Below are 57,671 nucleotides of genomic sequence, written 5' to 3' on the forward strand. Positions count from 1 at the left end.
CCCGGACGCATGACCAACCCAACCACCAACATCAATCGCGTTCTGATCAACGCCCCCGTGGAAACCGTCTGGAACACTTTGGTCAAAACGGACGAGGCGCTGCCGTTCTTCTTTGGCGGTGTCTGCCAAACGCAGGACGGCCTGAAACCCGGCGCGCGCTACCGCATGGTCAGCGCCAACCGCAAGGTTGCGATGGTCGTGGGCGAGGTCCTGCGGTTCGAGCCGCCACATGTCTACGCCCACACCTTTACCATGACGAATATCGACGAACCGCCCGTCACCGTGACCTACACGCTGGTGGAAAAGGACGGCGGCACCGAATTTGAACTGCGGATCGACAATTTGATCCCCGGCAGCAAGCTGGCCAAGGAAATGGTGTCCGCCCAAGGGTTCATCGCCAGCAACCTCAAGGCCCTGTGCGAAACCGGGCGCCCCGCCTTTACCGGGCGCATGGTCGGCCTGCTCGGTCCGGTCTTTGCCCGCCTCGCCAAACCCGCCCAAGCCGTTGAACACTGGCCCCTCTGACCCCTTTTCCAACCGCAAACAAAGGAGACATGATGATGACAACCCAAACCCTGCCCCGCTGGCCCGGCATCGTGGCCCCGGTCGCAGCCCTCTGGTACGCCTTTGGCCTGTCACAGGCCATCATCAGCTACGTCGCCGGTCCGGGCGCCGCCCCGGTGTTGATCTGGCTGGCCTACGGTCTGGCGTGCAGTGCGGGCCTTGTCGGCGCGGCGGCCCTGTTCATTGCGCCCGCGCGCGCCGCCGCCGCCTTTGCCGTGTCGCTGGTGTGTGCGGTGATCTATTTCGGCTGGCTATACGCCTATGGCACGCCCGCCGCCGAAGACTATGGCATTGGCGCGCTTGTCATGGCCGTGACCCTCACCCTGATGCTGGTCGCACGCCGCCTGCGCTGACCCATCCCCGGTCAGGCCGCCCGCCCGTGCTGCGTGGCCTGACGACAGAAGGGGGCGGGCACGTCCCTGTGATCGCACGGCCCTTGACAGCGCCGCCCCTGACCTCACCATCGCGGGGATGAGACTTCCGACACGACGCACGGCCCTGAAGTGGCTGCATTGGATCATGGTGCCCCTGTTTGTCTGGTTCCTGATCGTCACACCGGATGTCGTGGTCCCCTTTGGTCCCACCGCGTTCCAGATCCACTCGACCCTTGCGCTTGTCTTTGTCTCGCTCAGCCTTGCGTGGTTTGCCGACATGCTGCGGCGCGGCCTTGCCAGCCGCCCCGGCCCCAAGCTGACGGGCCGTCTGCGCACGCTCCACCGGGTCATGCACCTGACCCTGATCTGGGGATTGTTCTTTGTGGCGCTGACCGGGTTCCTGCTTGGGCTGACCTCGCCCATTCTGCTCAAGGCCGGTGGGTTCCTGCCCATTGCCCCGCCGCTGGGTCTGCGCGCGGCGAACGAGATTGTGGGCCTTGTGCATATCGTCGAATTCTACGCGCTTGGCGTGGTGGCGGGCGGGCACGCGGCCTTTCACATCTGGCGCCACTACCGGTTGCGTGACAACGCTTTGCGCATCATGGCACCGAAAAAGCTGCATAAATTCCTGTGACGACAGGCGTTTAGGCCAAAGGATTATGGCAAATTGCGGCTGCGATCCCCATCCCTTGGGAACACCAAACCCAAGGGAACACATCGCTGATGACACGTCGTACCGCACTCAAATGGCTCCACTGGATCGCCTTTGGCCTGATGGCCTATTTCTTCTTTGTCGAGCCCGAGAATGTGCGCCAGCTTGGCGGTGCGGCACTGGCCACCCATGCGGGCATGGGCACGATCCTTGCCATTGTCGTGGCGCTCTGGATGACCATGTATCTGCGCAAGGGGCTGGCCAGCCGGGCTGGTCCCAAGCTGCCCGGATGGGCGCGCGCGACGCATGGGGTGATGCACCGCGCGATGATGTGGGGCAGCTTTGCCGTGGTGCTGTCGGGTGCGCTGGCGGGTTTCGCGGCCCCCTATGCAATCGCGCTGTTTGGGGTGATCCCGCTGTTTCCGGGGCGCGGCGGCAAGGGCGTGCACGACACGCTCACGGAACTGCACGAGCTGACCTTTGATGTCATGCTGATCGGCATCGCGGTGCATGTGGTCTTTCACCTCTGGCGGCATTATGCTGTGCGCGACAACGCATTGCGCATTATGGCACCCAAGGTGCTTCACAAATATCTTTGAGGACAGCGTGCCATGCGCCGCACCGCCACCATCACACTGCACTGGCTCAGCCTCATGGCTCTGGTTCTGCTGGTGGCCGGTGGGCCGGTGCCTGTGCTGGCTTGGGCCTTTGGGCTGACGGGTCTTGGCTTGTGCGCCATTGCGGCGGCGCGGGGGCTGAAGAACGGCCCCGGCCCCAAGCTGACGGGCGCGTTGCGGGTGGCCCACCCATGGCTCAGCCGGGCGATGTACGCCGCGCTTGCGGCCACGGCGGCGGCGACGCTGTGGCACGTGGCGGTTGGTCCCGTGGCGGGCCTCCAGCGGCTGCACTTTTATCTGATGTCCGCCGCCAGCCTGCACGCCATCTTTCATCTGTGGCGGCACACCGCCCTTGGCGACGGCGCGCTGCGGCGCATCACCCCCACCTCCATGCATGGTGTATTATGAGCGATCTGCCCCCCCTGTCTCCCGCAGACCCCACCAGCGAGCACCGCTTTCCCTGCAACAATTGCGGGGCCGATTTCCGCTATGATCCCGCCAGCCGCAGCCTGACCTGCGACCACTGCGGCAACACCGGCCTGATCGAAGGGACGGGCACCGGCGGCCCCGCCGCCCTGACCGAACTGGACTACCGCACCGCCCTGACCGCCGATCTGCCCTATGCGGAGATCGAGGAAACCCGCGTCTCCAAATGCCCCAATTGTGCCGCACAAGTGGAATTCGACGCCGACATCCACGCCACCGAATGCCCGTTCTGCGCCACGCCCGTCGTGACCGACACCGGCGCGCACCGGCACATCAAACCCAAGGGCGTGCTGCCCTTTGCGCTGTCCGAACGCGAGGCGCGCGCGGCGATGACCACATGGCTGGGCCGCCTCTGGTTCGCACCCTCTGGCCTGCAGGACTACGCCCGCAAGGGCCGCGCGATGCAGGGCATCTACGTGCCCTACTGGACCTTCGACGCAGACACCCGCAGCGCCTATACCGGCGAGCGCGGCACCGTCTATTACGAGACGCAGACCGTGGTGCGCGACGGAAAGCGCGAACAGGTCCGCGTGGCCAAGGTCCGCTGGCAACGCACCCGTGGCAAGGTCGCGCGCTTTTTCGACGACGTGCTGGTGCTGGCCTCCAAATCCCTGCCCAAACGCTACACCGACGCGCTTGAGCCGTGGGACCTGTCCGAAATGGAACCCTACGCGCCCGAATTCCTTGCCGGGTTCCGCGCCGAAGGCTACGCGGTCGAACTCGAAGAAGGGTTCGAACACGCCCGCGGCTACATGGACCGGATCATCGCCCGCGATATCAAATTCGACATCGGCGGCGACCGCCAGCGCATCCACTCGGTCGACACGAAACTGGGCAAGATCACCTTCAAACACGTGCTGCTGCCGGTCTGGCTGGCCGCCTACAAGTACCGCGGCGAAACCTACCGCTTTGTGGTCAACGGACGCACTGGCAGGGTGCAGGGCGAACGCCCGTGGTCAGCATGGAAAATCGCCGTCGCCGTCATCATCGGCCTGATCGTGGCCGCTGGCATCGGCTTTGCCGTGGCGGCAAACCAATGACCCTCGACGAGGCGCTGGCGCAGCGCTTTTCCTGCCGTGCTTTCCGCGCCGATCCCGTGCCCGACGCCACGATCAACGCCTTCGTGCGCGCCGCGCAACAGGCCCCAAGCTGGTGCAACGCCCAGCCCTGGCAACTGATCATCACGCGCGGCGACGGCACCGAACGCTTCCGTACGGGCCTCTATGCGGCGGCGCAGTCCACCGCGCCCGCCCCCGATCTGCCATGGCCCGAAGGATACCCCGGCATCTATGGCGACCGCCGCCGCGCCTGCGGCTTTCAGCTTTATGACGCCGTGGGCATCGAAAAGGGGGACCGGGCCGCCTCTGCCGCGCAGATGATGGAAAACTACCGCCTCTTCGGCGCGCCGCACGTGGCCATCGTCACCTCTGCCCGCGCTTTGGGCGCCTATGGTGCCATGGACACAGGCGGCTTTGTCACCGCCTTTTGCCTTGCCGCCACGGCCCATGGCATTGCCACCATCCCACAGGCCGCCATCGCAGCGCAGGCCCCCTTTGTCCGGAACCATTTCGGCATCCCCGACGACCGCATGATCCTGTGTGCGATTTCGTTTGGCCATGCCGACACCGACCATCCCGCCAATCGCTTTCGCACCGACCGGGCCGACCCGGCAGACGTCATCGACTGGAAAGACGCATGAGGGCGGTGCTCCAGCGCGTCAGCCAAGCTGCGGTGACCGTGGGCGGTGACGTGGTGGGCCAATGCGGCCCGGGCCTGCTGATCCTGATCTGTGCAATGCCGGGCGACACCAAGGATACGGTCAGCGCCCTTGCCCAAAAGATCGCCAAGATGCGGCTTTTCAAGGATGCGGAGGGAAAGATGAACCTGTCGTTGCTGCAAACCGGCGGCGGTGCGCTTGTGGTCAGCCAATTCACGCTGGCCGCCGACACGTCGCGCGGCAACCGCCCCGGCTTTTCCGGCGCGGCCAAACCGGTGGAGGCCGAAAACCTCTACCTCGACTTTGCAGAATCGCTTGCGGGGCTGGGCATCGGCACCGACACCGGTCAATTCGGGGCCGATATGTCCGTGTCGCTCGTCAATGACGGCCCCGTGACGATCTGGCTGGACACCGACGCGCCTTAATCACCGTCATGCATCAGCGCCCACATCTCCAGACCGGTGGCGAATGTGGGATAGCCCGTTGCCCGGTCCACGGAATCATTGTCCAGCCGCCACGCCAGAACGCCCGGTGCCCCGTGCGCCTTGGCCCCTGCGGCGCGCGGTTTGGGATCGTCGGACTGGCCGATATACCCTTCGGAATTCAGCCCGAACAGGATCGTGTCATAGGACCCCAGCATGTCGGCATAAGGTGCCACCTGCGTGCCATTGCCGCCGTGATCATAGGCCTGCGGCGTGGTGAAGGTGAAACAGTCCAGCACCTCTTTGCTCAGCCCGCTCAGCTGTGCGGGCGTGATGGTCATGATCATCTGGCGCGATGATCCCAGACCGTCCAGCGCACGGCGCAGATGCTGGGCCAGCTCCAGCATCGCCTCCGGCGTCACATAGGTGCTTTCATAGTCGATATCGATGCCGTCCAGATCATGCGCGCGCACGATATTGGCCACGCTTTGCGCAAAGGCGGCGGGGGTTTCGGCGGCATTGCCCGCATCATTGTTGCCCCATCCCAGCGAAATCAGGATTTTGATATCCGGGTTCTTGGCCCGCGCGGCCTCCACCAAACGGGTCAGCCGGTCGGTGTCCATATCGCCGGGCTTGGCCGGATACCGCCCGTCCCCGTCGCGCCAATTGGTGAACGCGGCCACGTAATCCGCCGAACCGTGATTTTGCACCGCATGAACAAAGGCGGTGATCAGCAGGTTGCATTTGTCAAAGGGCGCTGTCGCGACAATCTCGTCGTAATGCGCCTTGGGCACGCCGTTGAACAGGCCGAAATACTGCGCGACGACGGGTCCCGAAATCGGGTTCGATGCGTTGGTCATTGAAATCTCCATTTGAAAATGCGGCGGTCCGAAACCGGATTGCCTGCGGCCATGGTGCACCCATAGCGTGTGATCTGGCAAGGAATGGATCGTGCCCGCCCTGTGCGGGTGGGGGTGGTTGCGATTGCAACTGCGGGGCGTCAGCCCCGGCGCACGGTCCTGTCGCTGGCCAGCATGTCCGCGACCCAGTCCGGCACTTTCAGCCCATCCGCGACCTTGGCATCGAGCGCCGTTTCCAACGCCGTGATATGCGCAAGTTTGCCGATCACCGCGTCGATACGGTCAAAGGGGACAACAACAACCCCGTCCCGGTCGCCCACAATCATATCGCCCGTCTCGACCTGTTGCCCGCCGATCTGCACCGCGCATCCCACCGTGCCGGGGCCCGACATTTGCGGCGAGGCGGGCGTGATCCCGGCGCACCACACCGGCAGGCCCACGGGCACAATCCCGTCATAGTCGCGGACCGGCCCGTCGGTGACAAAACCTGCCGCACCGGCATTTTTCATCATCCCCACCAACCGGTCGCCCGCCGCGGCACAACCCTGATGTCCGGCAAAGGCCGACACGACGATATCGCCTTGCGTGATGAAATTGAGCGCGGCAAAGGTGGCCAGCACGTCGCCCGGCCCGCAATCGGCGGTCAGCGCGGGGCCTGCGGCAACGCAGGCAAGGTCGCGCCCCGCCCCCAGCGGCTGGATCGTGGACGCAAGCGCGCCACCCCCGCCCAACGCATCCGCGACAAAACCCGTGGGCACGTCTTGAAAGGCCGCAATCTGCGCATCCGTCGGACGCCGCATCTGAGCGGCGATGGTCAGCAGAGGCGGGGCTTCGATCATGGTGTGTCTCCGGGTCGTGGTTTTGTGGGGCGATGCGGCCAGGTGTAGGGTGGGCATTTTGCCCACCATCCGTCAACCAACCCTTACCAGATCGTTAAACCGTCTCTGTAACCCATTGAAAAGGCGTGGCGCGCGCCCTGTCCCAGCATGGGACACCTCACGGCTCCCGAAAAGCCTCGCGGGATTTATAGAGCGGTTTGAGCAAGTATTGCAGCACCGTTTTTGACCCCGTGTGCAGCTCCACCTCGGCCTGCATTCCGGGCCGCATCGCGATGCTTTTCTGCCGCTCCGTGAGGGCCGAAAGATCGACCGCGACGGTCACCTTGTAATGGGGATCGCCCCCCTCTTTCCGCTCGTCTTTGAACGTGTCCGCCGAGACCAGCGTGACCGCCCCCTTGAGCGCCCCATAGATCGTGTAATCATAGGCCGACAGCTTGACCGTGGCCTCCTGCCCCTCGCGGACGCCTGCGATATTCTTGGGCGGAATCTGCGCCTCCACGAACAGCTCTTCATCCAGCGGGATGATCTGAAGGATTTCTTCTCCGGGCCGGACCACACCACCGATCGTGGTGACGGCAAGCCCGTTCACGATGCCGCGCACCGGGCTGGTCAGGACGGTGCGATTGAGCTGGTCCTGCGCCGCCTTGAGGGTCTGGCCCAGCGTGTTCAGTTCCTTGAGCGTGTCGGAATAGGTCTGGGCGCGGTCCAGTTCTGTCTGGGTGATGATCTCGTCCAGCTTGATCCGCGCGTCAGCCCATGCCTTGCGGGCGCGGGTCACCTCGATCAGGGCGACGATCTGCCGGTCCAAGAGCCGCTCGAGCAGCTCCTTTTCCTGCGCCGCCTGATCCAGCACCCGCTCCGCCCCCTCGCGGCGGCTCACGAAATCAGTCTGGCGCGCCATCAGCAGTGCCCGTTCGCTGGCCACAACGCCGGGCATCCGCGCCTCCAGTTCCAGCGGCACGGTGAAATCGAACTGTCCGGCCAGTTCTGCCTCCAGCCGAAGCTGGCGCACGGTCAGTGCCGTGATCTGGTCCGACAGGTCATCAGCCTGACTTTGAAACTGGGTCGACTGGAGCCGCGCCAGCACGTCGCCGCGCTCGACCACGTCACCTTCGGCCACGGCCAGTTCGGCCAGAATGCCGCCCTCTAGGTTCTGGATGATCTGCGGACGCGAGGACGAGATCATCTCGCCCTGCCCGCGCACAATCTCGTCGACCCAAGCCAGCGCAGCCCAGATGACAAAGACCAGTACCGCCGCCGCCACCAACCAGATCAGGCGCGAGGGACCGCGCATCTGATCTTCCAACTGCCCATCCAGCGACACCACGCTCATGCGATTTTCCCCCGCACCTGCACCGGCGCGCCGGAGCCTGCGATATGGGCCAACACCTCGTCACGCGGCCCGTCCACGGTCATCCGCCCGCCATGCAGGATCAGCGTGCGCGTCGTCAGCGACAGGATCGGCATCCGGTGCGTGGCGATCACCGCCGTCCGCCCCTTGAGCCACGTTTCCAGACGGCTGACCAACGTCGCCTCCAGCCGCTGATCAAGCGCAGCCGTGGGTTCGTCCAGCAGGCAGATCTTGGGGTCCTGCAACCACAGACGCGCCCAGCCGATGGACTGGCGCTGCCCGATGCTGAGCCCCTGCCCGCCGTCGAGGATTTCCAGATCGAGGCCTTTGTGATGGTTGCGCACAAACTCGCCCAGACCCGCGAAATCCAGCGCCTCCATCAGGCGATTGTCGTCGCGTTCCAGCATTGTCAGGTTCAGGTTATCGCGCAGCGTGCCGGTGAACAGACGCACGTCCTGACCCAGATAGCCGATCAGGCGGCGCAGGTCGCGCGGTTCGATCTGGCTCATCTCGGTGCCGTCGATCAACACCCGCCCCCGCGTGGGCGCATAGAGGCCCGACATCAGCTTGAGCAGCGACGACTTGCCTGCCCCGTTGGGGCCCAGCACCGCGACGCGCTGACCCGGCAGGATTTGCACGCCCGGAATGTCCAGCGTCGGCGCGCCATCTTCTTCGTACTGGAACTGCACTTCGCGCATCTCGAAATGCCCGTTCAGCGTATCGCGCCGCAAAAAGGTGCGCGCGGGGTCTGCGTCCTGCGCGGCACCTGCAACCTGTTCCAGCCCGTCCAGCGCCGCCTTGACGTTGCCCCAGCGGGCCATGGTGTTGGCCAACTGCGTGAGCGGCGCCAGCGTGCGGGACGTCAGGATGCCCACGGCGATGATCGACCCCACGGTGAACTGCCCGGCAAAGACAAGATACGTCCCGGCGATGACAGCCGCCACATAGGTCAATTGCTGCATCCCCTGCGACCAGAAGGTCAGCACCGACGCCAGCCGCCGCTGTTCCGAAGATTTCAGCGCACTCAGCGTTGTCAGTTCCGCCCAAAGCCGCGCCACGCGATCTTCGGCGCGCAGCGTCTTGACCGTGTCGGCCTCGAATATGGTTTCGTGAAGCAGCCGTGTAGATTTGGCCGATGCACCTTGGGTCTCTTGCGTGAGACGCAGCATCCGTTTTTGCATCAGGAAGCCGGGGATCAACATCAGAACACCGCCTGCGATCAGCACCCAGACCACCGGCCCCGCGATGGACGCCACCAACAGCAGAAACACAAAGATGAACGGGATATCGGCAATCGTGCCGATGGTCGAGGCGGTGAAAAACTCGCGCACCGATCCAAACTCGCGCATGGCCGAGAATGTCATCGACGGTGGCTGACCCCGCGTGTCGGACCGCATCCCCATGATCCGGTCCATCAGCAGGCGCAGCACCCGCAATTCGATCTGCCGCCCGGCCCCGTCCATCAAACGCGCGCGCGCAATTTTGAGCAATGCCTCAAGTGTCAGGGCAAGGCCCGCACCGATGGCCAGAACCCACAAGGTCGCGTGGCTTTGATGCGGGATCACACGGTCGTAGACCTGTAATGAAAACAGCGCAACGGCCACAGCCAACAGGTTCGCAACAAAGGATCCAAGGGCAATTTCACCCAGCGCCCCTTTGAAGGTCAGGAATTCACCCCAGAACCAGTGCGGAGCACGACTGTCCGTTTTGTGGGTGGCGGCAATCTGCGCCAACGGGGCTTCGGCCTTGATCACGCGGCCTGCGAAATGCGGGGCAAATTCGGCCAGTGGTATGTCCGCTCGATTGTCAGGGCATGTCTGGTCATAAAGCGTCACGGCACCGCGCGCCTGTGCCAGAACAAGGACAAGCTGGCCGCTTTTCATATAGGCCAGCGCAGGCCAGAGGGACGGGTCCGGCGCTTGCACATGGCGCGCCGTGGCCACGAGGCCTGTCGCCTTGAGGCAGGCCGCCAATGCGGTTGCTTCTGCGTCGTCGGTGGTCTGAGTGTTCAGCCGTCCGCGCAGATCATCGACCAGATCGGTGCGCGCCGTCTGCACGCCCAACAGGCCGGCATAGATCCCGGCCAGTTCCACCCGACGTTCGAGCCGGTCCATCAGCGCGTTGGTGTTGTCCGCCTTAGGCGGGGCGGGCCGTTTTATCAAACCCGCGGTGAGGGGTTTGCGCGCGGGCGCCGGTGTTTTGAGTTCGGCGGTGAGGCGCGTGCGCTTGCCATTGGAGACTGTCATGGACAGCGGGCGGCGGTCCGTTGGATCAGAGGTCGTCAAATCTGGTCTCCGTCCGCCAACACGCCTTGCACGCGCGCCAGTTCGATCTGCAAGCGCAGAGCTTCGTATTTCAGGGCCAGTTCCGCCTCTTGTCGTGCCGCAAAAGTCTCGTAGACGCCGACGACGTCCATGACTTGACGCTGGCCGCCCTGATATTGCGCCTGAAACAGGTCGAGGTTGGTCTTGGCCCCTGCGGTGAGAGTGCGCGCCTCGCCTGCTTGCCGTGCAGCGGCGGCCACGTCGCCTTCGAGGCGGCGCAGGGCGCGGTTTGCATCTTCGTTGGCCTGAGCCACCTGACGGCCTGCGGCCTCTTGTGCGGCCTCAATGGCGCGCAGCCGGGCGGGTGTGCCAAGGCCAAGGCCCGGACCACCCACCGTGATCCCTGCCCCGCCGTTTTCACCGATGGTCGCCTGCGCGCCCACACCGGGCAATTGGCTGGCGCGGTCGATGCGGGCCTGTGCGATGCTGCGGCTTTTCTCCGCTTCGGCACGGATGACGGAGAGCGGTTGTGCTTCGGTGCCGCGCACGGCGAGGGTTTGCAGCCCGCGCACATCGTCAAGCGGCGCGATGGCCATGGCGTTCAGTTCGGCCAGCGCGGTTGCCTCGGCCTCTTGTGCTGCGGCGGCAGCGGCACGGATTTCGGACAGCTTGGCGCGGATGACGTTGAGGTCGGACATGTCGGACACACCGCCCTTGACCCGTTCCCCCATAACCCATTCGAAATGCGCCATTTCGTCCAGTGTGGTGCGGTGCAGGCCAGCGGCCTCACGCGCTTGCGCTGCATCAAGATAAAGGCCCAATGCCGTGGCCACCCGATCATTGGTGTCCTCGGCCAAGGCCACGGCGGCAACTTCGACGTCCGCCTTGGCAAAGGCACGCTCGCCTTTCTTGCGGCCATTGTCGAACAGCACGGCGTCCACGACAATCTGGCTGATCAGATCCCCAAGCGAATTCAACGAGATGCTGGGGCCGATCGTGGGCAGCCAATTCTTAGAGGCCGCCGCAGCGCGCAGCCGGGCGGCTCGCAATTCCGTTTCGGCGGCACGGGCATTGGCGGCCAGCACTGCGGTGCTCACACGGTCATAGGCACTGCCTGATGGCAGCACCGACTGGCGCGCCAGCAGGTTCTGCAACACGATGCTTTCGGCGTTCAATGTCTGGTCGTGTTTGGTGGGCGTCTGCCGAAGGGCCGCCACCTGTGTGCCGTCGGCCTTTGGCGCGACGCTCGCATCCATGCCCGCGCTCAGCTTGGCCACGACCGGATTGTCGGTCAGCGCCTCGTCACACCCTGCCTGAAGGGTCAGTGCGGCGCACAGTGCCGCTGCCTTGATACTACCTTGCCCCATAGCGTCCCCGTTTCGGGTTGTCTTTTTTGAGGTGGGCGCGGTTGCGGTGTCCGGTCCGCGCCTCTTGTCTTGCTGGAAAGCTCGATATTGTTTTTATTGGTCTTGCCCAGTGAAAATTCGTTTTTGATCAGCCTGTTAGACGACACCTGTGTTCACGTTGATCTCGTCATCAAGGATCACCGTGCCGCTACCGAGGCTGTAGACATCATAGGTCTGACCCTCGAGGGAGGTGGTGCCCGTGCGGGTGGCCCCCGCGATGGTCACGGTGTCGTCGCTGCCGCCATGCACCACAAGCGCGTCGGAATTGTCCGACAAGGCGACAAGCTGTGCCTCGGTGATGGTCAGGTTGGCTTCTTCGGCGAATTGCAGGTCCACCTGTTCGATCTGGTAGTTGCCCAATGCGGGGCTGCCCAGCGATATGGTCGAGCCTGCGCTTTCATCGTCAAAGGCGACATAGGTGCCGGTGCTGTTGCCTGCCGCATCGGTCGACGTCACCACCAGATCGGAGCCATCGGGCACGTTCTGATTGAACCGGAATTCGGTTTCGCCAAAGGCGTTGTTGGCCTGAACCGCCGCCACATCCGTGATCGCGCCGCTGTCGCTGACCTGCGCCACGGCGAGGTCGCCGTCGCTGAGTTCGGTCGAGATGCCGCGGATACCATCGCCGTCGCGGGTAAAGCTGGCGATGACAGGACCATCGGGGGCCTCGGTGTCGATTTGCAGCATATCGGTGATGGTTTCGGTGTTGCCGACGGCATCTGTGGCCATCACGACCACTTCGGCCGCATAGGTTCCGCCCGGAATGGCCGATGGCGGTATCTCAAGCGACCAGTTGCCCGCTGCATCCACCACTGCCGCCAGAACTGTGCCGTTGAAGTCGACCATGACGGTCGATCCTGCCTCCACCTGACCACCGAGGTTGATGCCGTCACGCGCCTCGGGGCCGCTGATGATATCGTCAGCGGTCACTTGGTCCTGAATGTCGAGCTGGTTGACCAGCGTATCGACACGCACCGTGTCGGACACGCTGGCGACGTTGCCCGCAAGATCCGTGGCTGTCACGTTCACAGCGGCGGTGTATTCACCCGTCGGAATCTGTGATGCGGCAAACGGTGCCGTCCAGTTCCCGTTCACGTCGACGATGGCCTGCACCGTCTGGCCGCCAAGGCTGACCATCACGGTCGAGCCGGGTTCGGTCGTGCCAGTCAGTACAACGCCGTCGGCCCGTTCGGCTTCGTTGATGATATTGTCACCTTCGATCACGTCCGCCGCAACCGACAGGTTGTCGACATTGGTGTCGACCTGCACCGTATCCTGCGCTGTTGCGGTGTTTCCCGCGGCGTCGGTGGTTGTTGCGGTGATCTGCGCCTCGTAGGTGCCGGGGGCGACCTCGCTCGCGGCAAAGAAGGCCTGCCAGACGCCCGCCTGATTGGCCACAGCCTGATGGGTCACACCCTGCATCGTCACGCTGACAAGCGCGCCGGGGTCGGCGTTGCCCGACAGCAGCACGCCGTCGCTGGCCTCGGCCCCGTTGATCACGTCGTCGGTCTCGATCGGACCTGCGATGGTCAGCACGCTGGCTTCTGTGTCCACGTTTACGGCCTGCGTCGTGGAGGAGATGTTGCCCGCCGCATCCGTGGCCGTCGCGGTCATCTGTGCTGTATATGTGCCGGTCGGAATCTGGTCGCTGGACAGGTTTGCCGTCCATGTGCCGTCGGCTGCGACAACCGCATTCACCGTCGCCCCGCCAAGCGTCACAATAACGCTCGAGCCCGGTTCGACCATGCCGGAGACAACCATGCCGTTGGTGTGTTCAGCGGCGTTGATCACGCCGTCGCTACCCCCGGATGTGGATGTAATGCCAAGGCTGTTGACCAGCGTGTCGACTTGGACCGTGCCGGTCGCGGTCGAGCTGTTGCCGTTGGCGTCGGTTGCCACGGCCGTCACTGTCGCCTCATATTCGCCCGACGGGATCGCGGAAGCCGCGAAATTGGCCGTCCAGTTGCCGTTTGCATCGACCGTCGCGGATTGCGTCGTGGTGCCAAACGTCACTTCAACCGTCGATCCGGGCTGTGCCGTTCCGGTCAGGACCACACCATCGCTGGCCTCATCCGCGTTGATGATGCCGTCACCCTCAACAGTGGATGTCTCAATCGAGACATTCGCAACCGTATCGACAACCAACGTGTCCGTGATCGTAGTGGAGTTGCCAAAGCTGTCCGTGGCCACGATGGTCACGCCTGCCTCATATTCGCCCTCGGCCAACGTGCCAGCCTGCCACGTTGCCTGCCATGTGCCTGCGTCACTGACCGTCACGGTGCGCGTCACATCACCAATGGTGATTTCCAGCGTTGCACCAGCCTCGCCGGTGCCTTCGAGCGTGACGCCGCCAGCGATTTCTTCGCCGTTGACCACGTGGTTGACGCTTTGTGTGCCAGCGGTGATCGCAACGTCGGGTGCGGTCGTGTCAATCACAAATCCGGGGCCGTCCAGCGTCGTGGTGTCGCCTGTTGTCACATGGGTTACAACCACTGACGTCTCAAGCGTGCCGTCCTCCGGAAAATCGTCACCCACAAACGTCACCGACCACGTGCCGTCATCGGCAATTGTGGTGTCCAGCACGGATGTGCCTGCGGTCACTTCGACCGTGTCGCCGGGTTCGCCCGTGCCGGTCACGGTAAATGTATGGGTTGTGGTGTCGTCGCCGCCGATATCGGTGGAGGTGTCCGCGTCATCGACCGTTGGTGTCGCAGGACCGGTGCCGCCGCCCCCGCCACCGCCGCCATCATCGTCGCCCACGATGACCGCCGTCCCGACCACCGCGGCCCCGGCTGCGCCAAGACCCAGCAGGTTTGCACCGCCCAGTACGGCGGCTCCGAGCATCGACACTTCTTCGTCAGCGGCAGCACCCGCATGGGCCACTTCGGTGCGCCCGAGATAGATCAGATCATCCGACGGGCTCCACTTGCCCCACTGTTCGGTTGGTCCGAACTGCGCAAACAGCTCTCCATCCGTCGTTTCGACAAACCCGACTTCGTTCAGAAAACCGTCTGCCGACACGAAGAGCCGGTTCGTTTCGCCCACATCGTTGAAATAGTTTTCCAGCGTGATGGTGCGCCCATCCACCAGCGTCAGGATCAGGTCATCGCCGACCCGCTGCTGGCTCGCCATATCCGTCTGCCGGAGATTAAAGGAGACTTCCTGACCACTTGTCAGGGCGACAGACGTGTTGCCGTCCGCCGGAACCTCACCACGTTGCAAAGCGCCCGCATTATCGCGGACGACGAAATCAATCGCCTTCATGACACCACCACTCTTGCCTCTGAGCGGCTTACCCAACCGCCCCTTTCAGTATTACGCGCCGCCGGCTTGTTCGCCGTGCTGACCATTCTTATGCGTAGAGTGATACGCGAATCGCGAATCAAGGGCTAGAGTCTTTTTTGCGGAGAGTCACAATTTCCTGAGTTTAGGGGCAGGTCTTGTGGCTATTTCGACTCAGGTTTGGCCAAACAACGCACAGGCAGCAGCATATGAAACCAGATCTTCTGACTTTGTGGCAAGCGGGCGTGGACGCCGTTCGGGGCGATGTCGCAGTGCGCGCGGCTTTGGACAGTATGGCCATTCCTGCGCCCGACAGGATCATTGCCGTCGGCAAGGCCGCGGTCGCGATGGCCCGGCCTGCCTGTGATCACTGGCCCGATTGCCCGACACTGATCGTCACGAAGTACAACCATGTGGATGACGCCCCGGCGCAGGCGACTGTCATGGAAGCCGCCCATCCGGTGCCCGATGCTGCATCACTGGCAGCGGGGGCTGCGGTGCAGGAAGCGGTTGCAGGGTGCGGGCCAGAGGCACATCTGCTGCTGCTTGTGTCCGGCGGGGCCTCATCGCTGTGCGAAGCGTTGCCCGGTGGCGTGACACTGGACATGTTGCAGATGCAAACGCAGGCGCAACTGGCCTCAGGTGCGACCATCGCGGAAATGAATGCGCGCCGCCGCACCCTGTCGCTGATCAAGGGCGGCAAGCTGTTGGCCGGATTTGCCGGGACCCGCGTGACCACGTTGGCCCTGTCGGATGTCGAAGGTGACAGTATTAACGTCATCGGCTCCGGCATTGGCGCTGTTCCGGCCGAGGCCCCATTCGAAACCGTATCCCGGATCGTGGCCAGCAATGCCATTGCGCGCACCGCTATTGCCGCAAACAGCCCTTGGTCTGTCGTCGTCAATGACGAAACCCTCTATGACAACGTATTGGCACTTGCGCCTGCCCTTGGACAGACGCTGCGAGAGGGCGCGCCCGGTCTATATATCTTTGGTGGAGAGCCGGTTGTGACCCTGCCAGACACACCGGGGCGGGGGGGGCGCAACATGGCACTTGGCCTCGCACTGGCCCGCGAAATCGCCGGGGTGTCAAATCTACGAATTCTCGTGGCAGGCACCGACGGCTCCGACGGCCCGACCGATGCCGCAGGCGCGCTGGTTGACGGAGGCACGTGGGACGAAACGGGCCACGCCGCACTGGACGCCGCCAATGCCTACCCGTGGCTTGCCGCACGTGGCGCATTGGTCAAGACCGGCCCCACGGGCACCAATGTCATGGACATCGCCATCGCCCTCAAATCCTGACCCCCCTGCCTTCTTCTCTTTGACAAATACTCCGGGGGGCCCGCAGGGCGGGGGCAGCGCCCCCTCCGACGCTTGACAGGCTGCGCCACCGCTGGTCCGGTGCGCCCATGCAAAACACATTGCGCAAGACCGAAGAACACGCCGATATCGGCATCCCGCTGTCGGACGGTACGCGCCTGTCTGCGCGCCTGTGGAAGCCGGTGGATGCCACGGACGACCCCGTGCCGCTGATCCTCGAATACCTGCCCTACCGCAAGCGCGACGGCACGTGCGCGCGTGATGCGCTGACCCATCCCTATTTTGCCCAACGTGGCTATGCCTGTCTGCGGGTCGATATGCGTGGCAACGGCGACAGCCAAGGGATCATGGAAGACGAATACACCCAGCAAGAGCTTGACGATGCGGTGGAGGTCATTCACTGGGCCGCCGCACAGGATTGGTGCACGGGCGCAGTTGGCATGATGGGGATCAGTTGGGGCGGGTTCAACGGCCTACAGGTCGCGGCAATGGCCCCGAAGCCGCTCAAGGCTGTGATCACACTATGCTCGACCGTGGACCGCTTTGCGGACGACATTCACTTCAAGGGTGGCTGTCTGCTCAATGAAAACCTTGGGTGGGGCGCCACAATGTGGAGCTATTCGTCCCGCGCGCCCGATCCGGCCTTGCGCGACGACTGGCGCGCAATGTGGCTTGAGCGGCTGGAGGCAGAGCCCTTTTTGCCCAGCACATGGCTGCGCCATCAACGCCGTGACGCCTATTGGCAACACGGCTCCGTCTGCGAGGATTACGCCGCGATACAGGCCAAGGTGCTTGCCGTGGGCGGCTGGGGCGATGCCTACAAGAACGCAGTCCCGCAAATCGTCGAAAACATCCCCGGCGCCAAAGGCATTCTTGGGCCGTGGGTGCACAAATACCCCCATTTTGCCGTACCCGAACCGCGCATCGGTTTTTTGCAGGAGGCCCTGCGATGGTGGGACCGCTGGCTCAAAGACGTGGGCAACGGGGCCGAGGATGATCCAGACCTGCGGACCTACCTGATGGACGGCGTGCGCCCCGCCACATGGTACACGGACCGTCCTGGACGTTGGTTGGCCGACGCACAGAGCGACACGCGCCACTGGTATCTCAGCGACACCGGGCTGACCCCTGAACCCGGCACGGTGCTGCGCACCGTAACCTCGCCACAGGACACAGGTGCCGATGCGGGCGAATACTGTGCGATCTGGCTTGGCCCGGAACTGCCGGGTGACCAGCGGCGTGATGACGCGCTCAGCGCCACATTCGACACAGCACCGCTGACCGAGGCGCTGCAGATCACTGGCGCGCCCACGATCCATCTGACGCTCAGCGCGGACAGGCCCGTTGCGCATATCGCGGTGCGCCTGAACCATGTGCACCCGGACGGCGCCAGCACCCGGATCACCTACGGCGTGCTGAACCTCGCGGCCCATCTGGGCCGCCCCCTGATCCCCGGCCAACGCAAAGAGATTGCCCTCGCGCTTGATCACATCGCCTACGCAGTGCCCGCCGGGCACCGGCTGCGCGTGGCTGTTTCGACCAGCTACTGGCCCCTGATCTGGCCTGCGCCAGAGGCCGGCATGGTGACAGTGCACGCAGGATCACTGGCCGTAGCCGCCTTGCGCGACGCAGGCGGCTGGACCTTCCCGCCCCCGGACGCAGCCGCGCCATGGCAGACAGAGGCGTTGCGCCCCGAACGTCACACCCGCCACCGGTCCGAAGATATGGTCACGGGCATCACCTCGCTGATCATCGAAGACGATTTTGGCAAGCTGCGCGATCTGGACCACGGCCTGATCACCGGATCGGTGGCGCGTGAACGCTGGGACATCCATCCCGACGACCCGCTCAGCGCACGCGGAAGCTGCCACTGGACGGACGAACTGGAGCGGGATGGCATCGCCCTGCGCACCGAGGCAACCTGCGCCATGCACAGCGATGCCACGCATTTCCACCTTGTCGCGCGGATCGAGGCCTATGAAAACGGCGTTCAAATCTATGCCCGCGATGTGACCGACACCATTCCTCGCGATCTGCTTTAGGCGTCACCATCCTGTCACCTGATGGCATTAACCCTTGCGGGCCGGGGTCAAATCCTTACCCTTGCCCACGGGAACCAAGGCCGTCCACAAACGAGGCGGCCAAAGATCAACCGGGAGAAATCAATGTCGAAACAACTCGAAACCCTGTCCGCACGCGTTGTGGCCGGGACCATGTCGCGTCGCGAATTCATGAGCCGCGCGGCAGCCCTTGGCGTGTCCGCCGCCGTGGCCAGCACATTCCTCGCGCAACCTGCCAAGGCAGCCCCCGTTGCGGGCGGCACCTTCAAAATGGGTGTGCAGGGTGGCGAATCCACCAACAGCCAAGACCCTGCCACATGGGCCTCCGATGTGCCCTTGGCCGGTGGCTTTCTCTGGGGTGAACCGCTTGTGGAACTGAACGCGGACGGCAGCCTGAAGGGCCTGATCGCGGAAAGCTGGGAAGCCTCCGCCGATGCGACCGTCTGGCGTTTCAAGATCCGCAGCGGAGTCAACTTCTCCAATGGCGCGGCCGTGACAGCCGACGACGTGATGAAAACAATGGAGCGCCACTCGAACGAGGAATCGAAATCTGGTGCGCTTGGCATTGTTCAGGGTATCGAGAGTATGCGCACCGATGGTGACGTGTTCGAGGTCACACTGGGTGTGGGCAATGCAGACCTGCCCTATCTGATGGCCGACTACCATCTGATTATCCAGCCCGGCGGCGGCTTTGACGATCCCGCCGCAGCCATCGGCACCGGCCCCTACACACTGGAAACGGACGAGCCGGGCGTGCGCATGACCTTTGCCCGCAAGGCAGACTACTGGGGCGGCGACCAGACCGAAGTCGCACATTACGACGCCGTCGAAATCATCGTGCTGAACGACGCAACCGCCCGGACTGCGGCGCTGCAATCGGGTCAGGTCGATGCGATCAACCGGGTCGAACCCAAAATTGCCAAGCTCCTCGACCGGGCCCCCACGATCAACGTGCTGTCAACCCAAGGCCGCGGCCACTACGTGTTCATCATGCACACCGACACCGCACCGTTTGACGAAAACGAACTGCGTCTGGCGCTGAAACATGCGCTCAACCGCGAGGAAATGGTCGAAAAGATCCTTCAGGGCTATGGCTCCGTCGGGAACGACATGCCGATCAACGCGGCTTACCCGCTGTTTGACGAGACCATTCCGCAGCGCGAGTTCGATCTGGAAAAGGCCGCCGAGCACTACAAGAAATCCGGCCACGATGGTTCGCCCATCATCCTGCGCACGGCCGACGGCGCATTTCCCGGTGCTGTCGATGCGGCGGCCCTGTTCCAACAGTCCTGCCAGGCGGCAGGCATCCCGCTGGAGATCAAACGCGAGCCGAACGACGGCTACTGGTCCGAAGTGTGGAACGTGCAGCCCTTCTGCTGTTCCTACTGGGGCGGTCGTCCGGTGCAGGACCAGATGTACACCACGGCCTATCTGTCCACGGCAGACTGGAACGACACGCGCTGGAAACGGCCCGAATTCGACGCCATGCTGCTTGAGGCTCGCGCCGAAATCGACGAAGCCAAGCGTAAAGAGATCTACTCCAAAATGGGCCGCATGATGAACGAAGAGGGCGGCGTCATGGTGCCTATGTTCAACGACTTCGTCGATGCCGTCTCTGCTTCGGTTCAGGGCTGGGAGGCGAACCCGAACGGCCCACAGATGTACTGGAAGACGGGCAAGTACACCTGGAAAGCCTAAGGCACATCACACACCGCGCCCCGAACTCCTTGGGGCGCGGTTTTTCATTATGATCTTCGTACATCATAAATCTTCCATCACCGGACGCTGCGTGCCCTTGTGCGCGGCGCGGGCCTGAGCGCTGATATGCATCCGATTTTGAAATTGACACTGCAACGACTGGGCCTTGGGGTTTTGTTGCTGTTCGCCGCCTCGGCGCTGATTTTTGGCCTGACCGAGATCCTGCCCGGTGACGCGGCACAGGCCATCCTCGGACAGGCCGCCACGCCCGAAAGTCTCGCCAACCTGCGTGAGGAGATGGGGCTGAACCGCCCCGCCCTGACCCGTTACGTCGAATGGCTGGGCGGCATCCTAACCGGCGATCTGGGCAATGCGCTCACCAACAAGCTGCCGATTGCCGATCAGATCGCCAAACGGATGAGTGCCACGCTGTTTCTGGCCTTCTGGGCCGCCATCATATCCGTCCCGCTTGCCATTCTGCTGGGGCTGGTCGCTGTGCGCTACCAGAACCGCTGGCCGGACAAGCTGATCTCTGGGATCACCCTTGCATCCATCTCCCTGCCGGAGTTCATGATCGCCTATATTTTGGTGTTCTTCTTTGCGGTGCAGCTTTTTTGGGCACCGTCCTTTGCTTCGATTTCTCCGGGTATGAGCCTGCTGGAACAACTCCATGCCATCTCGTTGCCCGTGGCCGTTCTGACGCTTGTGGTGCTTGCGCATATGATGCGCATGACCCGTGCTGCCATCCTGAATGTGATGCAGTCGGCCTATATCGAAACAGCCGAACTCAAGGGGCTGACCACCTTTACCGTGATCTACCGCCACGCCTTTCCAAACGCCATCGCGCCCATTGTGAACGTGGTGATGATCAATCTCGCATATCTGGTTGTGGGTGTCGTCGTGGTCGAGGTCGTGTTCGCCTATCCCGGCATGGGACAATACCTGGTGGATGCCGTGGTCAAACGCGACGTGCCCGTGGTGCTGGCCTGCGGCGTGATCTTTGCCGCTGTCTACATCATCCTGAACATCGTGGCCGACGTGGTGTCGATCCTCGCCAATCCTCGCCTCCGCCATCCGAAATAGCGACAGAGATATGCTCAAAAACATCCCCCTCTCCGCTGCCATCGGCCTGATCATCACCGGCACATATTTCCTCGCGGCCATTTGCGCGTCCTGGATCGCGCCCTATGGCATGGCCGAAACTGTGGGCGACGTCTGGGAGCCATCCTCCAGCCAGTTCTGGCTCGGCACCGACCAGATCGGGCGTGACCTGCTGACCCGGATGATCTTTGGGGGTCAGACAACCATCTTCATCGCCACTGCCGCCACGATCCTCAGCTTTACCACCGGATCCGTTCTGGGCTTTCTTGCCGCCGTTTCGGGCGGATGGATCGACCAGTTGATGAGCCGACTTGTCGATCTGTTCATGTCGATCCCGTCTCTGATCCTGGCGCTCGTCATCCTGTCCAGCATCGAGGCCACGGTGCTTACTCTGATCGTGATCATGGGCCTCTTGGACTCGACCCGCGTCTACCGTCTGGCGCGCGCCGTTGCTGTGGACATCAGCGTCATGGATTTCGTAGAGGCCGCCCGCCTGCGCGGCGAAAAAATAGGCTGGATCATCTTCCGGGAAATCTTGCCCAACGCCCTGTCGCCGCTTGTGGCCGAGATGGGGCTGCGCTTCATCTTCATGGTGCTCTTCATCTCGACACTGTCCTTCCTTGGCATCGGCGTCCAGCCGCCGCTCGCCGATTGGGGCGGCATCGTGAAGGAGAACAAGGAAGGGATCAATTTCGGCATCGGGGCCGCCCTGTACCCGGCGGTGGCAATTGCCACGCTCGCGATCAGTGTGAACCTCGTCGCGGACTGGATTCTCAACCGCACCACGTCGCTCAAAGGAGGGCGCGGATGATGCACGTAACCTGCTTCTTCTCTTTCCAAATACTCCGGGGGTCCGGGGGCAGCGCCCCCGGGGATATCCAACCATGACCGAACCGCTGCTCAAGGTGCGTGGCCTCAAGATCGGTGCCACCGTCTATCCACCCGGTGAAAAACCGCATGATATCGAAATTGTGCACGGCGTCGATTTCGACGTCGATCCGGGCAAGGTACTGGGCCTCATCGGCGAATCCGGTGCGGGCAAATCCACCATCGGGCTCGCCAGCATGGCCTATGGGCGCGGCGGCGTCACGCTCACAGGCGGCACGGTCGAGGTAAATGGCCGTGACGTCCGCAAGGCAGCGCTGAGGGACATTCGCCGGCTGCGCGGGGCAGAGGTCACTTATGTCTCACAATCTGCCGCAGCATCTTTCAACCCGGCCAAACAGATCATGGAACAGGTGATCGAGGCCGCAGTGGGGCAAGGCAAATTCTCCAAGGCAGACGCACAGAAACGCGCGGTCGAGCTGTTCAAGAAGCTGGGCCTGCCCGATCCCGAGACCATCGGCAACCGTTATCCGCATCAGGTGTCGGGCGGACAGCTTCAGCGCTGCATGACCGCGCTGGCACTGTGCCCTGAACCGGATCTCGTTGTCTTCGATGAACCGACAACCGCGCTCGACGTGACCACGCAGATCGACGTGCTCAAGGCGATCAAGGATGCGATCCGCGACACTGGCGTCGCGGCGCTCTATATCACCCACGATCTCGCCGTTGTGGCGCAGGTCTCGGACCACATCATGGTGCTGCGCCATGGCGAGATGGTGGAATACGGCACCACCGATCAGATCATCAACGCCCCGCTCGAGGAATACACCCAAGCGCTCGTGTCCGTCCGTTCCATCCGGCACGAGGAAAAGCAGCCCACCGAACCGGTGCTTCGGGTTGAAAACATCACCGCCCGCTACAAAGGCACGCATTTCGACGTTCTGCATAATGTCAGCGTCGATGTCAGCCCCGGCCAGACCCTCGCTGTGGTTGGCGAAAGCGGGTCGGGCAAATCCACACTGGCCCGTGTGATCACCGGGCTTTTGCCACCGCGCGACGGCACCATTACCTTTGCCGGACGCACCCTGACCCCGGATCAACCCGCGCGCAGCCGCGAGGATTTGCGCGAGTTGCAGATGATCTACCAGATGGCCGACACGGCCATGAACCCGCGCCAGACCGTGGGCACGATCATTGGCCGCCCACTGGAGTTCTACTTTGGCCTCAAGGGGGCCGAGAAACAAAAACGCATTCAGGAATTGCTGGACGAGATCGAATTGGGCACCGGTTTTCAAGACCGCTATCCGGCAGAACTGTCGGGCGGACAAAAACAGCGCGTGTGCATCGCCCGCGCATTGGCCGCCAAGCCCAAGCTGATCATCTGTGACGAAGTCACCTCGGCCCTCGACCCACTGGTGGCGGACGGCATCCTCAAACTGCTGCTGGAGCTGCAAAAGGTCGAAGATGTCGCTTATCTTTTCATCACGCACGACCTTGCCACGGTCAAAGCCATCGCTGACAGCATCGCCGTGATGTATCAGGGCCGGGTTCAGCGATATGGCACAAAATCCGAGGTACTCAGCCCCCCCTTTGACGATTACACCGACCTGTTGCTGAGTTCCGTGCCCGAGATGAAGCTGGGCTGGCTCGAGGATGTGATCGCCAACCGCAAGATGGAAAGTGCTGGCAACTAACGGCCCGTCGCGCCCGCCGGGCCGTCAGACCTGTGCCGCTTTGTGGGCGGCAAAGACCTCCGCCAGATGCGGACTGTCATGCAGTCCGCGCACGGTGCGTTTCAGATCACCTGCCCCGTCAAACAGCAGCAGCGTTACATGCGGAACATTAAAGCGGCGTGCGAACGCCGCACCTTCCGGCGTCTTGATGTCCGCAACCAGATAGGTCAGCCCGCAATCGTCGAAGTCTCGCAGCGCACGGCGCGTCTGTTTCTGCAACGCCGTGCAGGTGGGACATTGCGGATCGTGCACCTGCACGATGGCTGGCGCGCCCTGCCCCACGCGGCTCAGGTCATGCTCTGCCGCATAGGTGCGAAATGAGGACAGACCCCATATCCCGCCGCCCAAGACAAGGGTCGATGCGACCGCACCGCCACCCAACACGGCCCTGCGTGACACTGCGGCTTTGGGTGTCACACTTGCCTGTGCGACGGAACGGGTACGCTTTCTGGATTTGGGCATGGCGGGTCCTCGGGCCGTGACGTGCCACGCAGCCTAACGCAGCAGGACAGCCGTCCAAGTCACGATCCCGTCAGCCCGGCGCGCAGATCACTCTGCCGCGACGGCCGCTTCGGCCAATTCCCACGGGCGGACAAAATCGCCCAGCACCGTTTGGATGGCACCTTCGCCCGCGCCGTTCGCGGCCACTTGCGCGACCAGCCCGCGTTTCTTGTCATCAACAACGGCCACCACGCGCGCCGGGATTTCTGACTTGGTCAGGGCGGCGTTGTAGATACGTGTGATCGCCTCCTTACGGAGATCAGGCTTGAACACCTTGCCGACTGCCGTCTTCGGCAATTCGTCCATGATTGTCATGTGCTTGGGTTGGGCCGCGCGTTCGTGCACGTGTTCGTCGCAATGCGCCATCAACTCGTCCGGGGTCACCGATGCGCCGTCGACCAGTTCCACATAGGCGCAAGGCACTTCGCCTGCGTGTTTGTCGGGCTGGCCAATGGCCCCAGCAAAAGCGACGGCTTCGTGGCCCAACAGCGCCTCTTCGATCTCGGCGGGGTCGATGTTGTGGCCGCCGCGAATGATAAGGTCCTTGGCGCGTCCCGTGATCCAGAGATATCCGTCCGCGTCGAACCGTCCCAGATCGCCGGTGCGCAGGAATTTTTCGTGGTAATAGAGGTCTTTGTTCTTGTCGGCCTCTGTATAGGTGTTGCCGGGCCAGACGCCCGGATTGCTGACGCAGATTTCGCCCACCTCATCGACGCCCGCCTCGACCGGGCCATCTGCGGTGGCCTTCATGATCTTGACCTCCGTGTACGGGAACCCGATCCCGACGGAGCCGATTTTCTTTTCACCGTCGGTCGGGTTGCAACTGACGAGGCAAGTGGCCTCGGTCATGCCGTAGCCTTCGACCAGCGTGACGCCCGTGGCCTTTTCAAACCGTTTGAACAGTTCCTGCGGCAGCGGAGCAGAGCCGGAGAATGCCGTTTTGACCGAGCTGACATCCGCATCAATGGCGCGCTGCATCTTGGCTGAAATGGCTGTAGGGACGGTGATGATGAACGTGACCTTCCAGCGCTCCACCAGCTTCCAGAAGTTGTCCATGACCCCTTCGCCGCGATAGCCCTGCGGCGTCGGGAACACCACATGCGCGCCAGACGCAATCGCACCCATCAGGATCGGATGGCAGGCAAAGACATGGAACAGCGGCAGCGGGCAGATGATCACGTCTTCTTCGGTGTAAAGCAGAGTGGAAGCGGTCCAACCGTTGTAGACCATGCCCGAATATTTGTGCTGTGCAACCTTTGGCATACCCGTAGTGCCGCCGGTGTGGAAGTAGCAGGCCACGCGGTCGTCCTGCGCATCCTCGAACTTCAGCTCCGTCGGATATTTCTCGCATTCGGAGTTAAAGCTCAGATACTTCACACCCGGCGCCTGTTGCAGCTTGGGACGGATCAGCGGGATGATCAGGGATTTGAGGCCCGACACGTGCCCCAGCAAATCGACCTCAAGCACGGTCTTGACGTTGGGTGCCATTGCGACAGCCTCAGCGGTCTTTTGGGCCACATCCGTTTTGGGAAAGGCGCGCAGGGTCACGACGACCTTGGCATTTGTTTCGCGCAGGATTGCGCCAATCTGTTCGGCCTCCAGCAACGGATTGATCGGGTTCACGATCCCGGCAACGGCACCGCCCAACAGCGTGACAACCGTCTCGGTCGCGTTGGGCAAGACGTAGGCCACAACGTCACTGGGTCCAATCCCCAAGCCGCGAAGCATATTGGCGCATTGCGTGGTGCGGTCCTTGAGTTGGGCCCATGTAAGCGTTTCCGCCTTGGACTTCGGGTCCGAGAAGATCTGGTAGCTGATCGCCTTGTGGTGCGGGAATGACCGCGTCGTTTCCGACAGCATCCCGTAAAGCGTCTTGGGCACGTCACGCTCTTCCCACGGCATCTCGTTCTCAATGGCGTCGCGATCCGCGATCCCGGCAAAGGTCATGGCTGTTCTCCCTGCGGCGCGCCCATCGATTATCGGTTGTGGCGGGGCGCGCATCTTCCCTGCGCCAAAGGATGCGGGTTTATCCCTGCCGGATCAAGCACTGGTCCGATCTCAGAGCGGTTCGATACGCCGCGTCAATTCCTGTGACCTTGGGTCATATGCGCGCTGTTGACGGTCTGACCGTTATTCAGCCGCCATTCCGTCGGTGAATTGAAGCCGCGCCAGCCGGGCATAAAGCCCGTCTTCGGCCACCAACTGGTCATGCGGGCCTTGGGCCACGATCCGACCCTGATCCAGCACAACGATCCTGTCAGCCTTTTTCACTGTGGCCAGACGGTGCGCCACGATCAGCGTCGTGCGGTCCTTGGCCATCGCATCCACAGCCTCCTGCACCGCACGTTCGCTTTCGGCGTCCAGCGCGCTTGTCGCCTCGTCCAACAGCAGCACCGGCGCGTCGCGCAGGATCGCGCGGGCAATGGCGATACGCTGCTTTTGACCGCCTGACAGCATCACGCCCCGTTCGCCCAATGGACTGTCATAGCCTTTTGGGAGTTTGGTGATGAAGTCATGCGCGGCAGCCGCCCGCGCGGCGGCCTCCACCTCGGCGGGGCTTGCGCCGGGGCGGCCAAAGGCGATGTTTTCCGCAGCGGACGCGGCAAAGATCACCGGATCCTGCGGCACCAGCGCGATGTGCTGACGGAACGCCTCTCGCGCCATATCGGCCACATCGATACCGTCGAGCGTGATGCGACCAGATTGCGGGTCGTAAAAGCGCAAAAGCAGTTGCAGGATCGTCGTCTTGCCCGCACCCGAAGGTCCGACAAAGGCCACCGTTTCACCCGCCGCGATATCGAGGCTCACACCATCCAGCGCGGGCTGGCCGGGGCGTGAGGGATAGGCAAAATGCACGTCTTCGAACCCGATACGGCCCTTAACCGGCGCAGTCAGAACAGCTGGTGCGGGCACGTCTCTGACCGCATCTTCGGCTTGCAACAATTCCACCAGCCGTTCGGTCGCGCCTGCGGCACGCTGCAACTCTCCGATGATTTCGGACAGGGCGGCCACGGCACCCGCAACCATGATCGCATAGATTACGAACTGGATCAGAGTGCCCACGGTCAGCGCACCCGCGCGAACATCGTTCGCACCGATCCAAAGCACACCCACAATGCCCGAAAACACTAAGAATATGACAATGACGGTCATTGCCGCCCGTGTGGTGATGCGCCGTTTTGCAGACCCATAGCTGGCCTCGGTCACGTCCGAGAACATCGCCCGGCTGGCCATCTCATGGGTAAAGGCCTGTACGGTCTGGACTGCGCTCAGCTGTTCCGACGCCCGCCCGGAAGACGCCGCGATCCAGTCCTGATTTTCGCGGCTCAGCACCCGCAGGCGCCGCCCCAAGACCAGAATGGGCACAACCACTGCCGGAACGATCAACAGCACAAGGCCGGTCAGCTTGGCCGAGGTCAGCATCATCAGGACCAGACCACCCACAAAGATCAGCACATTGCGCAGCGCGATCGAAATAGAAGACCCCACCACACTCAGGATCAGGGTGGTGTCGGTGGTGATCCGGCTCAGCACTTCACCGGTCAGAATGTTTTCATAGAATCCCGGCGACAGGCCAATCACACGCGCAAAGACGGATTTACGAATGTCTGCGACCACCCGTTCGCCCAAACGTGTCACCAGCGCGTAACGCAGACCCGTGCCAAGGGCGAGCAGGCCCGCAATCCCAATCGCGGCCAGGAAATACTGGTCCAGAACGGCAATTTCGGCGACTTCGAAATTATCGACGACGCGGCGCACAGCCAGCGGCAGGGTCAGCGAAATGATTGCAGTGCCGATCAGGGCGGCCAACGCCGCCGCCATCAGCACCTTGTAGGGCAGCAAAAACGGCAACAGCGCCCGCAAAGAACCGATTTGCTTCGACTTTTCACGCTCGTCCTGCCCAGCATTGGGCGGCGGCGCGGATGCGTTCTGATCGGCCATGCGCACTCCCGGCGTCTCGTTTTCCGACAGCACATGCCCCTATCAGACCCCCAAGGTCAAGCAGTGCGCAGTTTAGGAAGTGGTGGAGCGGGCGGCGGGAATCGAACCCGCGTCATTAGCTTGGAAGGCTAAGGTCTTACCACTACACAACGCCCGCTTAGCCATAGGTGTGGTATGACACGGTTTCGTCCGGGTCAAGTCGGTGCAAGCGCGGTCTCCTGCGATCCGCCCCCCAACGGGCGGCCACTGCGGTGCAATGTGCCCGTGCGCGCGCCGTCTTCGGTTTCGGCCCATACCTCGATCGTGTCACAGAGGTCGATCAGATGGATATTCTCAAGCTGCACCCCGATGTCGAACACCAGATCCTCAAGCGTGCTTTCACGGTCCTTGCCGCGCATTCCCAGCAATTCCTTGACCGGACCGCTGTCGTTAAAATCCAGCCCCGACATAAAGCTGAGGATAATCCACAAAAACGCAGCACTTTCCTCGCCCGCGCCGTTTTCCTCTGCGATGTCATGGGCGGCGGCGGCCAGTTCCATGATGTCCTGCGGCGGGATTTTGGTGCATTCGTCTGGAAAGGCCAGCGTGATGAACCGGGTCGCCTCGCGGTGAAAGGCCACGCGGCAGGCGCGTTCCATCGCCTCCATCTGCGGCGCTGTGAGCGTGCGGAAAGGAAAGCTGACCTCGTAGGCCAGACCGTCAGACGGCCCCTTGGTCGTGGCCGGCACCTCGACCCAGTCGATGGCGTCGGCATGGTATGTCCCTGCGACCAGCGCCTTGTCCCGGAGCCGGTAGAACTGCCACGTCTCGCCATCGATATCCGGCAGGATCACACCGTCGATCCCTTCAAAGAAGTCCTTGCGTTGATAGCCATGTGACACCCGCATGAATGCGTCCAGCACCTCGGCGTCGAAATAGCGGAACACCACCGTACCCTCCGCGCCCTCCGGTGCCACAAGGCCGAACCGCTTGAGCGAGGTGCGCAGCGCGCCGATTTTAAGTTTCGAGGCGAAGATGACCCCGATCCGCGCCAGAAAATGCTGCTCGACCCATGGCTGAATGATGTCCGGGTGTGCCGTAATATCGACAAGGATGGGCGCGCGTGGGTGGGCGTCGTCCCGCGGGATCAGCGGCTCGCCCTCCAGCGGCTCCCACTGGTCGCACTTGGCGCGGATATATGTTGCCAGATCCTCGGCCCAGACAGCATCAAGCGCGAGATACAGCCGCAATCCAACCTGTTGCACCCGCTCCGCCCATACCGCCAGAGCTGCGCATTGCTCTTGGGTGCGCGCATCGTCAAGGATCAGGTGCTGAAGCGTCGGGGGGAGCATTAGAGGTCAATCATCGCCCGCGCCTTGCGGAAACAGCGTACGCGTCAGGTCCACGTGGAATGCGTTTTGCAGGCGGAAAATCCCTTCGTTGCGTGGCATGTTCGCGCGGTGGAACAGCGCGCGAAACTCGCTGAAGATCACGACGATATCTTTGTTCTGCGGGAATTCGCGCAGAATGTGTTCCAGCAGGTCGAAGGTCATGCCAAAGCTGAGTGCGTCAAAAGACAACCCGCCAGTCGGCGCTGTGCGCATCGAGCCATAGGATTCGCCGATGTCCCAACCGGGCGGAAAGCTGTAGTCGATTTCGATATTGGTTTCCCCCAAGGACGTTTCGGGCGCTGACACGGTCACGCTTGCCATGCGGGAACGCAGAAACGCTTCGACCACTTCGGGCGTGAACACGAGCGACCAGTCTTGCTCCGGGCTGCCCATGATTTGGACTTTTTCCCACCGATGCTCGCGCGGGCCCGCAGCGTTGCCAAAAAGAATGTCAATATCGGTCATGGGTTACAATTGATCCTCACTGCCCCACTCAAGGGGGAACAACATGCGGCTCAAGCGCGTGTGCACATCGTCGGAAAGGCGAAAGATACCCTCGTCGCGCGGCAGGCCGACCTTGTGAAACAGCGCTCTGAATTCGGAAAAAATCACAACCATGTCGGTGTTCTCAGGGTGCAGGCGTGCCAGTTCTTCGAGAAGGTCGTAGGCCATACCATAGCTCAGCACCTCAAAGCTCGCGCCGGGCGATGGCGCAAGCCGAAGCGAGCCAAACGCCTCGCCTTCGGTCCAGTTGGGCGGAAAGGCGTAATCGAACGCAATCGTCGTTTCGCCGTTCTCGGTGACCTGCTCTGACCAGTCTACGCGCGCCATGCGGGCGCGCAAAAACGTTTCGATGGTTTCAGGCTGGAACACGAGGCTCCAGTTTTGCGCCGGGCTGCCCATGATCTGCACTTTGGCGCACCAATGTTCTCGCGGTCCGTCCGTATGGCCAAAGGCGAGTTCGGGGTCGGTCATCCGGGTCCTCACTCAGGGTTTAACAGGTTGTGCATTGTCGAGTCAGGCGTGGCGCGGATTGGCTCTCGCCGCCATTCGACACGACCGGAAATATTGTAGCGCAACATGCGGTTCTTGTATTCGTTGATCCAGTATCCGCGCCGTGAAATCACCACGCGCATACCGATGTTCCAACATTCTTCGGCCGGGGGATCAGGTGCGTTGATGACACGGCCATAGCGCCGCATCTGGTCGTCCTGTCCGGGCGGCGGGGGCGGTCTGGGTGCTGCGCGCAGTTCCGGTCCGGTTGACTGCTGGGTTGTCCCACCGGGCAGAGACGGCGGAGCGCTGAGCCCGTCCAGCGGGCTGAGCGGGTCATCAAGGCGGCTGGGATCACCGCCTTCGGCGCGGATCCAGTCCCTGTACCCCGCCTTGTATTTGCACTCGACCAACCAGCAGCGGTCGGATTCCTGCCCGTCCGCCCAGATGCTGATGCCACCCCCCGAGGCGCGGTACTCCATCTCGTCCTGAGTGACGAAAAACTGGTATTCAATGCCGCGTTTGATGAACACTTGGCTGCGCTCCAGAATGACGAAATCATAGCGGGTGAACGTCACGCGTGGCTCACGCTTGTTGGCGATGGTGTTGCCCGACGTCAGCCATTCATTGTAAAATTGGTCCGCCCGGCAGCAATTCCGCCTGCGCCTGCGCTTGTGCGCGATGTCATAGGCGGTAGGTCCCTCGATCGAATCCTCGCCCGTTGCCGTTTCCACCTCAACTTCGGACTCGCGTTCAAGCTGGCGTTGCAACTGCGTGGCATAGGCCCCCCGTTCGCCCGGCGTCATCTGGCTGTAGGGCAGATCCATATAACCCGGACGGACTGTGTAAGGGTTGGCCGGGCGCACCGGAGGCTGACCCGGACGCACCGGTGGGCGCACGACGGGGGCCGCAGGCGGCGCGGGCGTTCCAACCGGGAACCGCGCCTGAACAATCTGCCCCTGCGCGCTGTTGTTCACGGCAGAACTGAGATCAGGAAGTCGGGGGGGAATTGGCATTGCCTGCGCCTAGCCCTTTGACGCTTTGTCTTCGCAGCTTTCGCAGGTGGGCGCGCGCGTCCGTCCCGGAGGCGAGGCACCGCCGATCAGCACGTTGGGCGAACCGACCGCATGATTGCCACCGCAAGAGATCGCATCCCCGACCCGACCCGCCATCAGGTTGTTGATCTGCACCGTGGGCGACCCCTTGGCCAGATTGCGTGGGTGTGGTGGTTGCGGACAGACCGGGCACGGGTGCGGCAGGTAGGCGTCAGTCACCCGCACGGCCGGGCGGTTGTTGATCAGCACATTGGGCGAGCCCTGAATGGCGGGCGACGGTGGAAAGTGGCACCCGTGGCCCGATCCAATATCCCCCAGACGCGCGGCAGGTTTTCCAGACATGTTTCGACCCCTCCGTGCTCAGGATTCGAACGACCGGCCATAGCGCGTGGCATGGGGTCCGGCGTATTTCTTGGGTTTGATCGGTTTGCGACGGTTGATCTTTTTGCCCTTCTTGGGTGATCCGCCCGAGTTGATCTTGGTCAGTGTGCCGTTGATCGTCACTCCCGTCATGTCGATCTTGACAAAATTGCCCCCGACATAGAGCGAAATCGACGCTCCCGCCTCGATCGACAGGTCCTGTCCCACATCGAGAAAGTGGTTTGTCCCCGTCTTGACGTGCTGCCCATCCTTGGTCTCGACACGCCGGGTTTCGTGGACAAACAGATCATCCGCGCCCTCGACCTCGTGCATTCGGTCGCGCGAGATCTTAGTCATCTCGCTGATTGTCACCTCTTCGACACGGCTGCCTTTGATGGTGGTGTTCTGACTGCCCTTGATGTCGATCTGTTGGCTGCCGGTCAGTTCAAAGTCGTCGTCGCCACCAATGGACTGCGATTGCGACCCGTCCGTGCGACGATGGCGCGACCCTTCGGTCAGCCATGTCTCGTTGTCCTTGATGAAGGCGTTGAGGTATCTTTCGGCCTGCAAATAGACCTCTTCCTCGCCGTTTTCATCTTCGAACCGGAATTCGTTGTATCCGTCGCCGGTATGGGTGTCGGATTTGAATGTGCTGCGCGCCTTGAAGTCGGGCAACGTGTAGGGCGGCATATTGTGGCCGTTGTAGACACAGCCCGTGACCAGAGGCTTGTCCGGGTCCCCTTCGAGGAATTCAACAACGACCTCCATACCGATACGCGGGATGACCATCCCACCCCAGCCTTTGGATGCCCAGTTTTGGCTGACTCGGCAGCGCATGGAATGGGCGGCGTGCAGGTCCCAGTGGAATTGCACCAGAATGCGGCCATACTCATCGCAGTCAATCTCGCCGTCGCCCACCACTGTGGCGGTTTGCGGCCCGTAGATGCGCGGCATATGCGTGCGGCGTTCAGGACGGAACGGTTCGCTGTCGGGGATAAGGACGTAGGCGCCGTCGTAATCCGGCTCGTCACTTTCCTTGTTGATGGTGCCATAGGCCTGCGCGCGCAGCTTGTGACGTGCCGACAGGCAGACAAAGCGTTTGCCGGTTGTACCGGGGATTTTGTCGCCCACCGGTGTCACACACAGTCCCGCCGCCAGCGAGGCCACATTGCCCTCGGCCACAACGCGAGAGGTATGCCCCTGTTCTTCTTCGATGCGACGCCCCACGACAGTTTCGCCCGCATCAAGATCAAGGTAATCCCCCGGCCAGTCAAAACTTTCGATCTGGCCTTGGGCGTATTGCGCATCGCCCAAACGTTCGGTCTCCTGCGCCGCGTGCGGCGTCTTGAAGTTGTATTCCGTCAGACGCACCGCACCGGTCGCCACCCGCGATCCGCCATGCCACTGCCGGAAATGCTCCTCATCCCCCAGATGGGTCCGTTCGACCCCGAAATAGGGTCGTTCGCTGGCCGGCACATCAACGTGATTTGAGGCGAAATCAGTCAGGACCATGACGTGGTTCCCGTCCTGATGCACCCAATGCCAAGAGATGCCGAACCGCTCCATCATCCGCTTGGCAAAATCGGTGTCAGATTCGCCATATTGGACGGTGTATTCCAGCTTGGGGTAGTTGCCCGACAAGTTGATCTCGTAATGCGGCCCACCCAAGTCGGCGTATTCGCCAAACAGCTCTTCGAGGATTTGAACGACGGAAAGGTTGTGGAATATCCGCTGGTTGCGGCGCAGGGCCGCGATATGCGTCCAAGGGCTCAGCACCAAGCTGTAGCGGCAGCCATTCTCCTCGGCGCGCAGCCGCTGCGCTTCGGTCACGATACCGTCATAGTGCCGCGGACCGTGGCCGGTGTCGATTGTCACCGTTGCATGAGTGCCCAGAATGTCGTCGAGATTGATCTCGTAGTCGCGCGACAGGGCGTCAACACGCCACTCGAAATCACCCGACATCTCTTCACCACCATCAAGGCGCAGAAACACCAACGCATCTTTGCCCAGAGCAGTCGACAGGCGGGCGCGCCTGTCTTTTTGTGTCAATGGAGCGTTCACTCACAAAGTCCTTCAAAAAATATCGGCCGACAAACTATGCCTCAAATATGGGAAAAAAGCACCTTTGAGTCACGTGCAAAGTGCAAATCCGCGTTTTGCCGCCCTGCCCGCCTGTCGTGACAGGTTGTCACTTCGGCCCGCGCGTCCCGTCTGGGCTGCACCGATCAGTTGTTCTTTGACCGCCAAACACCGGCGTTTTACCAACCGCTACACTGTACGGGCTTTGTCCCTTTCACAGGGCAATGATGCGGGCTACCAAACGGAGGGGCAGACACTCGAAGGGATTGGACATGCTGGGCGTTGGCATCATTGGTTGCGGCAATATCTCGGGCGCATATCTGCGGCTGTCGCCCCTGTTCAAAGGCCTCGAAATGCGCGCAGTGGCGGACCTGAACGCAGATGCTGCGCGTGCGCGTGCTGCCGAATTCGGCCTGCGGGCCGACAGTATAGACGCATTGCTGGCGGCGGATGACATTGACGTCATCGTCAACCTCACGAACCCGGCCGCGCATTTCGCCGTCACCCGCGACATCTTGAATGCGGGCAAACACGCCTATTCCGAAAAACCACTGGTCCTGACACTGGCCGAAGGCGAAGAGTTGCGGAACTTGGCAGCAGCACGTGGGCTGCGGGTGGGATCAGCCCCTGACACATTCTTGGGCGGCGCGCATCAGGCCGCACGCGCAGCGCTTGATGCAGGGCAGATCGGCAAGGTCGTCAGCGGCACTGCGCACGTCATGTCACACGGTATGGAGGCATGGCACCCCAACCCTGATTTCTTCTTTTTGCCGGGTGGTGGTCCGATGTTGGACCTTGGACCCTATTACATCACCAACCTGATCCAGTTGCTGGGTCCAGTGGCGCACGTCTGTGCGCTTACCTCCATGGGGCAGACCTCTCGCACCATCGGATCAGCGCCGCGCCGGGGCGAAACGATCCCGGTCAAGACACCCACGACACTGCACGCCCTTTTGGGATTTGTGTCCGGTGCCAGCATCACGCTGTCGACCTCTTGGGACGTCTGGGCACACCGGCACGGGCATATGGAGCTTTATGGTCTCGACGGGTCAATGTTCCTGCCGGACCCAAACTGGTTCTCCGGCACCGTCGAAGTGACCGCGCGTGACAGCGCCCCACGCGCATTGGACGTCGGCAACCATCCGTTTTCCGTGCCCAATCACGACTTGGACGGCACGCCAAAGGCGAATTACCGCATGGCAGGTCTGGCCGATATGGCCGCCGCCATAGCCGAGGGGCGCGACCATCGTTGCCGCTTGGATCTGGCCCTGCACGCAGTCGATGTGATGACCTCAATCCTGCGCGCGGGCGAGGAAGGCACCGTGATCCGGCTGAACACGACCTGCGCCCGGCCCGAGCCGCTTGGCGCAACCGACGCCGCCGCCCTGCTCAGATAGCATCGCCGCGCATGTCGGTTTTGAGCCATTGGCGGACAACGATCTTGGCTAGGCTGCGGACCTATGACCTTTGACGACATTGCCGCCTTTGTCCTTGATCCACGCGCTGTACCGGACAGCGCGCGCGGCATGGCCGCCACGCTGTTGATTGACACGCTGGGTATTGCAGCGGGCGCCGCCAGCCTCGATGCCGGTCGCATTGCGCGCGATCATGCCGTGCGATTTCACGCGGCGGCGTCGCCTGCGGATGCCGCAACTCTGCTTTTTGATGGACGGCGCGCGTCGCTGGCGGGCGCGTCCTTTGCGGCGGCCACGCAGATCGACAATCTCGACGCCCATGACGGCCTTAATCTGACAAAAGGGCATATCGGCTGCGCGGTGGTCCCCGCGCTCTGCGCTTTTGCCGAGCAGATGCCAGACCTCACCGCGCACGACGCGCTGACCGCGCTCGTGATGTCCTATGAGGTCGCGGCGCGTGCGGCCATCACCCTGCACGCCACAGTCGATGACTACCACACATCTGGCGCGTGGAACGCGCTCGGCGTCGCAGCCTTGGGGTGCAGTTTGCGCGAACACAGTGCGGCACAGCTGCGCCACGCCCTCGGGATTGCGGAATATCATGGCCCCCGCAGCCAGATGATGCGCGAAATTGCGAACCCGACGATGTTGCATGACGGGTCAGGCATGGGTGCGCTGGTGGGTGTGATGGCCGTCCTGCTGGCCGAAGACGGCTTTGAAGGCGCGCCCGCCATCACCGTCGAAGCGCCCGAGGCCGCGCATCACTGGGCCGATCTTGGCACCGTGTGGACGGTTGAACAGAACTATATCAAACCCTACCCGATCTGCCGCTGGGCCCATGCATCGCTGGATGCCCTGTCGGACCTGATGCGGCGGCACCGTTTTGCCGCCGACGATGTGGAACGGATTAACGTGCGCACCTTTGCCGAAGCCGCCGCGCTTTTTGCCGGAATGCCCGCCACCACGTCGCAGGCACAGTATTCCCTGCCCTTCGCACTGGCGAGCCTGCTGGTGCACCGCAATCTTGGCCCTGATCAGGTGCAGGGCACGGGTCTGTCCGACACACGGGTGGCCGCCCAACTGCCCAAGATCACAGTATCCGAAGACGCGCGCCACACCGCGCGCTTTCCCGCTGGGCGCTGGTCCGACATCACCGTGCACCTGCGAACCGGACAGACGCTCGCGTCCGGCGACACCCACGCCAAAGGCGGGCCGGAGGCACCCATGCGCATGGATGAGGTGGCACAGAAATTTCAAATGATGGCCCACACGCTCGCCCCTGCACGGCGGGATGCGCTGTGGGCGATGCGGGACAGAATGTTGTCAACGGATGCCCGCTTTGCCGATCTTTTGGCGTTGATCCACGATCCTGTGGACAATCCCTCGTCTGGTGGAATCCCAAAACGTCTTGCGCCATGGTAGCGGAAACACCACCCGAGATTCGAGGTTCCATCATGTCAAAGCCCATCCACACTGCGGTCATCGGGCTTGGGTCCATGGGCTACGGCATCGCACAATCGTGCCTGCGGGCGGGCCACGTGACCTATGGCACGGATGTCGTAACGGCCCAGATGGACCGCTTTCGCGACGAAGGCGGTGCGCCCGGTGATCTGGCCGATGTGGCAAAGACGCTGGATGCCGCGATCATTGTCGTCCTGAACGCCGCCCAGACCCAAGAGGTCCTGTTTGGCGCAAAGGCCCTCGTGCCAGAGATGCCGCAGGGCAGCGTTGTCATGGCTTGCGCCACTGTGCCACCCGATTTTGCACGGGAGATGGAGGTGCGCTGCGCCGAATACGGCGTGCATTACCTCGACGCGCCCATCTCAGGCGGATCGTTCAAGGCGGGGGCAGGTCAGTTGTCGGTCATGGCCTCCGGCACGACAGAAGCGTTCGCCGCCGCGCGCCCCGTGCTTGATGCCACAGCAGAGACCGTGTTCGAACTGGGCAACGCGGCAGGTGCGGGCTCGGCCATGAAGGCGGTCAACCAACTGCTCGCGGGCGTACACATCGCGGCCATGGCCGAGGCGATCACCTTTGGCATGACCCAAGGGGTCGCGCCTGCCACGTTCCTTGAGGTGATCAGCAAGTGCGCAGGCTCCAGCTGGATGCTGGAGAACCGCGCGCCGCATATTGTTGCGGGCGATTACACCCCGCACAGTCAGGTCAACATCTGGCCCAAGGATCTGGGCATCGTCCTCGACATCGCCCGCGCCGCACAGTTCAGCGCGCCGATCACCGCTGCGGCACTGCAACAGTATCTTGCTGCGGCGGGCATGGGTTTGGGCCACGAAGATGACGCAGCGGTCGCCAAGGTCTATGCCCGCAATGCGGGTCTCACCCTGCCGGGAGACGCGTGATGCTGTTGGGGTGTATCGGCGACGATTTCACCGGGTCGAGCGATCTGGCCAATACGCTGGCGAAGGGCGGTATGCGGACTGTACAATACACCGGCATTCCCAATGGGCCAGCAGCTGCGGATGTGCAGGCGGGGGTCGTCGCGCTCAAATCCCGGTCCATCGCGCCCGGCGACGCGGTGGCTCAGTCGCTGGCCGCGCTTGATTGGTTGCTGGCGCAGGGCTGCACGCAGATATTCTTCAAATACTGCTCGACCTTTGATTCCACACCGCAGGGTAATATTGGCCCCGTCGCGGATGCGCTGGCCGATGCGCTGGACGCGCACAAGGTCATCGTTTGCCCGGCCTTTCCCGGAACGGGGCGGTCGGTGTATCAGGGGCATCTGTTCGTCAAGGACACGCTGCTCAGCACGTCGGGAATGGAAAATCATCCCCTCACCCCGATGACCGACAGCGACATTCGCCGTTGGCTGACCCCGCAGACGCAGCACAGCGTGGGCCATGTGGCCGCAGCTGATGTCTTTGCCGGGTCCGACCGGATCGAACAGGCACTGGCCGAACAGCACGCTGCCGGGCACCGACATATCGTGGTGGACGCGATCCGCGACGCAGACCTGATGGAAATTGCGCGCGCTGCACGGGATCTGCCGCTGATCACGGGCGGCTCGGGTGTCGCGCTTGGCCTGCCTGCGAATTTCGGCTGCACCGCCGCGTCGGTGCCGTGGACCGGGCAAGCGGGCAAGGCGGTCGCTGTGTCCGGCTCCTGTTCGGTCGCCACCCGCGCGCAGGTCGAACGCCACGCCATGCGCCACCCCGCCCGCGAGATTGACGCCGCCGACGTCATCGAAGGACGGCTGACCGCACAGGACATCGCCAATTGGTTGCTGACCACGGACGGGCTGCCGCTGGCTTACAGCTCTGCCGATCCTGACATCGTTACGGCTGTACAGGCGCAGTATGGGCGAGACGCATCCGCCGACGCGCTCGAAGGGTTTTTTGCCAACATCGCCCGCCACGTCGTCGCTGGTGGCGCCACGCGCGTCATCACCGCCGGAGGCGAGACCAGCGGCGCAGTGATCGAGGCACTGGACCTCGGTGCGCTGGAGATCGGACCAGAGATTGACCCCGGCGTGCCTGCGTTGCGTGCGCGGCCCGATCTGGTGGTTGCGTTGAAATCCGGCAATTTCGGTGCCGAGGACTTCTTTGAAAAAGCCGCCGCGCAACTGGCCGGTTCCCCATGACCGAAACCGAGCTGCGTGAACAGATTTGCCTGCTGGCCCGGTCGCTCTTTGATCGCGGTCTGACCCATGGCAGCACCGGCAACATTTCGGCCCGCACCGAGGATGGCGGACTGCTTGTCTCGCCCACCGGCACCAGCTTTGGCCGCCTCGATCCCGGACGGCTGAGCCGGTTTGACCCGGACGGCACCCATATCGCGGGCGATCCGCCGACCAAGGAAATGCCGCTGCACACCGCCTTTTACGACACGCGCAGCACGGCGGGTGCCGTCGTACACCTGCATTCCTGCCATTCGGTTGCGTGGTCGATGATGCCCGATGCGGATGAAGACGACTTTTTACCCCCCCTCACGCCTTATGCGATCATGAAGCTGGGCCGGGTGAAACTGCTGCCCTTTTTCCTGCCCGGTGATCCGGCAATGGGTGCGGCTGTGCGCGGGCTTGCGGGCAAACGCAGTGCGGTGATGCTGGCCAATCACGGGCCTGTTGTGGCTGGCAAGGATATAGAGGCTGCCTGCAACGCCATCGAAGAACTGGAGGAAACCGCGCGCCTCGCAATGTTGCTGCGCGGGGTTCAGGCAAACGTCCTCACCCCCGAACAGGTCCGGGCGGTGGTGACGCAATTTGATGTGGAGTGGAATGCATGACGCGCTTTTCGGCCAATCTTGGGTTTCTCTGGGCCGACCGCCCCCTGCCGGATGCGGTGCGCGCGGCATATGCCGCAGGTTTTGACGCGGTTGAATGTCATTGGCCCTATGACGTCAACGCAACCGAGGTCAAAGCGGCGCTGGACGACACTGGTCTTCAGATGCTCGGCCTCAACACCCGGCGCGGGGATGTTCCGGGGGGGGACAACGGTCTGTCCGCGATGCCGCACCGCACGGACGAGGCGCGCGCCGCCATTGACGAGGCGCTGGCCTACGCGCGCGTGCTTGGCACACGCAATATACACGTCATGGCTGGATTTTCCGACCACCCCGATGCGCATGCAACATTTGTCGAAAACCTGCGTTATGCCTGCGACGCGGGTGCCGCAGACGGGATTACGATGCTGATTGAGCCGCTCAACGCCTTTGACGCGCCGGGCTACGCGCTGCGCGACACGGATCACGCAGCACAAATCATCGCGGATGTGGGTGCGGACAACCTCAAGCTGATGTTCGATTGTTACCATGTGGGCCGGACCGAAGGCGACGTGCTGGGCCGTTTGCGTCCCCTTTTGCCTCTCATCGGACATATCCAGTTTGCCGCGGTGCCCGACCGCGGTGCGCCGGATCATGGCGATGTGGACTACGACACCGTATTTGCGGAAATTGCCGCGCTTGGGTGGGACGCACCGCTGGGCGCCGAATACAAGCCGGGCGGCGATACGGATGCGACGCTGGGTTGGTTAAGAACGATGCGGGCGGTTGAGGCCTAGCCCGTGGATTTGCCGCCCGCGCCAGTAAAGAACTCGATACCCATGGCCTGATCCTCTCCACCCAGACCGGCCGCTGTCAGCATCCGGTGGATTTCGGTACAAAGTGCTGTCATTGGCATTGCCGTCCCCGTCTGGCGTGACAGGTCGTTCACCATATTCAGATCCTTGACCATATTGTCGATGCGGCCCGTGCGCCGGTAATCGCGTGTGGCATAGCGCGGCATGTATTCCTGCAACAGCGCGCTGTCGGCACGTCCCCCGGCCAGCGCCTGCGGGATCTTGGTCGCGTCTACGCCCGCATCTTCGGCCAGTTTGGTGGCTTCCGCCACGGCGAGAAAGCCCAGACCACAGAGCACCTGATTGATCAGTTTGGTCGTTTGCCCCGCACCCGGACCACCCATATGGGTCATGTTGTGCGCCACGTGTGACAACAGCGATTGTGCCTTGGACACGGCCGCGTCGGCACCCCCCATCATCAGGGTCAACTGCCCGATCAGCGCCTTGGGCGCGCCACCCGACAGTGGGCTGTCGACCCAGTCCAGCCCGCGCGCCTCGGCCATCGCCGCCAATCTGACAGTCTGCTCTGGTGCGATGGACGACATGTCGATGATCACGGTGCCCGCATTGGCCCCGTCTGCGATCCCGTCCGGGCCAAAGGCTGCCCGCTCAACGATATGTGAAGCATTCAGACTGGTGATCACGAAATCAGCGTCGCGCGCCGCGTCCGCCGCCGTGGGCGCGGCCGTGGCGCCCAAGGCGACAAGGGCCGCAACCTTTTCCGCATCAAGATCAAAAACGGCCAGCCGCTGTCCAGTTTCAAGCAGGCGCGCGCCAATGGCACCGCCCATGGCTCCGGCACCGACCAGTGCCACATTATGGGTCATTTCGACGCCTCCAGATGATCACAGCGACGCGGTAATCCCGCCATCGACATACAGGGTGTGCCCGTTCACAAAGCTCGACGCATCCGAGGCAAGGAACACAGCGGCACCCACCAATTCGTCCACGTTGCCCCAGCGCCCTGCGGGCGTCCGTTTTTCAAGCCACGCGCTGAATTCTGGGTCGGCGACAAGCGCCGCGTTCAGCGGCGTGTCGAAATAGCCCGGCGCAATCGCGTTACACTGCAATCCGTGCCGCGCCCAATCCGTCGCCATTCCCTTGGTCAGGTTGCCCACAGCGCCTTTGGTGGTCGTGTAAGGGGCGATGCCGGGCCGGGCGAGCGCCGTTTGCACGCTGGCGATGTTGATGATCTTACCCGCACCCCGCCCGATCATATGGCGCGCGCAGGCTTGACCCACGTGAAAAACGCTGGCCACATTGGTCTGCAACAGCTTTTCGAAGGCGTCCGCCGGAAAATCCTCAAGCGGGGTGCGGTGCTGCATCCCCGCGTTGTTGATCAGGATGTCGATCGGGCCTATGTCGGCTTCGAACGCATCGACGGCTTGGCGAACGCCATCATGGTCAGTCACGTCGAAAGCCAGCGTTTCACGGATGCCAAGTGCGTCCGCCGCCGTCTGCAACTTTGCCGCGTCGCGCCCGTTCAGGACCACCGACGCGCCCGCCTCTGCCAACCCCTTGGCCAAGGCAAAGCCGATGCCTTGCGACGATCCGGTGATCAGCGCGCGGCGCCCTTCGAGTGAAAAGAGTTTGGTCATTTTGCCCCCCCCGGCTGCCGCAATGCGGGCTTGCGACTTCGAAACGTTACCGGTAACATGTGACCGGTAACATAGATTGTCAATCAGGTATTTCCCGGCACTTTCCCGCGCCGATCCGTGCCGCAGGACTTACCCCGGATTGCGCCCAAGTCCAATCGCCGCCACGTTGGATACAAGCCCACTTGCAAAGGAACAGCACATGAAGGCCATCGTCGCCCACGCCGCCAAGGACCTGCGGGTCGAGACCCGCGATTTGCCCGTGGCGGGACCGGGCGACGTGCTGGTTCAAATTGCGCGCGGCGGCATCTGCGGTTCGGATCTGCACTATTACAGCCACGGCGGTTTTGGCACGATCCGCCTGCGCGAGCCTATGATCCTTGGGCACGAAGTGTCGGGGCGCATCGCAGATATCGGCGCGGGCGTCGATGGGCTGGAACGTGGACAATTGGTAGCCGTGTCGCCGTCGCGGCCCTGCTACGGCTGTTCCTATTGCCTTGAAGGGCGGCAAAACCACTGCGTGAACATGCGGTTCTATGGCTCTGCGATGCCGTTCCCACATATTCAGGGCGCGTTTTCGGAATACGTGGTGGCCGACCCGCGCCAATGCGTGCCCGCGGATGGGCTGGGTGCGGGTGAGGCTGCGGTGGCCGAACCGCTCGCCGTGGTTCTGCACGCGGCCCGCCGGGCCGGTGATCTGATGGGCAAGCGCGTGCTTGTCACCGGGTGCGGCCCGATCGGACAGTTGGCCGTTCTGGTCGCGCGCGCCGCCGGTGCGGTCGAGATTGTGGCCACGGATGTGACCCCGTTCACCTTGCAAAAGGCGCAAGAGGTGGGTGCGGACGCGGCCCATAACGTCGCTGCGGATACCGATGCATTGTCGCCCTACACCAGCGGCAAGGGCACGTTTGACGTTCTGTTCGAATGCTCCGGCGTGGCGGCGGCCTTGGCAGGCGCGGTGCCCGCCATGCGCCCCGGTGCGATCGTGATGCAGCTGGGGCTGGGTGGGGATATGAGGCTGCCCATGCAGGCCATGACCGCCAAGGAACTGGACCTGCGCGGGTCGTTCCGGTTTCATGCCGAATTCTTCACCGCCGTTCAAATGATGCAGGCCGGGCGGCTCGACGTCACGCCGCTGATCACCCATGCGTTTCCAGTGGACGATGCTGTCGCGGCCTTTGAAATGGCGTCCGACAGGACTCAAGCGATCAAAGCGCAAATCGCGTTTTCCTAAAGGTCGGCACCGATGGCCGCGAGGGCGGCTTGCGCCACTTCGACATCCTGATCGGCACTGCCGGACCCCACGCCTATTCCACCGACCAAGGTTCCGCTCACACGGATCGGCAGCCCACCGCCAAGGCCGGTGACGGCATCCTGCGTGGCCGCCGCGATGGCGGGCCGGACGGCCTCCGGGATCGTGCTGCTGGGCGCACCGATGGAGGCGGCGGTGCGGGCCTTGGTCCGGGCGCTGCGACGGCTCAGGTATTTTGCACCGCTCATCCTGATCTCGCCCAAGGTTTCGCCGCTGGCGTCCACGATGACAATGCATTGCGGCTGCCCCATCTCTTCGGCCTTGGCCACGGCGGCGTGCAGCATCGCCATGACACCGGAATGGGTCAGCGTAAGCGTCGAAGCGACATAGGTCATAGCGGCGACACCCCATTGACGTTCAGGTAAATGGAGTAAAGCGACGTGGTCCCGCAAATGAACAAACGGTTCAGCTTTGGGCCGCCAAAACAGACATTGGCCACCATCTCGGGAATGTGCACCTTGCCAATCAGCTTGCCCGTCGTGTCGAGGCAGTGCACCCCGTCCGCCGCAGAGGTCCAGATGCGCCCGTCCGTGTCGCAGCGGAACCCGTCGAACAGCCCTTCGGTGCAGGTCGCAAACACCTCGCCGCCCGACAGCGTGCCATCGGGCGCAACGGAATGGCGGCGAATGTGCTTGGGACCGTTTTCGTGATGCGTGGCACCGGTATCCGCGATGTACAGCAGGCTTTCGTCCGGCGAAAAGGCCAAACCGTTGGGTTTCAGGTAGTCGTCGGCGGCTATGGCGATCTCACCTTTGGGCGAGACACGGTAGACGTGGCAGGCGCCGATCTCACTGTCGGCCCGCGCCCCTTCGTAGTCCATCAGGATGCCATAGCTGGGGTCGGTGAACCAGATCGAGCCATCGGATTTGACCACCACATCATTGGGCGAGTTCAGACGCTTGCCGTCATAGCGATCCGCGATGACGGTGATGCTGCCATCATGTTCGGTGCGGGTCACGCGCCGACCAAGGTGTTCACAGGACACCAGCCGCCCTTGCCGGTCAAAAGTGTGCCCGTTGGTGTTGTTCGACGGCGCGCGAAACACCGACACTGACCCATCTGTTTCGTCCCAGCGCAGGATGCGGTTGTTCGGAATGTCGGACCACAGCAAGTAGCGCCCTGCCGCAAACCACACAGGCCCCTCGCTCCACCGCGCCCCTGTCCACAGCCTCTCGACGCGGGCATGACCCACAAAACAGGCCTCGAACGATGGGTCGATCACCTCGAACCCGGTCCCCTCAATCACGCCAAACATCTGTGTCTCCGTTCACTCTCCGGGTTGCGGGCCGGAAGGCCTGCGGATGCCCCAGCCGATGGGTTTGCGCCGGTTGCCGGGATGCTCTGCCCCCGGTCCCCAGATCGCCTGATACGTATCAATCGCATAGCCACGACGTTGCAGGCGGATCGCAGCAATCGCAAGGGTCAACCACCACAGCCCAAGGCTCAGCCACATCCATACGGGTGCGTTTGCGTGCCACATCCCCAGCGCGACCGTGATCATCGCGATCACCAACAGCGCGTACCCGGCCAGCTTATGCACCCATTCGAACGTCACCCGCCACGGTGTCATGTCGTAATGATCGCCGCGTATGTCCGCGTCACCGGGTCCCCCCTTGGTGCCGCGAAAAAGGCCAAAGCCGACCTGCGCCAGCGCCAACACCAACACGGCATACCCCAGCCGCCCGTGCAGGTTCAGATCCCTCGCCCCGCCAAAGACCAGTACGATCCCGAACACAGTCAGACCCACGACCAGCGTCTGGCCCAGCCAGTGGCTCCGCCACCACACCTGATTGTCCAACTCGCGCGGCCAGTCCTGACCGGGCATCACCTTGAAATAGCGCGCAATCAATACCGCCAGGGGGGCCAGCAATCCCCAGGCCAGCACCATTGCGCGCCCGTGCCACGACACCACCCAGCCCACCTCGTGCAGGCGGGATGGGTCTATGGGGGCCAGCAGCCAATCCATCAGCCTTTCACCGCACCTGCGGTCATGCCGGTGATGATTTGCCGCGATGCCAGAAGGGTAAAGATGATCGGCGGGATAGCCAGCAACATCCCGGTGGCCATGATAACGCCCCACTCCACATTGAACTCGGACATGTTGTTCACGATCAGGATCGGCACGGTCTTGGTGTTCCGGTCCGACAGGGCCGAGGCCAGCAGGTATTCGTTCCACGCAATGCGAAAGGTAAAGATGGCCGCCGCTGCGAGACCGGGTTTGATCAGCGGCAGCACCACTTTGAAAAACACCTGAAACGGTCCTGCCCCGTCGACGCGCGCCGCCTCTTCGAGGCTGCGGGGGACCTGCACGATGAAACTCTGCAAAATCCAGATCACAAAGGGCAGGTTCATCGCCACGTAGATCAGGATAATGCCGGAATGTGTACCGGCGAGGCACACATCCCCGCGCCCGCCAAAGCTGTCGCGGATCGCTCCGCCAATCAGCCCGTCCTTGTCGAGACAAAATTCGTTGTTCCACAACCCAAAGACCGGCACCAGCAGCACAGCAGGCGGCACCATGCGCACCATCAGCGTCGTGATCGACACCGTGTCGCGCCCCATGAACCGGAACCGCACCAGCGCATAGGCCGCCATGGACCCGATCACCAGCGTCAGCACTGTCGACACCAGCGCGATGATGATCGAGTTGATGAACGCCCCGCCGAATTTGAGCGAACAGAAATCGAGGTGTTCAGGCTCGTACCACAGCACGTCACACAGCGCAGTTTCATAGTTCTGGATCGTGGGCAGGAACAACAGGCCCGACGTGCCCGAGATGATGTCCACATCCAACTTGAACGAATTGGCGAACATCAGCAGCACGGGGCCCACCGACATGAACACCAAAAGGGCGATCACGGCAAAAAAGGCCGGATTGGCGCGTTGGTTCTGCATCAGCTTGCCTCCTCCGCGGCGGCGCGCACCCGGGCGGCACGGGCCTCTTGGATCCGGGTAAAGGCGAACATGGCGACGGTCAGCAGCAACAGCAGGATCAGCAGGTAGTTCGACATGGCCGCAGCCACCCCCAATTCGCGGAATTCGGTCGCAGTCCGGCTGATGCGCAGGGCAAGAATCTCGGTGCTCAGCCCGGGTCCGCCATTGGTCATCACAAGGATAACCTCCAGCACCTTGAACGCGTCGATCAGACGAAGCAGCCCGGTGACGATCAGCACGGGCATCATAAGCGGCAGCTTGATGTGCCAAATTTGCTGCCACGGCGTGGCCCCGTCGATGCGCGCGGCCTCCAGCGCCGAGCGCGGCAGCGATTGCAGGGCCGCCAGCGACAGGATGAAGATGAACGGCGTCCATTGCCAGATGTCGGCAATAATGATGGAGGTCAGGGCATAATCCCCCAGCCAGTCCACCTTGGGCAGGCCGATGCTTTCGAGAAAGCGGTTAAACGTGCCAATCGTGGGATGGTACATGTAGCGCCACATCAGGCCCACAACGACGGGGGCGATCATCATCGGCAGGATGAACATGGTGCGCAGCACGGACATGCCGCGAATGTCACGATCCAGCAGCAGGGCCAGACCAACCCCAAGCACCATCTCGATCGAAACCACGAAAAAGGCAAAGCGCAGCGTGACGCCAATGCTTTCGCGGAAATTGGGATCGTTCCATAAGGTGATGTAATTCTTGAGCCCGACAAACTCGGCCTCGCCAATGGACTGGCTCGGGTTCCAGTCGCGAAAACTGCCCCAGATCATGTAGCCCAACGGGTAAAGCAACGCGATGGCCATGATGACCATGGCCGGGGCCATGAACATGTAAGGCGACAGTCGGTTCACGCGGGCGATGGACATGGGATGCTCCGAAGGCAAAGGGAGGGGCGCGGCAGACGCGCGCGCCCCTCAAGGGAGGATTACTGCCAGGTGTAGTAGCCGGCCTCTTCCATCACGGCGCGGGTCCGTTCGGCCACGCCATCCAGTGCCTCCTGAATGTCGAGGTCTTCGGTCAGCACTTTGGACATGGTGGTGCCAATGTCGGCGTTGATCTTGCCCCAGACGGGGATGATCGGACGCCAGTCGGGATCGGCATATTTCAGCGCTTCACCAAAGGTCGCAGCGAACGGGTATTTTTCGTTCAGCCCCGCATCCTGATAGGTGGAGAAGCGCGATGGGTTGCCACCCTCCATGGCCACCATCAGATCACCCTGCTTGGAGGTCAGCCACTGCATCAACAGGAACGCCGCTTCCTTGTTCTCGGCGTTTTTGGGGATCGCAATGCCGAAACCACCGGTCTGGCTGCCGCGCCGCACGCCCTTGGGGTGCATGGCATAGCCAACCTTGCCCACAACTTGGCTGCGGTCGGGGTTTTCAAAGCCGGGCATGAACGCGATGGAATCGAGGAACATGGCTGCATCCCCATTGGAGAACGCGTTTGCCGCCTCGGATGGGCCAAAGCTCATTGCGCCTTCGGGGCCGCAATCCACGATGGTTTTCAACGCGTTGGCCGCCTGCACACCGGCGTCGTTATTGATGATCGGGTTCCACGCGTCGTCAAACACACGACCACCCAGCGGGGCAAGATGCAGAAGGAACGCATGGCTCGCTTGGTGGCCCGAGGCCGCGCGGGAGGCCATGCCGCCCATACCCGGCTCAAGCTCGGGGATCTTGCAGGCCGCGTCCAGAAGCTGGTCATAGGTTTCGGGTTCCGCGATCCCGTGCTTTTCAAAGATGTCCTTGCGATAGGCCAGCACGGACGTCTCGGAGCCGAACGGAATACCGAACAGCGACCCGGTCGGGCCCGGCAAATAGCCCTTGGCGCCGCCCGCGACACCGATGTTCTGCACATAGCCGTCAATCAGGTCTTCGGCGTCATAGTTCGGGTCGGCCAGCTTGGGGTTCATGAAGTACTTGGCGAGGTTCTCCAACTGGTCGGCGAACACGTAATCCGCCTTGGAAAACACCACATAAGAGATCAGGTCATATTCGCCTTCGTCCTGCGCCAGTTCCAGCGTCTGGCGTTCGCGCATTTTCAGGTAGGGCAGTTGGTCCACTTCGACCTCGATGCCGGTTTCCTTGGTGAATTCGGGCAGCACCTTCATCGCGGCGTTGTAGTGCGGGTGCGCGGGGAAGTTCACGACCAGTGTCGTGCCCGCATATTCCGCATAAGGGCCACCGTGACCGTCGGCATAGGCCGCCCCGGTCATAAGCAGCGTCGCCGCCACCCCTGTTTTCAATGTCTTAAGCATAGTTTCCTCCCATTGCTTTGTCGTCGTTCAGATCGCCGCCTCGGTCTGGCGGTCAAACAGGTGAATGCGGTCCGGATTGGCCGCGAATGTCAGGGTTTCGCCCATCGCCATAGGCGTTTCAGAGTTCATTTCGACGGTGACAGTGCTGGCGCCGCACTGGCACAGCAGCACCGATTGCGCGCCCACGTATTCCGACACCTGCACATGCAGTTCCAATGCCGCGTCTGCGGGGGCATCCTCGGCATAGCTCAGGTCAGATGGGCGCAGGCCCAGCGTGACGGCACGTGCGCCATGGGCCTTGGCCGCTGCGGCCTTGGCCTCTGGCAGGCGCAGTTTGAACCCGTCGCCTGCCACAAAGGCCGCGCCGCTTTCTTCGACAATATCACCGTCGAGAAAGTTCATCGGCGGCATCCCGAGAAACCCCGCCACGAACTTGTTGGCGGGCCGCTTGAACAGCTCTTCGGGGGTGCCCTGCTGCTGGATGTAGCCGCCGTGCATGACCACAATCCGGTCGGCAAGCGTCATCGCCTCGATCTGGTCGTGGGTGACGTAGATCATGTTTTTCTCGACCTGCTGGGACATCAGCGCCAGTTCGGCGCGCATCTGGCCGCGCAGCTTGGCGTCGAGATTCGACAGCGGCTCGTCAAACAGGAATATGCCGCTGTCCTTGGCCAACGCCCGCGCCATGGCCACACGCTGGCGTTGCCCGCCCGACAAGGCACCGGGTTTGCGTTCCAGAAAATCGGTCAGACCCACAAGGCCCGCCACTTCGCGCACCTTGGCGTCGATCTCGGCCTTGGGCCGCTTCGCCAGTCGCAGCGCAAACGAGATGTTCTGCGCGACGTTCATATGCGGGTAAAGCGCATAGTCCTGAAACACCATCGCTAGGTTGCGGTCCTTGGGTTCCAGATGCTTGACCGGCTGGTCGTCGATGTAGATTTCGCCGTCCGACACATCCTCCAGCCCCGCGATCATCCGCAGCGTTGTAGACTTGCCGCAGCCCGACGGCCCCACAAGCACCGTGAACTCATTATCGGCCATCTCCAGCTCAATTCCATGCAGCACCTCGACGTCGCCATATCGTTTGACGAGCCGATCCAGGCGGATTGCTGGCATGTGACACCTCCCTCGTGTTACCGGTCACATTTGCGCATTGTGACCGGTAACACAAGGAAATTCTCGGCCCGGTTTTGCGCGATATGGTAGCGCTATTCAGGCCCGAAATCAGTTACTTGGTGCTGGAACGCAAGTTAGGGGCAGGATGGATATTGATGCGCACCGGCGCGGCGGAGCCGTCCTTTTGTTCCAGCAACTGGCCGATCAGCCGCCCGGCCTCGCGCCCGATTCGCTTGGAATCAACGACCACAGTCGAAATCGACGGCGAGGCAAAACGCGAAACCTCGAAATCGCCGAAACCGGCGACGCCCATCTGCTCAGGCACCGCGACACCACGCGATTTCAACGCCGATTGCACGCCAAACGCCGCCGCATCCGACACGCAGAAAATGCAATCCACGTCCGGGAAACGTTCGAGCAATGGATCAAGTGCCGCCGCGCCGTCCTTGATGCTCATCGGCGGCTTGCCAACGGGCAGAACGCGGTCGGCAGGAAGGCCTGCCTGCTCCATCGCCTGCCGAAACCCTGCGCGCCGCGCCGCGCCGCGCGTCCAGTCGTCGCCGTCCTCGCACAGGAACACCAGCCGTTTATATCCCGCGTCAAGCAGCGCACGCGTCATCTCTGCCGCGGCCTCCCGGTTGGAAAACCCGATCGTGTGCCCGATCGGCTCTTCGGGTCGCTCCCATAGCTCAATCACCGGCACCGAAGCCTCGGACAACAAGTGTACCGTGCGATCCGAATGCCCGTCATAAGACAGCACAATCGCCTCCGGCCTGCGGCGCAGCATCGCCTCGACCAGTTGTTCCTCGCGCTCAGCGGAATAATCCGTGTGGCCCAGCAGGATTTGCTGGCCAATCACTTCCAGCTCTTCGGTCAGCGCCTGTACCGTCTCGGCAAAGTGCAGGTTGTTGAGCGACGGCACGAGCACAGCCACAAAACCCGACCGCTTGGTCGTCAGGCTGCCCGCCATTTGATCGGGGACATAGTTCATGTCCCGCACGACCTTGAGGATACGCTCGCGGGTTTCCTGCGATATGGGGCTGTCCTTTTTCAGCGCGCGCGACACCGTCATACGCGACACGCCCGCCGCCCGCGCGACGTCGCGCATGGTCACTGTTGCTTTGTTGCGCTCGGGGTCCGGCACGGTGTTTCCCGCTATTGGTACCGGTCACACATAGCGGCCCCTGTCCGGGTCAGGCAAGGGCTATGGCCGCACCGGGCCGCTCAAAGAGCGATCCATGCAGTCTTGAGATTGCGGAATTTGTCCAGCGCGTGCGGGCTCTTGTCATGGCCATTGCCGGACTGTCCGTGCCCGCCCAGCGGCACGGTCACGTCTGCCCCGCCATAGGTGTTTACATGCACCACGCCCGCGCGCAGGCGGCCCACCATCCGGTGCGCCCGGCTGATGTCACGGGTGAATACGCCTGCGGCCAGGCCATAGGCCGTGCCGTTGGCAAGGGCTGTCGCCTCGTCCTCGGTGTCGAATGGTTGCGCGGCCAGCACGGGGCCAAAGATTTCGTCCTGCACCAGCGCGCTGGTCTGCGGCGCGTTGTCAAAGATCGTGGGGCCGACATAGAAGCCGCCCGTGTCGGCGTGCAATTGCTGTCCGCCGGTGCGCAGCTCTGCGCCTGCTTCTTGTGCCGCGCTACAGGCTGCAAGGATTTTGTTCAGCTGCGTTTCAGACGCAATCGCCCCGGCTTGCGTGCGCAGATCAAGCGGGTCGCCCACACGCATGTTCTCTGCCGCCTCAACCAGCAGGTCTACAAATGCCCGGTGCACGGACCGTTCCACCAGCACGCGCGCGCCTGCGATGCACACCTGCCCGCTATCGCGGAAAATGCCCCCCGCCACGGCCCGCGCCGCCGCGTCAAGGTCGGCATCTGCAAAGACCACGCAAGGCGACTTGCCCCCCAGTTCCAGATAGACCCGTTTGAGGTTTGACTGTGCCGACGCCTCCAGCAGCCGTCGCCCGACAGTCCCGGACCCGGTAAAGGCCAAAACGTCGACATCCATATGCCGTGCCAGCGCGTCCCCCGCCGCGGCACCGGTTCCCGTTAAGATGTTCAGCACGCCGTCCGGCAGCCCCGCCGCCTGCGCGATGTCGCCCAGTCGCAGCAGCGACAACGACGCCACTTCTGCCGGTTTCAACACAACCGTGTTGCCCGCCGCCAAGGCCGCGGCCACCTTCCAAGCGGCGATCATCATCGGGAAATTCCATGGCACAATCGCCCCTACGACGCCCACGGGTTCCTGATGCACCAGCCCCAGCGCGCCGGGGGCGGTGGGTGCGATCTGGCCATATTCCTTGCCGCAAAGTTCACCGTAATACCGAAAGGTTCCGGCTGCACTCATCGGTTCGGCCTTGAACGCCATGGCGATTTCCGTGCCGTTGTCGCGCACGCCCAGCACCGCCAGTTCCGCCGCGTGATCGGCGAGGGCGTCACCGATCCGTTGCAGGATACGCCCCCGTGCCATCGGCGCCATCGCGGACCAGCGGCCATCGTCAAACGCGGCCCGCGCGGCTGCCACCGCCCGGTCCACATCCTCGGGCCCGCTGGCTGCAATGCGGGCCAGTGCCGTGCCATCAATCGGGGAAATACTGTCGAGCGTTGCCCCACTGGCCGCCGGGACGTGTTGGCCCCCGATCAGGTTCATGCCCTCGCCGACCGGTGCCGCACGCAGCGCATTGATTTGGGCTTGGTCGATCATCGGGTGCTCCTTTGTCGGTTCACTATATGAACCGAGGGTTCACAGCACTGTCCCCTGCCCCGCCGGCCCTGTCAATTGGCAGGGTGATCGGCAATGCGCCCGATGCAGGCCCAACTGGCCACGATCATCAGCGCCGCCACGCCCAGACACAGCGGCACGCCGCCCCATTGGTAACTCAGACCCGACAGCACTGTGCCGATGAGCCGTCCCACGGCGTTGGCCATATAGTAAAACCCCACGTCCATGGTCACCCGTTTTGCGTCCGTGAAGGCGAGGATGAGGTAGGAATGCAAGGACGAGTTCAGCGCAAAGAGCACGCCAAAGACCAGAAGCCCGGCCACAATGCTGACCGTCAGCCACGGCGCGGGCGCGCCCGCCCACCATGCCGCCAGTGCAAGCACCGCCGGAACAAGGAACAACGTACCGACCCAGAACCGCGCCGCCCCGGCAAGCTCTGCTGCGGTTCGGTCCTTGCTGCGCAGCACGGCCGGGGCTTTGGCCTGCACCGCGCCATAGAGGATCACCCAAACCGCCATGAAGATGCCGATCATGAAAAACGCCGCGCGTTGGCCGTCTGGCGTGCCATCACTCAGAACCGAGTAGAAATAGATCGGGATGCCCACGACAAACCACACGTCCCGCGCGCCAAACAGGAACATCCGCGCCGCACTCAGCCAGTTTACGCGCGGGTTTCTGGACAAGACCTCCCTGAACTTGGCGTCCTTGCGGCCTGCGGGCAATCCGCCCGGCATACGCCACAGGACCAAAGCGAGGATCAACGCAAGCACCGCCGCCATGCCCAGCACAGAGGCCGTGAACCCGAACAGCGCCAGCGCACCCGCGCCCAGCAGAAACCCAAACCCCTTGACCGCATTCTTGGACCCGGTCAGCAGCGCCACCCAGCGAAACAGGCCATCGCCATCAGGCGGGGCCAACAACTTGACTGCGGATTTCGACGACATCTTGGCCAGATCCTTGGCCACGCCCGACAGCCCCTGCACCGACATGACAAAGACGACCGAGGCGGCCATGGACCAGGTCGGATCCAACTGCGTCAGCGCCAGCAGCGCCAGCACCTGAAGGCCGAGCCCGGCATATAGGGTCGAGGTCAGGCCAAACCGCGCGGCGATCCACCCCGCGCTCAGATTTGTCACAACCCCGGCCACTTCGTAGAGCACAAAAAGGTAGGCCAATTGCACCGGGGAAAACCCCAGACTGTTGAAATGCAGCAGCACCAGCATCCGCAGCGCGCCATCGGTCAGCATGAATGCCCAGTAGGCCGCCGTGACAGCGACATAGGCTGCAAATCCGTCAGGCCGGTCAGACAGGGGCGGTGACATCTGTAATCCGGTCCTCTGGCATGGGGTCAGGCAGTTTTGCGCTTGAACAGCACGTCCGGGTGGCTGCCAAGTTTGTGCGTATCATCTTGCCCTAAGGAATAGATTTCCAAAGAAATCGGACGGCGCGCACCAGCAAGGGTCAACCCGATGCTGTGATCGACACAGGTGTGAGCGTCCGGACGGTCTTGGTCATCAATGATCATGTCCCCGGAGGTCAGGCCGAACTGACCCATGTCCCACAAAGCGAGCTGTCCGTTAGAAAAGACGAGGCCGCCAGCGGCGTCGAAGCCTTGCCCGCAGCTTTTGATCTGCGCCAACAAGGCTGACACGTGAGGTGCGGCGGCTTTGATCCCTCCGGCTGTGATGAGTGCCATGCCCGTGACCACAACGTCTTGGGCCACTTTACCGCCGATCTGGTGCAACCGCTCTGGCGGGACGTCCTGCGCCTGCACCTTGGTCGCAGCGATCACGCTGGCCGCTGCCGCGCAAACTGCCCGTCTCAAATGCTGTTCCCCACCATCTGAGCCACATCGACCAGACGATGGGCGTAACCCCATTCGTTATCATACCATGCGTAAATCTTCACCTGCGTGCCATTCACGACCATGGTCGATGGCGCATCCACAATGCTGGATCGCGGATCGTTGGTGTAGTCGGTCGAGACAAGGGGGCGCGTCTCGTAGCCCAGGATACCGTTCAGAGGTCCGTTGGCGGCGGCTTTGAACAGCGCGTTGACCTCTGATACTGTGGTGGCCCGCTCCACCTCGAACACGCAGTCGGTCAGGGACGCGTTCAGCAGGGGCACACGCACCGCATGGCCGTTCAGCTTGCCGGTCAATTCCGGGTAGATCAGCGTGATTGCGGTGGCCGACCCTGTTGTGGTGGGGATCAAAGCGTTCAGGGCCGAACGTGCGCGCCGCAGGTCCTTGGCCGGGCGGTCCACGATGGTCTGGGTGTTGGTCACGTCATGGATCGTAGTGATGGAGCCGTGGCGTATCCCCAACCCTTCGTGGATAACCTTGACCACCGGAGCAAGGCAATTGGTGGTGCAGGACGCTGCCGTTACGATCGCCTGTCCGGTGTAGGCATCGTTGTTCACACCAAAAACGATATTGGCCGCGTCGCCGTCTTTGACCGGGGCGGACACAACCACCTTTTTCACGCCAGCGGCAAAATATGGGGCCAGTGCCGCTTGTGTCTTGAAAGCGCCGGTGCAGTCGATAACCACATCGACACCATCCAGCGGCAAGGCGTCCAGCGACCGCTCTTGGAATACAGGCAGGGGTATTCCGTTCACGGTTATACCGTTGTCATCACTGGAAAATTCCGCGTCCCAGCGCCCGTGGACCGTATCGAATTCAAGCAAATGCGCGTGCATGGCCGGATCACCCACCGCGTCATTGATCCATGCGAGGGTGCATCCGCGTTCCAGCAACGGTTTCAGCGCGAGCTTTCCGATACGGCCAAGACCGTTGAGGGCGTAGGTGGTCATAGTGTCTCCGGTATTGGCGCGGCACGCCCGCGATGTGCTGCGGGGCTGCCTGCTCTTGCCATGGCGACGTAACACATTTGTAACAGTCCAGGAATTGACTGGTCGTTACTTTGGCAAGCGGAGAACGCCAGCAGGATCAAGCGTTTGGCCGTCAATCTCTACCGCTTGTGTGCTGTAGTTGAACCAGAACATGTCGTCCCCCGTCTCGCGGCGGCGCACGCCTTCGGGCATATACGCCACAGCAAGGTCCGGCACCAGCGCGCGGATGAGCGCCATATGCGCCACGTCATCGCCCCACGCGGCCATATATGTCGCGCGGTCGCCACATGCGACGGCCACGGGCGTGCCGTCCGTCGTCTGCATCAGGGTTGTCCCGCCGCCTTCGACCTGTTCGAGGTAGCTGTGAATGCGGCCCACGGGTTCAAGTGCCACGGGCATATCCGGTCGCATGGATTGCACCCGCGATACCGTCAGGTCGCTGCCCGGCCATGCGGGGGGCAGCGGTGTGGGGATGTTGAAATCAGCGTCCCGCGCCCCGGTGCGTGGGCCGACAATCACCTGACCTGGTGCGGCGGACAAGGCGGTCTTCAGATCGTCGGGCATGTGCATCATGCCCGGTGCCAGCACGAGGGCATAGCCATCAAAGCGACGGCAATCTGCGGACAGGATATCCACCGACAGGCCCAGCTTGCGACACGCCTTGTACCAGTCAAAAACCAGACCGAAATAGCTCAGCCCGACCCCGTGCGGTTGCACCGCCCACGCCGCATCCGCATCATAGTCAAAGAGGATCGCAACCGGAGCCTGCACTGGCGTCACATCCGGCGAAGCCTTGAGTTCCGCGGCAACCGTCTCAGCCTCCGCAAAGGCTTCGGCCGCGACCGAGTCGGGCCGCAAGAGACCGGCGTGCATCTGTTCCTGCGCAAAGGGCGCTTGCCGCCAGCGGAAATAGCACACGGCTTCGGCCCCGTGGGCAAACGCCTCCCACGTCCAGAGGCGCACCATGCCCGGCAATGGCGCGGGGTTGTAGGGGGCCCAGTTCACCGGGCCGGGCTGCTGTTCCATGATCCACCAGCGGCCGTCCTTGCCAACCGCACGGTAAAGATCGTGGTGAAAGGCCTGAAAATCCGGATCGCCCTGCCGTGCATAGGCGCGCTGATGTTCTGGCGTTGCACCCACCCGGTCCTCCAGAAAGCCAAGCGGGTAGCTGTCCCACGACGCGATATCGAGGTCCGCGCCCATCTGGAAGTGGTCGAAATCGGTGATGCGGCCCATGTAATTGTGCGCGATGGGCGCATCGGATTGCGCGCGAATGATCTCCACCTGTGCGCGGTTGAACTGCACAACCTGATCGGACGAAAAGCGGCGGAAGGCGTGTACATGCGCGGGGTTCGGTTCGGTCACGGTCAGGTTTGGCAGGCCGATCTGGTCGAAATCGTCGTAATCCATGGACCAGAACACATTGCCCCACGCTGCATTGAGCGCGCCGATATCGCCGTCATTGCCCTGCCCCGGAAACCGCGCCCGCAGCCACTGGCGAAATGCGCCGCGGGCGGCATCCGAGTAGCTGAAGATCGTGTCATGACAGCCGTATTCATTGTCCGTCTGCCACGCGGCCACATGCGGGTTCGCGCCATAGCGTTCGGCCATGGCGCGGACGATCCTGCGGCATTCGTCGAGGTAGCCCGCGTGGGAAAAGCAGTAATGCCGCCGTGATCCGTAGCCACGAGGCCGCCCGTCGGCATCGACGGCCAGCATGTCGGGGTGTTTCGCCACGACCCAGGCAGGCGGCGTCGCTGTGGGCGTGCCCAGGACGACGCGCAGGCCTGCGGCCCCCAGCACGTCGATCGCGCGGTCAAGCCAGCCCCAGTCGTATTGCCCCGGCGCGGGCTCCATCCGTTTCCAAGCAAATTCACCGATGCGCACCCATGTGAGGCCAAGATCGGCCATGCGGGCAGCGTCCTGTGCCCAGATCTCTTCGGGCCAGTGTTCGGGGTAATAGCAGACCCCAAGCGTGCGTTTCATAGGATCACCTGATGCTCTTGTTGCCCCTGCACGCCCACTTCAGCGGCAAAGGTATAGCCCGCGTTCGGGACGTTCAGCCCATCCGCGGCGGTTGTGACATAGAGTGTTGTGCCCGCAAATGCCGGACAGGTTGTCTGCGGCGTGGGCACGGATACGGCGCGCAGGAATGTGCCGTCGGGCGCGTAGCAGGCCACCCGGCCTGCGCCCCATTGCGCGTTCCACAGGTTGCCTGCGGCGTCTACGACCGCACCGTCGGGATTCAAACCGTCGCTCCGCAGGTCTACGAAGACTTGAGGTTCACCTGCGGGCCAGCCGTCGGCATCGAGGGTGACACGCTGGATAGCTTGCGAAAACGTGTCGGCAAAATACGCCGTCCGCCCGTCCGGCGCGAAACAGATCGCGTTGGAAATCGTGATCCGGTCGAAAAGCTGGCGCAACTCGCCCCTGTAGTATCGGTAGATGGCTCCTGCATAGGGCTCGGCCTTGATCCCCATCGTGCCAATCCAGAACCCGCCCTGCGGGTCTGCG

At 62.7% G+C, this 57,671-nt stretch carries 53 protein-coding genes and 1 tRNA gene (2 of these 54 cut by a window edge); 22 read left to right on the top strand and 32 right to left on the bottom strand.

What is annotated here, in order from left to right; translation table 11 throughout:
• The 9 genes from Q1A85_RS10005 to dtd form a co-directional block, all read left to right on the top strand.
• Window positions 1-13 carry the 3' portion of a helix-turn-helix transcriptional regulator gene (locus Q1A85_RS10005; protein ID WP_299687973.1) on the top strand. Its footprint begins 344 nt before the window's first position, so the window shows 13 of its 357 coding nt (coding positions 345-357); its start codon lies beyond the left edge, outside the window; it ends in the stop codon at window positions 11-13.
• A complete protein-coding gene (locus Q1A85_RS10010; protein WP_299687975.1) occupies window positions 10-525 on the top strand; it encodes an SRPBCC domain-containing protein in 516 nt (171 codons plus the stop codon). Before Q1A85_RS10005 ends, Q1A85_RS10010 begins: the two co-directional genes overlap by 4 nt.
• A 35-nt stretch (window positions 526-560) precedes the next feature.
• Complete coding sequence (locus Q1A85_RS10015) at window positions 561-917, top strand: hypothetical protein (protein WP_299687977.1); 357 nt, start codon at window positions 561-563, stop codon at window positions 915-917.
• 118 nt (window positions 918-1,035) lie between these two features.
• On the top strand, window positions 1,036-1,572 hold the full coding sequence (locus Q1A85_RS10020; protein WP_299687981.1) for a cytochrome b/b6 domain-containing protein: 537 nt from the start codon (window positions 1,036-1,038) through the stop codon (window positions 1,570-1,572).
• An 89-nt stretch (window positions 1,573-1,661) separates the two neighbouring features.
• Complete coding sequence (locus Q1A85_RS10025) at window positions 1,662-2,189, top strand: cytochrome b/b6 domain-containing protein (protein ID WP_299687983.1); 528 nt, start codon at window positions 1,662-1,664, stop codon at window positions 2,187-2,189.
• 12 nt (window positions 2,190-2,201) lie between these two features.
• Complete coding sequence (locus tag Q1A85_RS10030; RefSeq protein WP_299687985.1) at window positions 2,202-2,615, top strand: hypothetical protein; 414 nt, start codon at window positions 2,202-2,204, stop codon at window positions 2,613-2,615.
• Window positions 2,612-3,733: a primosomal protein N' (replication factor Y) - superfamily II helicase gene (locus Q1A85_RS10035; protein ID WP_299687988.1), complete on the top strand. Its 1,122-nt coding sequence runs from the start codon at window positions 2,612-2,614 to the stop codon at window positions 3,731-3,733. The genes Q1A85_RS10030 and Q1A85_RS10035 overlap by 4 nt, the downstream gene beginning before the upstream one ends.
• Window positions 3,730-4,392, top strand: a complete 663-nt coding sequence (locus Q1A85_RS10040) for a nitroreductase (protein WP_299687991.1) — start codon at window positions 3,730-3,732, stop codon at window positions 4,390-4,392. The genes Q1A85_RS10035 and Q1A85_RS10040 overlap by 4 nt, the downstream gene beginning before the upstream one ends.
• Window positions 4,389-4,835, top strand: coding sequence for a D-aminoacyl-tRNA deacylase (gene dtd, locus Q1A85_RS10045; RefSeq protein ID WP_299687994.1), 447 nt, complete (start codon window positions 4,389-4,391; stop codon window positions 4,833-4,835). Before Q1A85_RS10040 ends, dtd begins: the two co-directional genes overlap by 4 nt.
• Here the strand turns inward: dtd and Q1A85_RS10050 are convergent.
• From Q1A85_RS10050 to Q1A85_RS10075, 6 genes are all read right to left on the bottom strand, one after another.
• Entirely contained in the window at window positions 4,832-5,692 is an 861-nt protein-coding gene (locus tag Q1A85_RS10050; RefSeq protein WP_299687997.1) for a glycoside hydrolase family 18 protein, read from the bottom strand. The genes dtd and Q1A85_RS10050 overlap by 4 nt on opposite strands.
• Before the next feature lie 140 nt (window positions 5,693-5,832).
• The gene (locus Q1A85_RS10055; protein WP_299688000.1) at window positions 5,833-6,531 is read right to left on the bottom strand and encodes an RraA family protein; all 699 of its coding nucleotides are present in this window, start codon (window positions 6,529-6,531) and stop codon (window positions 5,833-5,835) included.
• A 157-nt stretch (window positions 6,532-6,688) separates the two neighbouring features.
• Window positions 6,689-7,864, bottom strand: a complete 1,176-nt coding sequence (locus tag Q1A85_RS10060) for an HlyD family type I secretion periplasmic adaptor subunit (protein ID WP_299688003.1) — start codon at window positions 7,862-7,864, stop codon at window positions 6,689-6,691.
• A complete protein-coding gene (locus Q1A85_RS10065) occupies window positions 7,861-9,996 on the bottom strand; it encodes an ATP-binding cassette domain-containing protein (RefSeq protein WP_299688594.1) in 2,136 nt (711 codons plus the stop codon). The genes Q1A85_RS10060 and Q1A85_RS10065 overlap by 4 nt, the downstream gene beginning before the upstream one ends.
• A gap of 167 nt (window positions 9,997-10,163) precedes the next feature.
• Window positions 10,164-11,513 carry a TolC family protein gene (locus tag Q1A85_RS10070; RefSeq protein ID WP_299688006.1) on the bottom strand — a complete coding sequence of 450 codons (1,350 nt, stop codon included), beginning with the start codon at window positions 11,511-11,513 and terminating at the stop codon, window positions 10,164-10,166.
• A gap of 135 nt (window positions 11,514-11,648) precedes the next feature.
• Window positions 11,649-14,816, bottom strand: coding sequence for an Ig-like domain-containing protein (locus Q1A85_RS10075; RefSeq protein ID WP_299688008.1), 3,168 nt, complete (start codon window positions 14,814-14,816; stop codon window positions 11,649-11,651).
• A 227-nt stretch (window positions 14,817-15,043) separates the two neighbouring features.
• Between Q1A85_RS10075 and Q1A85_RS10080 the strand changes: the two genes are divergently transcribed.
• From Q1A85_RS10080 to Q1A85_RS10105, 6 genes are all read left to right on the top strand, one after another.
• Window positions 15,044-16,138, top strand: coding sequence for a DUF4147 domain-containing protein (locus Q1A85_RS10080; protein ID WP_299688011.1), 1,095 nt, complete (start codon window positions 15,044-15,046; stop codon window positions 16,136-16,138).
• A gap of 107 nt (window positions 16,139-16,245) precedes the next feature.
• Complete coding sequence (locus tag Q1A85_RS10085) at window positions 16,246-18,198, top strand: CocE/NonD family hydrolase (RefSeq protein WP_299688014.1); 1,953 nt, start codon at window positions 16,246-16,248, stop codon at window positions 18,196-18,198.
• Window positions 18,199-18,321: 123 nt separating this feature from the next.
• Window positions 18,322-19,914 (top strand): ABC transporter substrate-binding protein, encoded by a 1,593-nt coding sequence (locus Q1A85_RS10090; RefSeq protein ID WP_299688017.1) that lies wholly within the window; start codon window positions 18,322-18,324, stop codon window positions 19,912-19,914.
• A gap of 126 nt (window positions 19,915-20,040) precedes the next feature.
• A complete protein-coding gene (locus tag Q1A85_RS10095) occupies window positions 20,041-20,997 on the top strand; it encodes an ABC transporter permease (RefSeq protein ID WP_299688020.1) in 957 nt (318 codons plus the stop codon).
• Window positions 20,998-21,007: 10 nt separating this feature from the next.
• A complete protein-coding gene (locus tag Q1A85_RS10100) occupies window positions 21,008-21,826 on the top strand; it encodes an ABC transporter permease (RefSeq protein ID WP_299688023.1) in 819 nt (272 codons plus the stop codon).
• A gap of 73 nt (window positions 21,827-21,899) precedes the next feature.
• Window positions 21,900-23,534 carry an ABC transporter ATP-binding protein gene (locus Q1A85_RS10105; protein ID WP_299688026.1) on the top strand — a complete coding sequence of 545 codons (1,635 nt, stop codon included), beginning with the start codon at window positions 21,900-21,902 and terminating at the stop codon, window positions 23,532-23,534.
• Window positions 23,535-23,558: 24 nt separating this feature from the next.
• Here the strand turns inward: Q1A85_RS10105 and Q1A85_RS10110 are convergent, their stop codons facing one another.
• The 10 genes from Q1A85_RS10110 to tssI form a co-directional block, all read right to left on the bottom strand.
• Window positions 23,559-24,035: a hypothetical protein gene (locus Q1A85_RS10110; protein ID WP_299688029.1), complete on the bottom strand. Its 477-nt coding sequence runs from the start codon at window positions 24,033-24,035 to the stop codon at window positions 23,559-23,561.
• Between the two features lie 87 nt (window positions 24,036-24,122).
• On the bottom strand, window positions 24,123-26,021 hold the full coding sequence (locus Q1A85_RS10115) for an acyl-CoA synthetase (protein ID WP_299688032.1): 1,899 nt from the start codon (window positions 26,019-26,021) through the stop codon (window positions 24,123-24,125).
• 183 nt (window positions 26,022-26,204) lie between these two features.
• The gene (locus tag Q1A85_RS10120; RefSeq protein ID WP_299688035.1) at window positions 26,205-28,016 is read right to left on the bottom strand and encodes an ABC transporter transmembrane domain-containing protein; all 1,812 of its coding nucleotides are present in this window, start codon (window positions 28,014-28,016) and stop codon (window positions 26,205-26,207) included.
• 83 nt (window positions 28,017-28,099) lie between these two features.
• Window positions 28,100-28,173: transfer RNA gene (locus Q1A85_RS10125), tRNA-Gly, on the bottom strand.
• 37 nt (window positions 28,174-28,210) lie between these two features.
• Entirely contained in the window at window positions 28,211-29,347 is a 1,137-nt protein-coding gene (locus Q1A85_RS10130) for a DUF4123 domain-containing protein (RefSeq protein WP_299688038.1), read from the bottom strand.
• 6 nt (window positions 29,348-29,353) lie between these two features.
• On the bottom strand, window positions 29,354-29,851 hold the full coding sequence (locus Q1A85_RS10135) for a hypothetical protein (protein WP_299688041.1): 498 nt from the start codon (window positions 29,849-29,851) through the stop codon (window positions 29,354-29,356).
• 3 nt (window positions 29,852-29,854) lie between these two features.
• Window positions 29,855-30,361 carry a hypothetical protein gene (locus Q1A85_RS10140; protein ID WP_299688044.1) on the bottom strand — a complete coding sequence of 169 codons (507 nt, stop codon included), beginning with the start codon at window positions 30,359-30,361 and terminating at the stop codon, window positions 29,855-29,857.
• Window positions 30,362-30,369: 8 nt separating this feature from the next.
• On the bottom strand, window positions 30,370-31,395 hold the full coding sequence (locus tag Q1A85_RS10145; protein ID WP_299688047.1) for a hypothetical protein: 1,026 nt from the start codon (window positions 31,393-31,395) through the stop codon (window positions 30,370-30,372).
• 9 nt (window positions 31,396-31,404) lie between these two features.
• Window positions 31,405-31,776 (bottom strand): PAAR domain-containing protein, encoded by a 372-nt coding sequence (locus tag Q1A85_RS10150; RefSeq protein ID WP_299688049.1) that lies wholly within the window; start codon window positions 31,774-31,776, stop codon window positions 31,405-31,407.
• An 18-nt stretch (window positions 31,777-31,794) separates the two neighbouring features.
• Entirely contained in the window at window positions 31,795-33,855 is a 2,061-nt protein-coding gene (gene tssI, locus Q1A85_RS10155) for a type VI secretion system tip protein TssI/VgrG (RefSeq protein ID WP_299688052.1), read from the bottom strand.
• A 284-nt stretch (window positions 33,856-34,139) separates the two neighbouring features.
• On the opposite strand from tssI, the gene Q1A85_RS10160 reads away from it, so the two are divergent.
• The 6 genes from Q1A85_RS10160 to Q1A85_RS10185 all read left to right on the top strand — a co-directional run bounded on the left by Q1A85_RS10160 (window position 34,140) and on the right by Q1A85_RS10185 (window position 40,300).
• Window positions 34,140-35,270, top strand: a complete 1,131-nt coding sequence (locus Q1A85_RS10160) for a Gfo/Idh/MocA family oxidoreductase (protein ID WP_299688055.1) — start codon at window positions 34,140-34,142, stop codon at window positions 35,268-35,270.
• A 63-nt stretch (window positions 35,271-35,333) separates the two neighbouring features.
• Complete coding sequence (locus tag Q1A85_RS10165) at window positions 35,334-36,710, top strand: MmgE/PrpD family protein (protein WP_299688058.1); 1,377 nt, start codon at window positions 35,334-35,336, stop codon at window positions 36,708-36,710.
• A gap of 32 nt (window positions 36,711-36,742) precedes the next feature.
• Complete coding sequence (gene ltnD, locus Q1A85_RS10170; protein WP_299688061.1) at window positions 36,743-37,645, top strand: L-threonate dehydrogenase; 903 nt, start codon at window positions 36,743-36,745, stop codon at window positions 37,643-37,645.
• Window positions 37,645-38,883 (top strand): 3-oxo-tetronate kinase, encoded by a 1,239-nt coding sequence (gene otnK, locus Q1A85_RS10175; protein WP_299688063.1) that lies wholly within the window; start codon window positions 37,645-37,647, stop codon window positions 38,881-38,883. Before ltnD ends, otnK begins: the two co-directional genes overlap by 1 nt.
• Window positions 38,880-39,527: an aldolase gene (locus Q1A85_RS10180; RefSeq protein WP_299688066.1), complete on the top strand. Its 648-nt coding sequence runs from the start codon at window positions 38,880-38,882 to the stop codon at window positions 39,525-39,527. Before otnK ends, Q1A85_RS10180 begins: the two co-directional genes overlap by 4 nt.
• On the top strand, window positions 39,524-40,300 hold the full coding sequence (locus Q1A85_RS10185) for a TIM barrel protein (RefSeq protein WP_299688069.1): 777 nt from the start codon (window positions 39,524-39,526) through the stop codon (window positions 40,298-40,300). The genes Q1A85_RS10180 and Q1A85_RS10185 overlap by 4 nt, the downstream gene beginning before the upstream one ends.
• On the opposite strand, the gene Q1A85_RS10190 is transcribed toward Q1A85_RS10185, so the two are convergent.
• The gene (locus Q1A85_RS10190; protein ID WP_299688071.1) at window positions 40,297-41,184 is read right to left on the bottom strand and encodes an NAD(P)-dependent oxidoreductase; all 888 of its coding nucleotides are present in this window, start codon (window positions 41,182-41,184) and stop codon (window positions 40,297-40,299) included. The genes Q1A85_RS10185 and Q1A85_RS10190 overlap by 4 nt on opposite strands.
• 18 nt (window positions 41,185-41,202) lie before the next feature.
• Window positions 41,203-41,955 carry an SDR family oxidoreductase gene (locus tag Q1A85_RS10195; protein WP_299688073.1) on the bottom strand — a complete coding sequence of 251 codons (753 nt, stop codon included), beginning with the start codon at window positions 41,953-41,955 and terminating at the stop codon, window positions 41,203-41,205.
• Between the two features lie 199 nt (window positions 41,956-42,154).
• Between Q1A85_RS10195 and Q1A85_RS10200 the strand changes: the two genes are divergently transcribed.
• Window positions 42,155-43,186, top strand: coding sequence for an L-idonate 5-dehydrogenase (locus tag Q1A85_RS10200; protein ID WP_299688076.1), 1,032 nt, complete (start codon window positions 42,155-42,157; stop codon window positions 43,184-43,186).
• On the opposite strand, the gene Q1A85_RS10205 is transcribed toward Q1A85_RS10200, so the two are convergent.
• The 14 genes from Q1A85_RS10205 to Q1A85_RS10270 form a co-directional block, all read right to left on the bottom strand.
• The gene (locus Q1A85_RS10205) at window positions 43,183-43,599 is read right to left on the bottom strand and encodes a heme-binding protein (RefSeq protein ID WP_299688079.1); all 417 of its coding nucleotides are present in this window, start codon (window positions 43,597-43,599) and stop codon (window positions 43,183-43,185) included. The two genes, Q1A85_RS10200 and Q1A85_RS10205, sit on opposite strands and share 4 nt — an antisense overlap.
• A complete protein-coding gene (locus Q1A85_RS10210; RefSeq protein ID WP_299688082.1) occupies window positions 43,596-44,519 on the bottom strand; it encodes an SMP-30/gluconolactonase/LRE family protein in 924 nt (307 codons plus the stop codon). Before Q1A85_RS10210 ends, Q1A85_RS10205 begins: the two co-directional genes overlap by 4 nt.
• A gap of 12 nt (window positions 44,520-44,531) precedes the next feature.
• Window positions 44,532-45,230, bottom strand: coding sequence for a cytochrome b561 domain-containing protein (locus Q1A85_RS10215; protein WP_299688084.1), 699 nt, complete (start codon window positions 45,228-45,230; stop codon window positions 44,532-44,534).
• Complete coding sequence (locus Q1A85_RS10220) at window positions 45,230-46,159, bottom strand: carbohydrate ABC transporter permease (protein ID WP_299688087.1); 930 nt, start codon at window positions 46,157-46,159, stop codon at window positions 45,230-45,232. Before Q1A85_RS10220 ends, Q1A85_RS10215 begins: the two co-directional genes overlap by 1 nt.
• Window positions 46,159-47,070, bottom strand: a complete 912-nt coding sequence (locus tag Q1A85_RS10225) for a sugar ABC transporter permease (RefSeq protein WP_299688090.1) — start codon at window positions 47,068-47,070, stop codon at window positions 46,159-46,161. Before Q1A85_RS10225 ends, Q1A85_RS10220 begins: the two co-directional genes overlap by 1 nt.
• A 59-nt stretch (window positions 47,071-47,129) precedes the next feature.
• A complete protein-coding gene (locus Q1A85_RS10230; protein ID WP_299688093.1) occupies window positions 47,130-48,461 on the bottom strand; it encodes an extracellular solute-binding protein in 1,332 nt (443 codons plus the stop codon).
• Window positions 48,462-48,488: 27 nt separating this feature from the next.
• Window positions 48,489-49,577 (bottom strand): sn-glycerol-3-phosphate ABC transporter ATP-binding protein UgpC, encoded by a 1,089-nt coding sequence (gene ugpC / locus Q1A85_RS10235; protein WP_299688096.1) that lies wholly within the window; start codon window positions 49,575-49,577, stop codon window positions 48,489-48,491.
• 112 nt (window positions 49,578-49,689) lie between these two features.
• Window positions 49,690-50,721, bottom strand: a complete 1,032-nt coding sequence (locus Q1A85_RS10240; RefSeq protein WP_299688099.1) for a LacI family DNA-binding transcriptional regulator — start codon at window positions 50,719-50,721, stop codon at window positions 49,690-49,692.
• 80 nt (window positions 50,722-50,801) lie between these two features.
• Window positions 50,802-52,286, bottom strand: a complete 1,485-nt coding sequence (locus tag Q1A85_RS10245; protein ID WP_299688101.1) for an aldehyde dehydrogenase family protein — start codon at window positions 52,284-52,286, stop codon at window positions 50,802-50,804.
• 71 nt (window positions 52,287-52,357) lie between these two features.
• Complete coding sequence (gene arsJ / locus Q1A85_RS10250; RefSeq protein ID WP_299688104.1) at window positions 52,358-53,626, bottom strand: organoarsenical effux MFS transporter ArsJ; 1,269 nt, start codon at window positions 53,624-53,626, stop codon at window positions 52,358-52,360.
• Window positions 53,627-53,652: 26 nt separating this feature from the next.
• A complete protein-coding gene (locus tag Q1A85_RS10255) occupies window positions 53,653-54,096 on the bottom strand; it encodes a hypothetical protein (protein ID WP_299688106.1) in 444 nt (147 codons plus the stop codon).
• Between the two features lie 29 nt (window positions 54,097-54,125).
• Entirely contained in the window at window positions 54,126-55,118 is a 993-nt protein-coding gene (locus Q1A85_RS10260; protein WP_299688109.1) for an ArsJ-associated glyceraldehyde-3-phosphate dehydrogenase, read from the bottom strand.
• 105 nt (window positions 55,119-55,223) lie between these two features.
• Window positions 55,224-57,143: a beta-galactosidase gene (locus tag Q1A85_RS10265; protein ID WP_299688112.1), complete on the bottom strand. Its 1,920-nt coding sequence runs from the start codon at window positions 57,141-57,143 to the stop codon at window positions 55,224-55,226.
• Window positions 57,140-57,671, bottom strand: the 3' portion of a protein-coding gene (locus tag Q1A85_RS10270) for an SMP-30/gluconolactonase/LRE family protein (protein WP_299688115.1). Its footprint extends 299 nt past the window's final position; the window shows 532 of its 831 coding nt (coding positions 300-831); its start codon lies beyond the right edge, outside the window; its stop codon occupies window positions 57,140-57,142. Before Q1A85_RS10270 ends, Q1A85_RS10265 begins: the two co-directional genes overlap by 4 nt.

The sequence above is a fragment of the uncultured Tateyamaria sp. genome (assembly GCF_947503385.1).
Taxonomy (GTDB): Bacteria; Pseudomonadota; Alphaproteobacteria; order Rhodobacterales; family Rhodobacteraceae; genus Tateyamaria.

Bases quoted from the DNA above. Each gene is read 5' to 3' on its own strand.
- Q1A85_RS10010 (WP_299687975.1), top strand. From the start codon at position 10: ATGACCAACCCAACCACCAACATCAATCGCGTTCTGATCAACGCCCCC.
- Q1A85_RS10015 (WP_299687977.1), top strand. From the start codon at position 561: ATGACAACCCAAACCCTGCCCCGCTGGCCCGGCATCGTGGCCCCGGTC.
- Q1A85_RS10020 (WP_299687981.1), top strand. From the start codon at position 1,036: ATGAGACTTCCGACACGACGCACGGCCCTGAAGTGGCTGCATTGGATC.
- Q1A85_RS10025 (WP_299687983.1), top strand. From the start codon at position 1,662: ATGACACGTCGTACCGCACTCAAATGGCTCCACTGGATCGCCTTTGGC.
- Q1A85_RS10030 (WP_299687985.1), top strand. From the start codon at position 2,202: ATGCGCCGCACCGCCACCATCACACTGCACTGGCTCAGCCTCATGGCT.
- Q1A85_RS10035 (WP_299687988.1), top strand. From the start codon at position 2,612: ATGAGCGATCTGCCCCCCCTGTCTCCCGCAGACCCCACCAGCGAGCAC.
- Q1A85_RS10040 (WP_299687991.1), top strand. From the start codon at position 3,730: ATGACCCTCGACGAGGCGCTGGCGCAGCGCTTTTCCTGCCGTGCTTTC.
- dtd (WP_299687994.1), top strand. From the start codon at position 4,389: ATGAGGGCGGTGCTCCAGCGCGTCAGCCAAGCTGCGGTGACCGTGGGC.
- Q1A85_RS10050 (WP_299687997.1), bottom strand. From the start codon at position 5,692: ATGACCAACGCATCGAACCCGATTTCGGGACCCGTCGTCGCGCAGTAT.
- Q1A85_RS10055 (WP_299688000.1), bottom strand. From the start codon at position 6,531: ATGATCGAAGCCCCGCCTCTGCTGACCATCGCCGCTCAGATGCGGCGT.
- Q1A85_RS10060 (WP_299688003.1), bottom strand. From the start codon at position 7,864: ATGAGCGTGGTGTCGCTGGATGGGCAGTTGGAAGATCAGATGCGCGGT.
- Q1A85_RS10065 (WP_299688594.1), bottom strand. From the start codon at position 9,996: ATGGACCGGCTCGAACGTCGGGTGGAACTGGCCGGGATCTATGCCGGC.
- Q1A85_RS10070 (WP_299688006.1), bottom strand. From the start codon at position 11,513: ATGGGGCAAGGTAGTATCAAGGCAGCGGCACTGTGCGCCGCACTGACC.
- Q1A85_RS10075 (WP_299688008.1), bottom strand. From the start codon at position 14,816: ATGAAGGCGATTGATTTCGTCGTCCGCGATAATGCGGGCGCTTTGCAA.
- Q1A85_RS10080 (WP_299688011.1), top strand. From the start codon at position 15,044: ATGAAACCAGATCTTCTGACTTTGTGGCAAGCGGGCGTGGACGCCGTT.
- Q1A85_RS10085 (WP_299688014.1), top strand. From the start codon at position 16,246: ATGCAAAACACATTGCGCAAGACCGAAGAACACGCCGATATCGGCATC.
- Q1A85_RS10090 (WP_299688017.1), top strand. From the start codon at position 18,322: ATGTCGAAACAACTCGAAACCCTGTCCGCACGCGTTGTGGCCGGGACC.
- Q1A85_RS10095 (WP_299688020.1), top strand. From the start codon at position 20,041: ATGCATCCGATTTTGAAATTGACACTGCAACGACTGGGCCTTGGGGTT.
- Q1A85_RS10100 (WP_299688023.1), top strand. From the start codon at position 21,008: ATGCTCAAAAACATCCCCCTCTCCGCTGCCATCGGCCTGATCATCACC.
- Q1A85_RS10105 (WP_299688026.1), top strand. From the start codon at position 21,900: ATGACCGAACCGCTGCTCAAGGTGCGTGGCCTCAAGATCGGTGCCACC.
- Q1A85_RS10110 (WP_299688029.1), bottom strand. From the start codon at position 24,035: ATGCCCAAATCCAGAAAGCGTACCCGTTCCGTCGCACAGGCAAGTGTG.
- Q1A85_RS10115 (WP_299688032.1), bottom strand. From the start codon at position 26,021: ATGACCTTTGCCGGGATCGCGGATCGCGACGCCATTGAGAACGAGATG.
- Q1A85_RS10120 (WP_299688035.1), bottom strand. From the start codon at position 28,016: ATGGCCGATCAGAACGCATCCGCGCCGCCGCCCAATGCTGGGCAGGAC.
- Q1A85_RS10130 (WP_299688038.1), bottom strand. From the start codon at position 29,347: ATGCTCCCCCCGACGCTTCAGCACCTGATCCTTGACGATGCGCGCACC.
- Q1A85_RS10135 (WP_299688041.1), bottom strand. From the start codon at position 29,851: ATGACCGATATTGACATTCTTTTTGGCAACGCTGCGGGCCCGCGCGAG.
- Q1A85_RS10140 (WP_299688044.1), bottom strand. From the start codon at position 30,361: ATGACCGACCCCGAACTCGCCTTTGGCCATACGGACGGACCGCGAGAA.
- Q1A85_RS10145 (WP_299688047.1), bottom strand. From the start codon at position 31,395: ATGCCAATTCCCCCCCGACTTCCTGATCTCAGTTCTGCCGTGAACAAC.
- Q1A85_RS10150 (WP_299688049.1), bottom strand. From the start codon at position 31,776: ATGTCTGGAAAACCTGCCGCGCGTCTGGGGGATATTGGATCGGGCCAC.
- Q1A85_RS10165 (WP_299688058.1), top strand. From the start codon at position 35,334: ATGACCTTTGACGACATTGCCGCCTTTGTCCTTGATCCACGCGCTGTA.
- ltnD (WP_299688061.1), top strand. From the start codon at position 36,743: ATGTCAAAGCCCATCCACACTGCGGTCATCGGGCTTGGGTCCATGGGC.
- otnK (WP_299688063.1), top strand. From the start codon at position 37,645: ATGCTGTTGGGGTGTATCGGCGACGATTTCACCGGGTCGAGCGATCTG.
- Q1A85_RS10180 (WP_299688066.1), top strand. From the start codon at position 38,880: ATGACCGAAACCGAGCTGCGTGAACAGATTTGCCTGCTGGCCCGGTCG.
- Q1A85_RS10185 (WP_299688069.1), top strand. From the start codon at position 39,524: ATGACGCGCTTTTCGGCCAATCTTGGGTTTCTCTGGGCCGACCGCCCC.
- Q1A85_RS10190 (WP_299688071.1), bottom strand. From the start codon at position 41,184: ATGACCCATAATGTGGCACTGGTCGGTGCCGGAGCCATGGGCGGTGCC.
- Q1A85_RS10195 (WP_299688073.1), bottom strand. From the start codon at position 41,955: ATGACCAAACTCTTTTCACTCGAAGGGCGCCGCGCGCTGATCACCGGA.
- Q1A85_RS10200 (WP_299688076.1), top strand. From the start codon at position 42,155: ATGAAGGCCATCGTCGCCCACGCCGCCAAGGACCTGCGGGTCGAGACC.
- Q1A85_RS10205 (WP_299688079.1), bottom strand. From the start codon at position 43,599: ATGACCTATGTCGCTTCGACGCTTACGCTGACCCATTCCGGTGTCATG.
- Q1A85_RS10210 (WP_299688082.1), bottom strand. From the start codon at position 44,519: ATGTTTGGCGTGATTGAGGGGACCGGGTTCGAGGTGATCGACCCATCG.
- Q1A85_RS10215 (WP_299688084.1), bottom strand. From the start codon at position 45,230: ATGGATTGGCTGCTGGCCCCCATAGACCCATCCCGCCTGCACGAGGTG.
- Q1A85_RS10220 (WP_299688087.1), bottom strand. From the start codon at position 46,159: ATGCAGAACCAACGCGCCAATCCGGCCTTTTTTGCCGTGATCGCCCTT.
- Q1A85_RS10225 (WP_299688090.1), bottom strand. From the start codon at position 47,070: ATGTCCATCGCCCGCGTGAACCGACTGTCGCCTTACATGTTCATGGCC.
- Q1A85_RS10230 (WP_299688093.1), bottom strand. From the start codon at position 48,461: ATGCTTAAGACATTGAAAACAGGGGTGGCGGCGACGCTGCTTATGACC.
- ugpC (WP_299688096.1), bottom strand. From the start codon at position 49,577: ATGCCAGCAATCCGCCTGGATCGGCTCGTCAAACGATATGGCGACGTC.
- Q1A85_RS10245 (WP_299688101.1), bottom strand. From the start codon at position 52,286: ATGATCGACCAAGCCCAAATCAATGCGCTGCGTGCGGCACCGGTCGGC.
- arsJ (WP_299688104.1), bottom strand. From the start codon at position 53,626: ATGTCACCGCCCCTGTCTGACCGGCCTGACGGATTTGCAGCCTATGTC.
- Q1A85_RS10260 (WP_299688109.1), bottom strand. From the start codon at position 55,118: ATGACCACCTACGCCCTCAACGGTCTTGGCCGTATCGGAAAGCTCGCG.
- Q1A85_RS10265 (WP_299688112.1), bottom strand. From the start codon at position 57,143: ATGAAACGCACGCTTGGGGTCTGCTATTACCCCGAACACTGGCCCGAA.